This is a genomic window from Pseudomonas sp. GW821-FHT09C08, assembly GCF_059418125.1.
In genome coordinates this window covers 1-57,671 of record NZ_JBWKPG010000001.1, presented here as the reverse complement: position 1 = coordinate 57,671, position 57,671 = coordinate 1, and the positions used below count along the sequence as shown (strand labels likewise).

48 protein-coding genes and 2 pseudogenes (1 of these 50 running past the window's edge) are annotated in these 57,671 nt (G+C 61.1%); 25 read left to right on the top strand and 25 right to left on the bottom strand.

What is annotated here, in order from left to right; all coding sequences use genetic code 11:
• The 11 genes from AC07OJ_RS00250 to AC07OJ_RS00200 all read right to left on the bottom strand — a co-directional run.
• Window positions 1-294, bottom strand: partial view of an NAD(P)H-dependent oxidoreductase gene (locus AC07OJ_RS00250; RefSeq protein ID WP_065905587.1) — the 5' portion only. Its footprint begins 408 nt before the window's first position; 294 of the gene's 702 nt are visible here — the first part of the coding sequence; it begins with the start codon at window positions 292-294; the stop codon falls past the left edge of the window.
• A gap of 9 nt (window positions 295-303) precedes the next feature.
• Window positions 304-1,923 carry an ABC transporter ATP-binding protein gene (locus tag AC07OJ_RS00245; protein ID WP_495093637.1) on the bottom strand — a complete coding sequence of 540 codons (1,620 nt, stop codon included), beginning with the start codon at window positions 1,921-1,923 and terminating at the stop codon, window positions 304-306.
• A gap of 2 nt (window positions 1,924-1,925) precedes the next feature.
• Complete coding sequence (locus AC07OJ_RS00240) at window positions 1,926-2,753, bottom strand: ABC transporter permease (protein ID WP_065905585.1); 828 nt, start codon at window positions 2,751-2,753, stop codon at window positions 1,926-1,928.
• 3 nt (window positions 2,754-2,756) lie between these two features.
• A complete protein-coding gene (locus AC07OJ_RS00235) occupies window positions 2,757-3,716 on the bottom strand; it encodes an ABC transporter permease (RefSeq protein ID WP_495093636.1) in 960 nt (319 codons plus the stop codon).
• A 165-nt stretch (window positions 3,717-3,881) separates the two neighbouring features.
• A complete protein-coding gene (locus AC07OJ_RS00230) occupies window positions 3,882-5,468 on the bottom strand; it encodes an ABC transporter substrate-binding protein (protein ID WP_495093635.1) in 1,587 nt (528 codons plus the stop codon).
• 19 nt (window positions 5,469-5,487) lie between these two features.
• Complete coding sequence (locus AC07OJ_RS00225) at window positions 5,488-7,095, bottom strand: 5-guanidino-2-oxopentanoate decarboxylase (RefSeq protein WP_495093634.1); 1,608 nt, start codon at window positions 7,093-7,095, stop codon at window positions 5,488-5,490.
• Complete coding sequence (locus AC07OJ_RS00220; protein ID WP_495093633.1) at window positions 7,085-9,193, bottom strand: acetate--CoA ligase family protein; 2,109 nt, start codon at window positions 9,191-9,193, stop codon at window positions 7,085-7,087. The genes AC07OJ_RS00225 and AC07OJ_RS00220 overlap by 11 nt, the downstream gene beginning before the upstream one ends.
• Window positions 9,194-9,211: 18 nt before the next feature.
• Window positions 9,212-10,372, bottom strand: a complete 1,161-nt coding sequence (locus AC07OJ_RS00215) for an acyl-CoA dehydrogenase family protein (RefSeq protein WP_065905580.1) — start codon at window positions 10,370-10,372, stop codon at window positions 9,212-9,214.
• 30 nt (window positions 10,373-10,402) lie between these two features.
• Window positions 10,403-11,194 (bottom strand): enoyl-CoA hydratase/isomerase family protein, encoded by a 792-nt coding sequence (locus AC07OJ_RS00210; protein WP_495093632.1) that lies wholly within the window; start codon window positions 11,192-11,194, stop codon window positions 10,403-10,405.
• Window positions 11,195-11,344: 150 nt separating this feature from the next.
• Window positions 11,345-11,983 carry a TetR family transcriptional regulator C-terminal domain-containing protein gene (locus tag AC07OJ_RS00205; RefSeq protein WP_065905578.1) on the bottom strand — a complete coding sequence of 213 codons (639 nt, stop codon included), beginning with the start codon at window positions 11,981-11,983 and terminating at the stop codon, window positions 11,345-11,347.
• 41 nt (window positions 11,984-12,024) lie between these two features.
• Window positions 12,025-12,783 carry a class II aldolase/adducin family protein gene (locus tag AC07OJ_RS00200; RefSeq protein WP_495093631.1) on the bottom strand — a complete coding sequence of 253 codons (759 nt, stop codon included), beginning with the start codon at window positions 12,781-12,783 and terminating at the stop codon, window positions 12,025-12,027.
• A gap of 131 nt (window positions 12,784-12,914) precedes the next feature.
• On the opposite strand from AC07OJ_RS00200, the gene AC07OJ_RS00195 reads away from it, so the two are divergent.
• From AC07OJ_RS00195 to dkgB, 3 genes are all read left to right on the top strand, one after another.
• A complete protein-coding gene (locus tag AC07OJ_RS00195; RefSeq protein WP_495093630.1) occupies window positions 12,915-14,870 on the top strand; it encodes an oxidoreductase in 1,956 nt (651 codons plus the stop codon).
• Window positions 14,858-15,436: a cupin domain-containing protein gene (locus tag AC07OJ_RS00190; RefSeq protein ID WP_065905575.1), complete on the top strand. Its 579-nt coding sequence runs from the start codon at window positions 14,858-14,860 to the stop codon at window positions 15,434-15,436. The genes AC07OJ_RS00195 and AC07OJ_RS00190 overlap by 13 nt, the downstream gene beginning before the upstream one ends.
• Window positions 15,437-15,550: 114 nt before the next feature.
• Complete coding sequence (gene dkgB / locus AC07OJ_RS00185) at window positions 15,551-16,369, top strand: 2,5-didehydrogluconate reductase DkgB (protein ID WP_495093629.1); 819 nt, start codon at window positions 15,551-15,553, stop codon at window positions 16,367-16,369.
• Here the strand turns inward: dkgB and AC07OJ_RS00180 are convergent.
• From AC07OJ_RS00180 to AC07OJ_RS00150, 7 genes and pseudogenes are all read right to left on the bottom strand, one after another.
• The gene (locus AC07OJ_RS00180; protein ID WP_065905573.1) at window positions 16,366-16,788 is read right to left on the bottom strand and encodes an ANTAR domain-containing protein; all 423 of its coding nucleotides are present in this window, start codon (window positions 16,786-16,788) and stop codon (window positions 16,366-16,368) included. The genes dkgB and AC07OJ_RS00180 overlap by 4 nt on opposite strands.
• 134 nt (window positions 16,789-16,922) lie before the next feature.
• Complete coding sequence (locus AC07OJ_RS00175; protein WP_495093628.1) at window positions 16,923-20,534, bottom strand: transporter substrate-binding domain-containing protein; 3,612 nt, start codon at window positions 20,532-20,534, stop codon at window positions 16,923-16,925.
• Between the two features lies 1 nt (window position 20,535).
• Window positions 20,536-21,165: a response regulator transcription factor gene (locus AC07OJ_RS00170; protein WP_065905571.1), complete on the bottom strand. Its 630-nt coding sequence runs from the start codon at window positions 21,163-21,165 to the stop codon at window positions 20,536-20,538.
• A gap of 302 nt (window positions 21,166-21,467) precedes the next feature.
• Entirely contained in the window at window positions 21,468-22,184 is a 717-nt protein-coding gene (locus tag AC07OJ_RS00165; RefSeq protein WP_065905570.1) for an MgtC/SapB family protein, read from the bottom strand.
• 170 nt (window positions 22,185-22,354) lie between these two features.
• A pseudogene (locus AC07OJ_RS00160) lies at window positions 22,355-22,549 on the bottom strand (hypothetical protein); the annotation flags it as partial.
• 487 nt (window positions 22,550-23,036) lie between these two features.
• Complete coding sequence (locus AC07OJ_RS00155) at window positions 23,037-23,474, bottom strand: T6SS immunity protein Tdi1 domain-containing protein (RefSeq protein WP_495093627.1); 438 nt, start codon at window positions 23,472-23,474, stop codon at window positions 23,037-23,039.
• Window positions 23,475-23,498: 24 nt separating this feature from the next.
• Window positions 23,499-23,843, bottom strand: a complete 345-nt coding sequence (locus AC07OJ_RS00150) for an FKBP-type peptidyl-prolyl cis-trans isomerase (RefSeq protein ID WP_106804481.1) — start codon at window positions 23,841-23,843, stop codon at window positions 23,499-23,501.
• A 205-nt stretch (window positions 23,844-24,048) separates the two neighbouring features.
• Between AC07OJ_RS00150 and AC07OJ_RS00145 the strand changes: the two are divergent.
• From AC07OJ_RS00145 to AC07OJ_RS00135, 3 genes and pseudogenes are all read left to right on the top strand, one after another.
• Window positions 24,049-25,998, top strand: a pseudogene (locus AC07OJ_RS00145) (flavin monoamine oxidase family protein).
• Between the two features lie 119 nt (window positions 25,999-26,117).
• The gene (locus AC07OJ_RS00140) at window positions 26,118-27,005 is read left to right on the top strand and encodes a nitrilase family protein (RefSeq protein ID WP_262134722.1); all 888 of its coding nucleotides are present in this window, start codon (window positions 26,118-26,120) and stop codon (window positions 27,003-27,005) included.
• Between the two features lie 14 nt (window positions 27,006-27,019).
• Window positions 27,020-28,189, top strand: coding sequence for a hypothetical protein (locus tag AC07OJ_RS00135; protein WP_495093626.1), 1,170 nt, complete (start codon window positions 27,020-27,022; stop codon window positions 28,187-28,189).
• A gap of 50 nt (window positions 28,190-28,239) precedes the next feature.
• Here the strand turns inward: AC07OJ_RS00135 and AC07OJ_RS00130 are convergent, their stop codons facing one another.
• Window positions 28,240-29,208 (bottom strand): hypothetical protein, encoded by a 969-nt coding sequence (locus tag AC07OJ_RS00130; protein ID WP_065905566.1) that lies wholly within the window; start codon window positions 29,206-29,208, stop codon window positions 28,240-28,242.
• Between the two features lie 174 nt (window positions 29,209-29,382).
• On the opposite strand from AC07OJ_RS00130, the gene AC07OJ_RS00125 reads away from it, so the two are divergent.
• Window positions 29,383-30,879: a PAS domain S-box protein gene (locus tag AC07OJ_RS00125; RefSeq protein ID WP_120448102.1), complete on the top strand. Its 1,497-nt coding sequence runs from the start codon at window positions 29,383-29,385 to the stop codon at window positions 30,877-30,879.
• Window positions 30,880-31,010: 131 nt separating this feature from the next.
• Entirely contained in the window at window positions 31,011-31,283 is a 273-nt protein-coding gene (locus AC07OJ_RS00120) for a DUF1652 domain-containing protein (protein ID WP_065905564.1), read from the top strand.
• Here AC07OJ_RS00120 and AC07OJ_RS00115 read toward each other — a convergent pair.
• Complete coding sequence (locus AC07OJ_RS00115) at window positions 31,246-32,439, bottom strand: MFS transporter (RefSeq protein WP_065905563.1); 1,194 nt, start codon at window positions 32,437-32,439, stop codon at window positions 31,246-31,248. The two genes, AC07OJ_RS00120 and AC07OJ_RS00115, sit on opposite strands and share 38 nt — an antisense overlap.
• Window positions 32,440-32,516: 77 nt before the next feature.
• Window positions 32,517-32,825 carry an RcnB family protein gene (locus AC07OJ_RS00110; protein ID WP_065905562.1) on the bottom strand — a complete coding sequence of 103 codons (309 nt, stop codon included), beginning with the start codon at window positions 32,823-32,825 and terminating at the stop codon, window positions 32,517-32,519.
• A gap of 132 nt (window positions 32,826-32,957) precedes the next feature.
• Between AC07OJ_RS00110 and AC07OJ_RS00105 the strand changes: the two genes are divergently transcribed.
• From AC07OJ_RS00105 to AC07OJ_RS00085, 5 genes are read left to right on the top strand one after another with little or no spacing between them, the layout of a single operon-like run.
• Window positions 32,958-33,563 (top strand): LemA family protein, encoded by a 606-nt coding sequence (locus AC07OJ_RS00105; RefSeq protein WP_495005548.1) that lies wholly within the window; start codon window positions 32,958-32,960, stop codon window positions 33,561-33,563.
• Between the two features lie 20 nt (window positions 33,564-33,583).
• Complete coding sequence (locus tag AC07OJ_RS00100) at window positions 33,584-35,401, top strand: M48 family metalloprotease (protein ID WP_495093625.1); 1,818 nt, start codon at window positions 33,584-33,586, stop codon at window positions 35,399-35,401.
• A gap of 44 nt (window positions 35,402-35,445) precedes the next feature.
• Window positions 35,446-36,003, top strand: a complete 558-nt coding sequence (locus AC07OJ_RS00095; protein ID WP_065905559.1) for a helix-turn-helix domain-containing protein — start codon at window positions 35,446-35,448, stop codon at window positions 36,001-36,003.
• 11 nt (window positions 36,004-36,014) lie between these two features.
• A complete protein-coding gene (locus AC07OJ_RS00090) occupies window positions 36,015-37,361 on the top strand; it encodes a glutamine synthetase family protein (RefSeq protein WP_065905558.1) in 1,347 nt (448 codons plus the stop codon).
• Window positions 37,362-37,376: 15 nt separating this feature from the next.
• A complete protein-coding gene (locus AC07OJ_RS00085; RefSeq protein WP_495093624.1) occupies window positions 37,377-38,474 on the top strand; it encodes a DNA alkylation repair protein in 1,098 nt (365 codons plus the stop codon).
• Between the two features lie 175 nt (window positions 38,475-38,649).
• Here AC07OJ_RS00085 and AC07OJ_RS00080 read toward each other — a convergent pair whose 3' ends face one another.
• Window positions 38,650-39,543, bottom strand: coding sequence for a LysR family transcriptional regulator (locus AC07OJ_RS00080; RefSeq protein WP_495093623.1), 894 nt, complete (start codon window positions 39,541-39,543; stop codon window positions 38,650-38,652).
• 196 nt (window positions 39,544-39,739) lie between these two features.
• Between AC07OJ_RS00080 and AC07OJ_RS00075 the strand changes: the two genes are divergently transcribed.
• From AC07OJ_RS00075 to AC07OJ_RS00050, 6 genes are all read left to right on the top strand, one after another.
• Entirely contained in the window at window positions 39,740-41,386 is a 1,647-nt protein-coding gene (locus AC07OJ_RS00075; RefSeq protein WP_495093622.1) for a GMC family oxidoreductase, read from the top strand.
• 151 nt (window positions 41,387-41,537) lie between these two features.
• A complete protein-coding gene (locus AC07OJ_RS00070; RefSeq protein ID WP_106804489.1) occupies window positions 41,538-43,160 on the top strand; it encodes an MFS transporter in 1,623 nt (540 codons plus the stop codon).
• A 133-nt stretch (window positions 43,161-43,293) separates the two neighbouring features.
• Window positions 43,294-45,243, top strand: coding sequence for a DNA topoisomerase III (locus AC07OJ_RS00065; protein WP_495093621.1), 1,950 nt, complete (start codon window positions 43,294-43,296; stop codon window positions 45,241-45,243).
• 132 nt (window positions 45,244-45,375) lie between these two features.
• Window positions 45,376-45,816, top strand: a complete 441-nt coding sequence (locus tag AC07OJ_RS00060; protein ID WP_065905552.1) for a CBS domain-containing protein — start codon at window positions 45,376-45,378, stop codon at window positions 45,814-45,816.
• An 8-nt stretch (window positions 45,817-45,824) separates the two neighbouring features.
• On the top strand, window positions 45,825-46,670 hold the full coding sequence (locus tag AC07OJ_RS00055; RefSeq protein ID WP_282397282.1) for an NAD-dependent protein deacetylase: 846 nt from the start codon (window positions 45,825-45,827) through the stop codon (window positions 46,668-46,670).
• Window positions 46,671-47,186: 516 nt separating this feature from the next.
• Complete coding sequence (locus tag AC07OJ_RS00050) at window positions 47,187-47,516, top strand: hypothetical protein (protein ID WP_065905550.1); 330 nt, start codon at window positions 47,187-47,189, stop codon at window positions 47,514-47,516.
• Window positions 47,517-47,659: 143 nt separating this feature from the next.
• On the opposite strand, the gene AC07OJ_RS00045 is transcribed toward AC07OJ_RS00050, so the two are convergent.
• The gene (locus AC07OJ_RS00045) at window positions 47,660-48,559 is read right to left on the bottom strand and encodes a LysR family transcriptional regulator (protein ID WP_065905549.1); all 900 of its coding nucleotides are present in this window, start codon (window positions 48,557-48,559) and stop codon (window positions 47,660-47,662) included.
• Window positions 48,560-48,748: 189 nt separating this feature from the next.
• Here AC07OJ_RS00045 and AC07OJ_RS00040 point away from each other — a divergent pair, with 189 nt between their 5' ends.
• Genes AC07OJ_RS00040 through AC07OJ_RS00030 form a run of 3 tightly spaced genes read left to right on the top strand, consistent with a single transcriptional unit; the run spans window position 48,749 to window position 51,335 of the window.
• Window positions 48,749-49,447, top strand: coding sequence for a CoA transferase subunit A (locus AC07OJ_RS00040; protein ID WP_495093620.1), 699 nt, complete (start codon window positions 48,749-48,751; stop codon window positions 49,445-49,447).
• A gap of 35 nt (window positions 49,448-49,482) precedes the next feature.
• Window positions 49,483-50,142: a CoA transferase subunit B gene (locus tag AC07OJ_RS00035; RefSeq protein WP_003211625.1), complete on the top strand. Its 660-nt coding sequence runs from the start codon at window positions 49,483-49,485 to the stop codon at window positions 50,140-50,142.
• A gap of 11 nt (window positions 50,143-50,153) precedes the next feature.
• Complete coding sequence (locus AC07OJ_RS00030) at window positions 50,154-51,335, top strand: acetyl-CoA C-acetyltransferase (RefSeq protein ID WP_495093619.1); 1,182 nt, start codon at window positions 50,154-50,156, stop codon at window positions 51,333-51,335.
• Between the two features lie 185 nt (window positions 51,336-51,520).
• Here the strand turns inward: AC07OJ_RS00030 and AC07OJ_RS00025 are convergent, their stop codons facing one another.
• Window positions 51,521-51,937: a PaaI family thioesterase gene (locus AC07OJ_RS00025; RefSeq protein ID WP_065905546.1), complete on the bottom strand. Its 417-nt coding sequence runs from the start codon at window positions 51,935-51,937 to the stop codon at window positions 51,521-51,523.
• A gap of 156 nt (window positions 51,938-52,093) precedes the next feature.
• On the opposite strand from AC07OJ_RS00025, the gene AC07OJ_RS00020 reads away from it, so the two are divergent.
• Window positions 52,094-52,912 carry a DUF4349 domain-containing protein gene (locus AC07OJ_RS00020; RefSeq protein WP_495093618.1) on the top strand — a complete coding sequence of 273 codons (819 nt, stop codon included), beginning with the start codon at window positions 52,094-52,096 and terminating at the stop codon, window positions 52,910-52,912.
• A 502-nt stretch (window positions 52,913-53,414) separates the two neighbouring features.
• Here the strand turns inward: AC07OJ_RS00020 and AC07OJ_RS00015 are convergent.
• Window positions 53,415-54,500 carry a DUF1615 domain-containing protein gene (locus AC07OJ_RS00015; protein WP_495093617.1) on the bottom strand — a complete coding sequence of 362 codons (1,086 nt, stop codon included), beginning with the start codon at window positions 54,498-54,500 and terminating at the stop codon, window positions 53,415-53,417.
• A 146-nt stretch (window positions 54,501-54,646) separates the two neighbouring features.
• On the opposite strand from AC07OJ_RS00015, the gene AC07OJ_RS00010 reads away from it, so the two are divergent.
• Both AC07OJ_RS00010 and AC07OJ_RS00005 read left to right on the top strand, forming a co-directional pair.
• A complete protein-coding gene (locus tag AC07OJ_RS00010; protein WP_315420338.1) occupies window positions 54,647-55,261 on the top strand; it encodes a LysE family transporter in 615 nt (204 codons plus the stop codon).
• Window positions 55,262-55,515: 254 nt separating this feature from the next.
• A partial coding sequence (locus tag AC07OJ_RS00005; RefSeq protein WP_495094251.1) for a DUF6531 domain-containing protein occupies window positions 55,516-57,671 on the top strand: 2,156 nt, incomplete at its 3' end.

The following is a 57,671-nucleotide window of genomic DNA, read 5'->3' as shown; positions in this document are numbered from 1 at the left end:
AAAATTGAGGATCAGCAAGTCAGCCCAGAGCAGCTTGTCCAACTCGCCCTGGATATCCGCCGCGATCGACTGCTTCTTCACCCCCAGGCGCTGCTCCAGGGCATACACCAGGTAGTCAGGGTTTTCCCGCGCGCAAAAGTCCGCGGCCGACGCCACCGGGTTCCACTGCATTGCGTACAAATCACTGACCTGCACCTCATGCCCCTGCGCGCTCAACGTGGCGACGGCCTGATCACGCAAGGCGGCGGTAAACGACTGCGGTTCAGGGTGCGCGTGAACAATCAAAACCTTCATGTGAATTCCTCAAACAGTGGGCGCCGCCCGTTGGGCCAGCAAGTGATCGAGCCAGTCCGGGTCCATCGCAGGTTCGGATGAAAACAACAGGCCGGTGTAGTCCTGGTACGGCGGGGTGAAAATCGCGCTGCGGCTGCCCTGGTCCACCACCCTGCCCCGCTGCATCACCACCACTTCATCGGCAATCGCGCGGACGGTGGCAACGTCATGAGTGATGAACAGGTAGGCCACGCCGAGTTGCTGCTGGAGGCGGTTGAGCAGTTTCAACACGCCCTCGGCCACCAGTTGATCGAGGGCCGAGGTGACCTCATCGCAGATGATCAATTGCGGGTCGGCCGCCAGGGCGCGGGCGATGCAGATGCGCTGCTTCTGCCCGCCGGACAACTCTCGCGGCTGGCGCTCCATGTAGGTGGCCGGGTCCAGCTCGATCATTTCCAGCAGCTCGGCGACCCGCGCACGCAGGGCCTTGCCCTTCAGGCCCAGGTAAAACGTCAGCGGCCGGCCGATGATGTCGACGATGCGCTGGCGCGGGTTCAGCGCCGTATCGGGGATCTGGTAGATCATCTGGATGCGCCGCAACTGCTCCTTGCTGCGCTGGCGAAAGTCCACCGGCAACGCCTCGCCGTCATACAGCACCTGCCCGCTCGTGGCCGGGAGCAAGCCGGTGATCAGGCGCGCGGTGGAGCTCTTGCCGCTGCCGGACTCGCCGATCACCGCCAGGGTCTGGCCGCGATACAGCTTCATCGACACCTCCTGCAGCACCGGTTGATGGCCATAGCTGGCGCACACCTGGCGCACATCCAGCAGCGGCAGCTCCTGCACCGGGCACGGCTTGGGCTCGGTGCGAAAGCTGCGCACTGCCCACAGCGACTTGGTGTAGTCCTGCTGCGGCTGGCTGAGCATGCTGCGGGTGTCGGCCTCTTCCACCAGCTTGCCGTGGCGCAGCACCATGATGCGGTCGGCCATCTGCGCGACCACCGCCAGGTCGTGGCTGATATACAGCGCGGCGCTGCCGAAGGTTTTCACCGCATCGCGGATCGCCGCGAGGACTTCAATCTGCGTGGTGACGTCGAGGGCGGTGGTGGGTTCGTCAAAGATGATCAGGTCGGGGTGGCACGCCATCGCCATGGCGGTCATCACCCGTTGCAGCTGGCCGCCGGAAACCTGATGGGGATAACGTTGGCCGATGGTCTGCGGGTTGGGCAGGCGCAGCACGCGGTACAACTCCACCGCTTCGCGCTCGGCCTGGGCACGGTTGATGCCGCCGTTGATCACCGCCGTTTCGACGTGCTGGTCGATCAGCCGATGCGCCGGGTTGAACGACGCGGCCGCACTTTGCGCGACATAGGCAATGCGCAAGCCGCGTAACTTGCGCAGCGCTTCGGGCTTGGCCTGCAGCAGTTGAATGCCGTCAAAACACACCGAGCCGCCCGTGATGCGGCAACCGTCGCGCGCATAGCCCATGGCGGCCAGCCCGAGGGTCGATTTGCCCGCCCCCGACTCGCCAATCAGCCCCAGCACTTCGCCGCGCTGCAAGGTCAGGTCGATGCCCTTGATCAGCGGGTGCCAGGCGTCCTCGTAATGCCCCTCGATCTGCAGGTTGCGGATTTCCAGCAGTGGCTTGTCCATCCTCAACACTCCTTCAGGCCGCTGGATTTATGCAGCATCCAGTCGACGACAAAATTCACGCTGACGGTGATCAACGCCACTGCCAGGGCCGGCAGCAACGGGCTGATATCGCCGAAGGTGATCAACACCGCGTTATCGCGGACCATGCTGCCCCAGTCGGCGGTGGGCGGTTGGATGCCCAGGCCGAGGAACGACAGCGCGCTGATAAACAGGAATACAAAGCAGAAGCGCAGGCCGAATTCGGCAATCAACGGTGCGGCGGCGTTGGGCAGCACTTCGCGGGTGACCAGCCACCACAGGCCTTCGCCGCGCAGGCGGGCAGCCTCGACGAAGTCCTGCACCACCACGGTCATCGCCACGGCGCGGGACAGGCGAAACACCCGCGTCGAATCCAGCAGCGCAATCACCAGCACCAGCGAGGTGGCGTTGGTGCCCACCACGCTGAGAATCAGCAAGGCAAAGATCAGCTGCGGGATCGCCATGAGAATGTCCACCACCCGCGACAAGCCCTGGTCGATCCAGCCGCCCTTGATCGCGGCGACCAAACCACACAGGCCGCCGAGCAGAAACGCCAGGGTCGTGGTCAGGAATGCGATGCCCAGGGTATTGCGCGCGCCGTACACCAGGCGGCTGAACATGTCGCGCCCCAGGTTATCGGTGCCCAGCAGGAACTGGCCGCTCCACGGCGCAAAACCCTCGCCCACCACCTGGGTTTCGCCGTAGGGCGCCAGCAGCGGCGCAAACACCGCCACCACGATGTACAACACAATGATCAGCAGGCCGAACTTGGCGCTCAACGGCGCCCGGGCCACTTGGCTCAACAGGCTCATGGTCTACCCCTTCGGATGCATCAGGCGTGGGTTGCTGGCGATGGACAACACGTCCGCCCCGGTATTGAGCAGGATGTAAGTGGCGGCGAAGATCAGGCTGCAGGCCTGCACCACCGGAATGTCGCGCTTGGACACCGAGTCCACCAGCAACTGGCCGAGGCCCGGGTACACAAACACTACTTCGACCACCACCACGCCCACCACCAGGTACGCCAGGTTCAGCGCGACCACATTGACGATGGGCGCCAGCGCATTGGGCAGCGCGTGCCGCCAGATAATCCGCGACTGACGGATGCCCTTCAGGCGCGCCATCTCGATATACGGGCTGGCCAGCAGGTTGATCAGCGAGGCGCGGGTCATGCGCATCATCTGCGCAATCACCACCAGGCTGAGGGTGGCCACCGGCAACACCGAGCGTTCGAGAATGGTGCCGAAACTGGCATCCGGGGCCAGGTTGGACAGGCTGGGAAACCACCCCAGCTTCACCGAGAACACCAGGATCAACACGTACGCGACGAAGAACTCCGGGAACGACACCGCGCTCAACGCCGAGGTATTGAGCAGGCGATCGAACCAGCTGTTGCGGTACAACGCCGCCAGCATCCCCAGCACCAGCGCCGTCGGCACCGAGACCAACGCCGCCAACGCGGCCAGGCTCAAGGTGTTGCCCAGGCGCGCGCCGATCAACTCGGCAATGGGTCGCTGGTTGGCCAGCGAAGCACCGAGATCACCGTGCAACAGACGCAGCAGCCAGTGCGCAAAGCGCGTCAGCGGCGGCAGATCCAGGCCCAATTGCGCGCGAAACGCCGCCACGGTCTCCGGCGTGGCGGACTGGCCGAGCATGGCCTGGGCGATATCCCCCGGGAGCATGCCCACGGCGAGAAAGATGATCACCGACACGGCGAACAAAGACAGCAGGCCGAGGGCCAGGCGTTGGAGCACCAGTTTGAATAAGCTATTCATGTTCGGTTCTCATGAGTTGGGCATGTTCTCGAAGGCGACAAATGTCCAATGTGGGAGCGGGCTTGCTCGCGAAAGCGGTGTGTCAGCCAATACAGATAGAGACTGACCCAGCGCATTCGCGAGCAAGCCCGCTCCCACATTTGATTTGTGGCGTTTCTGAAGTATTCACGCCTGCCACCACCGCTCGATCAGCCTCAGCCCATCCAACTCGCCATACGGCGCGGTCTGCGCACCGTGCGCCACGCGGTTCGAACGCGCCGCCACCGAACTGGCAAACAGCGGCACGATGGCCCCGCCATCATCCCGGCACAGGGCCTGCATTTCGTTGTACATCTCCTGGCGCAACGGGGCGTTCATCTCGCCACGGGCGGCGGTCAGCAGTTGGTTGAAGCGCGGGTTGTCCCAGTGGGTCTCGTTCCACGCCGCACCCTTGGCGTAGCCGATGCTGAACATGCGGTCGGCGGTCAGGCTGCTGTACCAGAACGAAGTGGTGAACGGCTGCTTCATCCACACGTTGGAAAAGAACCCGTCGGCCGGTTCGCGCACCACGTCGATGTCGATACCGGCCTGGCGCGCCTGCTCCTTGAACAACACCGAGGCGTCCACTGCGCCGGTGTAGGCGGCGTCCGACGCCTGCAGGCGGACCTTGAGCGACTCCACCCCGGCCTTGCGCAGGTAGAAGCGCGACTTGTCCGGATCGTAGGTGCGTTGCTCCAGGGCAGCGTTGATAAAGCGGCTGCCGGGCTGGATCGGGTGGTCGTTGCCCACCAGGCCGTAGCCGTACAGCACCGAGGCGAGCAAGGTTTCGCGATTGATCGCGTGCTTCATCGCCATGCGAATGTCGTTGTTCTTGAATTCGTTGCTGTCGCACAGCATCGGGAAGGTGTAGTGCTGCGCACCCTTGGTTTCTTCGATCACCAGGTTGGCGTTGCGCTTGAGCAGGGCCACGGTTTTCAGGTCGACCTTGTTGATCACATCGACCTGCCCGGTGACCAGCGCATTGACCCGCGCGGCACCGTCGGCGATGGCCAGCAACTCGGCGCTGGCGAAATGCGCGCGACCGGGTTTCCAGTAGTCGGGGTTGCGCTCCAGGTCCATGCGCACACCCGGCTCGAAGCTTTTCAGGCGATAGCCGCTGGTGCCGATACCGGCCTTCCAGTCGGCGGCGCCATCCTTGGCGGGCATGATCACCAGGTGATAATCGGCAACCACGTAGGCAAAGTCGGCGTTGCCCGAATGCAGCTCGAACACCACCGCATCATTGCCCTGGGCGCTGACGCTGGCGACGTCGCCGAGTACAGTCTTGGCGGCCGACGTAGAGTCCTTGCTCAGGTGATGATTGATCGACACCACCACGTCTTCGGCGCTCAGGCTTTTGCCGTTATGGAAGGTCACGCCGGGGCGCAGGTGAAAGGTCCACACACGCGCATCCGGGGTCGATTCAAAGCGCTCGGCGAGCTCGGGAATCGCGCTGCCGTCGACGGCGATTTCGGTCAGCGTGTTGTACACCGCCGAGAAGCCGACAAAGGTGAAGGTGTCGACCCAGGAACCGGGGTCGCGCGAGTCAGTGGTGCTGCCTCCGGCCAGGCCCAGGCGCAGCACGCCGCCGGGCTTGGGCGTCGCGTCCTGGGCTAATGCGTGCAGCGGCAGGCCCAGGGAAAACGCCGCCGCCACCGCACCGGCCACGGCGCTGTGTTTGAGGAAGTCCCGTCGGTGCATCGCTTGAGTCATTTTGTTGTTGTTTTCGCTCATGGTCTTGCTCCTCTAAAGATCAACAGGCACAGGCATGTTTCAGCTCGATCAAGGTCACGCCGTTGCGTTTGAAGGCGTTGCGCAAGTCCGTCTGCAATGCATCCAGGTTCTGGGGCTGGTTCACCGTGCAGCCGAACGCCTGGGCGAACAAGGCAAAATCAGGGTTGCGCGGCAGCACGCCGATCGGTTCGATCTCCAGGTCGAGCATGTCGTCGCGGATCTGGCCGAGGGCGTCGTTGTTCCACAGCAGCACCACCAACGGGCTGTCCAGTTCTTCCACCGCCGTCGCCAGTTCCTGCGCGGTGTAGAGAAAGCCGCCATCACCCACCAGCACCAGGCCGGGCCGCTGCGGCGCGCCGAACTTGGCGCCGATGCCGGCCGGCAAACCGTAGCCCAAGGTGCCGTAGCCCGTGGGGTGCAGCCAACTGCGCGGGGCCCGGCTGCGGTAGGCGTAGTTGCCGGTGTAGGCCAGTTGGGTCATGTCACTGCTGATCACCGCATTCGCCGGCAATTCGGCCTCGATGCGGTCGAGAATCGCCTGGTGGATCGATTGCAACGGACCGTGTCCGGACTCGATGGCCTGCAGCACTGCCGCCACTGATCTGGCCGCCGCTGCAGCGTCGCGCGGTGCCGGCGGTAACCGTTGCAGCAGGGCTTGCACCGTCTGTTGGGCATCGCCTTTCAGCGCGACGGCGCACGGGTAGAAATCATTGAATTTGCGCGGGTCGATGTCCACGCGCACTAGCTCGCCGTTCAGCGGCAAACGCTCGCGCCAATAGTCGGTGTCGGCCATTTCCGTGCCGACCGCGAGCACCACGTCGGCCTCGCTGATCAATTGCCAACCAGGTTCGACGCACAAGGTCGAGCCGGCATTCAGCGGATGCTCGATCGGCAACAGGCCCTTACCCGCGACACTGCTGAAAAACGGCGCCGCCAGTTGTGTGCTCAAGCGCTGCAACGCCTCGCCGGCGGCCAGCGCGCCGCCGCCGGCGATGATCATCGGGCGCTTGGCCACCGACAGTTTTGCCGCCGCTTGATCCAGGTCTTCCGCCGAGGGCAAACCGCGCCCTGGGCGGCGTACGACCTCGTTGCTCCAGTCTCTCTGGATCGGCGCAGCCAACACGTCGAGCGGCACCGAAATGTGCACCGGCCGTGGCCGCTCACTGTCGAACACCGCATAAGCACGCGCCACCAGTTCGGGCAAATCCTCGGTGCTCAAGGCCACGGCGGAAAACGCCGTGATCGGCGCCGTGATCGCGCGCTGGTCCTGGGTCTCATGCAAGATGCCCCAGCCCTTGCCGAGGCTGGCAGTGTGGTTGACGCTGGAAATCACCAGCAGCGGGATCGAGTCGGCGTAGGCCTGGCCGATGGCGGTTGCGGCGTTGGTCACGCCGGGCCCGGTGATCACAAAGCACACGCCCGGCTTGCCGCTGACGCGCGCATAACCATCGGCCATAAAGCCCGCGCCCTGTTCATGGCGGGTGAGTACATGGCGAATGCCGCTGCCGGGCAAGCCGCGGTACAACTCCAGGGTGTGCACTCCGGGAATGCCGAAGACGGTATCGACGCCATAGTTGGCCAGCAACCGCACCAGGGCCTGGCCGCCGGTCAGGGTTTTATCGTGCATGTTGATCTCCTAGACGAATCAACGCGTCGACCGCCGTGGCGCCGTGGGCGTTGACCAGCAATGGGTTCACATCCAACTCCAGCAGTTGCGCGGCGTTGGCACAGGCGTAGTCGGCCACCGCACGGATGGCCGCGACCAGCGCGTCGAGATCCGCCACTTCGCGTCCGCGAAAGCCCTGCAGCAACGCGGTGCTGCGCAAGCTGAGCACGGCGTGGCGGATCGCATCGTCAGTGGTCGGCAGCAGCAGGCTGCGGCTGTCCTTGAGCAGTTCCACGAGGATGCCACCAGCGCCGATCACCAAGGCCAGGCCGAAGTCATTCTCGCGCTTGATACCCACGATCAGCTCGGCCAACGGCGGGGTCGCCATGGACTCCAGCAGCAGTTGGTCAAACGCTACACCGGGCGCGTACGCGGCGATCTGCGCGCGCATCAGCGCCAGCGCAGACGTCAGCGCCACACCATCCTGCAGGTTCAAGGCGACGGCACCAGCCTCGGTTTTATGCGGCAGCTGCGTGCTGACCGCCTTGAGCACCAACGGGTAGCCCAGCACATCGGCATCGGCAATCGCGCGTCCCGGCGTACTCAATACCGCCGCCGGCGTGTTCAGGCCGAACACGCGCAAGGCTTGCTTGGAAGCCCACTCATCCAGGGCCAGGCCCTGGCCTTGCAGGGGTTGCGGGCACAGCGGCACGAGAATCGACTCGCCGCGCACCAGCAAGGTCCGTCGATTGTGCTGATACTCGGCGATCCGCCCCCAGGCCGCGAGTGCATCCTCCACGCCTTGCAGCGCAGCAATGCCGTGGGCATGCAAGCGCTCGCGGGCATGGGCCGGCAGCAATTCGGGAAACGCCGAGGTGACAAAACCGGTCTTGCCATGCCGGTCGAGCGCGTCGCAAAACAGCCCGAGCAGCAGGTCGCATTCCTTGCGTTCGCCGGTGAATTCGGCCGGGTAGTCCAGCACCAGCATGGCGGCATCGGCCTCCGTGCGCAGGGCGGTATCGAGCATCGTGTCGAGGGCTTCGCGGTCACCCCAGATGGCAGTGGTAAAGTCCAGCGGGTTGACCAGGTTGGCGTAGCTGGGCAGCACCTGCGCCAGCGCTGCGCGCTGGTCTTCGTCGAGTGTCGGCAAGGCCAGTTGGTTGCGCTCGGCGTAGTCGGCGATCAGCCCCGCGTCGCCACCGGAACAGGCCAGCGCGATCAGGCGGTTGCCAGCCGGCAGATTGCCGCACGCTGCGGCTTTCAAGGTCTCGACAAAACTCACCGGCCCACTCACGCGGATCACCCCGAGCCGGGCGAACAGGCTGTCGTACAGTGTGTCGGAGCCGGACAGCGAACTGGTATGACTCAGCGCCAGCTCGGCCCCGATCTGCGACACGCCGGTTTTCAACGCGATGATCGGGATGCCCTTCTCCAGCGCCTTGTGCGCGGCGCGGGCGAACCCCGGGACATTCTTCAAACCCTCCAGGTGCAGACCGATGGCGGTCACGCGCGGCTCATCGAGCAGTACGTCCATCAATTCGGCCACGCCCAATTGCGCCTGGTTGCCGACCGAGGCCATGTAGGCCACCGGCAACGAGCGGTCGCTCATCGACAGGTTGTAGGCGAAGTTGCCGCTCTGGGTCAGCACCGCCACGCCCTTCTCCACCGCTTTGCCGCCGTGGGCCACCGGCCACAGGGCGGCGCTGTGCAGGTAGTCGAGCAGGCCGTAGCAGTTGGGACCGAGCAAGGCCATCTCGCCAGCGGCGTGCAACAACTGCTGCTGCAGCGCGGCACCACTGGCGCCGGTTTCGGCAAAGCCGGAGGCGTAGCAGATCGCGCCGCCGGTGCCGATGGCGGCCAGTTCAGCAACGCAGGTCAATGTCAGTTCACGGTTGGTGGCAATGAATACTGCATCCGGGCCGCACGGCAGGTCCGCGACGCGGCGCACACAGGGGATGCCGTCGAGGCTGTCATGCTGCGGGTTGACCAGCCACATCGGCCCGGTAAACCCGCCGTCGGCACAGCGCTTGAGGGCGCGGGCCATGCTGCGCCCGCCGACAAAAGCCAGGTGCCGGGGCGCCAGCAGGCGCTTGAGATTGTCGCGAATAGCCTGGGACATAAGCGTTCTCCGCGCCGATCAGCGCAACAGCGGCCGCAACAGTTCACGGGCGATGATATGGCGCTGGATTTCCGAAGTGCCTTCCCAGATCCGTTCGATCCGCGCGTTGCGCCAGATGCGCTCCACCGGCCCTTCGTCCATCAAGCCCATGCCACCGAAAATCTGCACGGCCTCATCGGCGACCTTGCCCAGGGTTTCGCTGGCAAACAGCTTGGCCATGCCGGCCTCACCGTCGGTCATGCTGCCCTGATCCATTTTCCAGGCGGTGTGCAGGGTCAGCAGTTCGGCCGCGCGTATCTGCGTGGCCATGTCGGCGAGTTTGAAGCTCACGCCCTGATAGGTGCCGATGGGCTGGCCAAACTGCTTGCGATCCGCTGCCCATTGCAGCGACACCTCCAGCGCACGCTGGGCCTGGCCGACGCAATTGGCGGCGACCATCACGCGCCCGGCAGTGAGCCAGGCATTGGCCACGTCCCAGCCTTTGCCCACTTCACCGAGCACCTTGGAGGCTGGCACGCGGCAGTCGTCGAAGAACATTTCGTAGGTGTGGTAACCGCGGTTGCTCACGCACTTGGGGCCCCGGCGAATGGTCATGCCCGGCGTGCCACGGTCGACCAGGAATGAAGTCACCGCATTGCGCTGGCGGCCGTTGTGCTCGTAGGTGTCGGTGACGGCAAACACGATGGCGAAATCGGCGTGCCCGGCATGGCTGATGAAGTGCTTGCTGCCGTTGATCACGAAGTCGTCGCCGTGGCGCACGGCGCGGGTCTTGATCGCGTTGGCGTCCGAGCCGGCACCGGGTTCGGTCAGCGCGAAGCAGTCGATTTTCTTGCCCTGCACGCACGGCAGCAGGTAGTCGCCGATCTGCGCGCCGGTGCAGGCCATGAGGATTTTCGACGGGCGCGCTACAAACACATGCAGGGCCCACGACACCTTGGACAATTCCCGTTCGATCAACGCCTGCGACAAGTAGTCGAGGCCACCACCACCGACCTCTTCCGGCATGTTGAAGGCATAGAAGCCGGCGGCGATGGCCTTGTCGCGAATCTGCGCGGCCAGCTCCGGTGATACCTCGTCGGCGCGGTCCACCGCCTCCTCGTGGGGCAACAATTCCTTGGCAACAAAACTGCGTACCGCGTCCACCAACATGTCTTGTTCTTGGCTGAGTTGGAAATTCATGGCGCTACCTGCTCGGGGGTGTCGTTGTTGTTATTTGCCGCAGAATGTCGGGAGGCGTTTTTCCATCGACGCGCGCAGGGCTTCGGCGCCATCGGCACTGCGTCCGCATAATAGGCCGGCGGCCAGTTCCGCTTGCAGTTGCTCGGGCAGGCTGCGGTCGGCGCCATCGCGGATCAGGGTTTTGGTCTGGGCGAAGGCGAAGGTCGGGCCGTTGGCCAGGCGGGTCGCCAGTTCGAGGGTGTGGGCATGCAGTTGCTCATCGGCGACCACTTCACCGACCAGGCCGGCTGCCAGGGCGCGGTCGGCGCTCCACAGCTCATCAAGGAACAGCAGGCGCTTGGCCTGCTCGCTGCCGATCAGGCGCGGCAAATGCCAGCTGGCACCGGCGTCCGGGGCATACGCCATGCTGGTGTAGCCGGCCTTGAAGCGCGCCGACTGGGCCGCTACGCGCAGGTCGCAGCACAGGGTCAGGTCCATGCCGGCGCCGACGGCGGTGCCGTTGATCGCGGCAATCGTGGGTTTGTCGAGGCTGTGCAGGCGGGTCATGAGGGCGTGGGCGGTTTCGGTCCAGCCGTAGGTTTCCAGGGCGCCGCGTGCTTCGGCGTCGGCCCACTCGGCGAGGTCCGCGCCAGCGCAGAAGCTGCGACTGCTGCCGGTCAACACCACCACACGCACGGCGGGGTCGCGGTTGAACGCGTCGAGCAGGCTGTGCAGGTGCTTGAGGGTCGGGATGTCCAGCGCATTGCGCTGCGGCCCTCGGTTGAGGGTGATCCAGGCAACGCCTGCCTGCACGTGGGTGAGCACGGACGAATCGGTAGTCATGGCTTCCTCGAATTATTTTATTTGGCGTGAGGGGTGCGACATGGGGCGATACTAAACGAGTGTTCAGTAAGGAGGCAATCGGCAAATCTTAAATTTTTTCAGTGCCGGAAAAACCGCCCCGGACCTTGCGTCCAGGGCGGCGAGGAAGGCTCAGGGTTTGAGCTGGTAACGCTTGCGACCGCCAGACTGCAGGCCGTCGACCCAGGCTTCGCAGATCTGGATCCCCTGCTCCGGGGTGAACGTGCCGGGGTTGAGCCCCGACTCCAGCCACAACCCATCGAGCAAGGCGCTCAGGCCGATGGCCGCGAGGTCGGCGTCGAACTGCTCCCACCCTTCTTCGCGGGCCATGTCGGTCAGGGCCGAACGCATGATGGTGCGGTATTCGCCGTAGGAGTGTTCGTGGGCCAGGTTGATCGCCGGCGCCGTCTTCACCGCGCCCCAGAACACCAGCCACGCATCCAGCAACTGCGGGTCGAGCAACTCGGCGGAAAACGAGCCCCGAAACAGCGCCGACAAACGCTCCCGAGGGTTGGGCGGCGCCTTGGCCATGGTCTCGCGCAGCAGGCTCATGACCTGGCCGGTGATGGTGCGATAGGCCTCGGCCACCAACTCATCCTTGCCCGAGTAGTGGTGGCTGATCAGCCCTACGGAGACCCCGGCTTCGGCGCTGATCTTGCGGATCGAGGCGCCCTGGAACCCGTCACGCTTGAGGCAAGTCAGGGTCGCCTGGACCAGATTGGCCTTGCGCAATTCCGGCTCCATCCGGGAGAAACGGGTTTCCTGGGTCATGGCGCGGTGTCCTTCGGTTGAGTCGGCTGCACGACTCTACATCAGTCGCGGTACCCCGGCGACACCCGATCCAGCATACGCAGCAACGCCGCCCACGCCAGTTGCATCGCATCCAGGTCAACCAACTCGCCCTCCTCCAGCGGCCGGCCGGGGTTGTTGAATTGCTGCTCGGTGTACTGGCAGACCTCGGCGGATGGCAGCACCAGTGGGCCACAGGCCTGGGCGGCGATCTGGATGTCGCAGGCTTTTTCCAGGTAGTACATGCGCAGGAATGCCTGGCTGACGGTTGCGCCTACCGTCAGCAAACCATGGTTGCGCAGCATCAGCACCGGCTTGTCGCCGAGGTCGCGCACCAGGCGTTGCTGCTCGTCCAGGTCCAGAGCCACGCCTTCGTAGTCGTGGTAGGCAACCTTGCCGTAGAACTCCATGGAAATCTGGTTCACCGGCAACAGCCCGCACTCCAGCGCCGCCACCGCGCAGCCCGCGCGGGTGTGGGTGTGCAGCACGCAGTGGGCATCTTCGCGGGCGCGATGGATTGCGCTGTGAATCACAAAACCGGCCGGGTTGACCGCATGCAGCGACGGCTCGACCGCGCGCCCGTCGAGGCCGATCTTCACCAGGCTGGAGGCGGTGATTTCATCGAACATCAGCCCATAGGGATTGATCAGGAAGTGATGCTCGGGCCCGGGAATGCGCACCGAGATATGCGTGAAAATCAGGTCACTCATGCGGTAGTGCGCGATCAATCGATAACACGCCGCAAGCTCTTCGCGCAGGTGCTGTTCGGTGGAGTGAGGCATTTTTATTCTCCGGGCACGGGGTGGGTGAAGGCGACGCTAATCCAGACGCCAGTAAAAAAACAAGTTGATTTTTTACTGGCGGCAGCCTCCTATAGAAAAATAACAATAACAGCGCCTGGAGTACCCGCACCATGTCGCCCTCTGCTTTCCCGCACCTGTTCGAGCCCCTGGCACTGCGGGGCAAACGCCTGAAAAACCGCATCATGTCCAGCGGTCATGACACCTCGATGCCCACCGATAACCGGGTCAACCCGCCATTGATCGCCTACCACCGTGCGCGTGCCGAAGGCGGTGTCGGCCTGATTGTGCTGCAGGTGGCCGGGGTGCATGACAGCGCGCGGTACACCTCCCATGTGCTGATGGCCACCGACGATGCGTGCATCGAGGGCTACCGCGAGCTGGCCGAAACCTGCCATGCCCATGGCACCGTGGTGCTGTCGCAGATCTTTCATCCCGGGCGGGAAATCATGGAGTCGGCGGACGGCCTGCTGGCGGTGGCCTACTCGGCCTCGGGGGTGCCCAATGAACGCTTCCGGGTGATGCCGCGTGCGCTGGACCAAGCGATGATCGATGAGATTGTCGCGGGTTACGCCGCCGCTGCCAGGCGCTTGCACCAGGCCGGGATCGACGGGGTCGAAGTGGTCGCCAGCCATGGGTACCTGCCGGCGCAGTTTCTCAACCCACGGGTCAATCGGCGCAGCGATGGCTACAACGGGGCGCTTGAGCAACGGCTGCGGTTCCTGACGGAAATCCTCGCCGCCGTGCGCGCGGCTACCGACGCGGACTTCATCATCGGCCTGCGCATTTCTGCCGATGAACGCGATGCCGAAGGGCTCACCGAAAGCGAATCCCTCGAAGCCGTGCAGAGCCTGCAGTCCCAGCTCGACTACGTGCATATCGTCGCAGGCACGTCGGCCTCGCTGGGCGGTGCAATCCACATCGTGCCGCCCATGGCGATTGCCGCCGCGTACCTCGCCGATGAGGCCGCGACGTTCAAGGCCAGCCTGTCGATTCCGCTGTTCGTCACCGGGCGCATCAACCAGCCCCAGGAAGCCGAATTGATCCTCGCGCGCGGCCAGGCCGATGTGTGCGGCATGACCCGCGCATTGATCTGCGACCCGCTGATGCCCGCCAAGACTCTCGACGGGCGCGTCGAAGATGTGCGCGCGTGCATCGCCTGCAACCAGGCCTGCATCGGTCACTTTCACAAGGGCTTGCCGATCTCGTGCATCCAGCATCCCGAGACCGGCCGCGAGCTGCTATTCGGCAAGGTGCAAGCGACACTAAAGCGCAAGCGCATCATGGTCGTGGGCGGTGGTCCGGCGGGTATGAAAGCCGCAGCGGTCGCGGCGCAACGCGGGCATGCCGTGACGCTCTACGAGGCCAGCGCCCAGTTGGGCGGGCAAGTGCTGCTGGCGCAATTGCTGCCACGGCGCAGTGAGTTCGGCGGAGCCAGCACCAACCTGCAACGCGAGATGCAACTGGCCGGTGTGCAGGTGCTGCGCAACACCCGCGTCGACCGCGCGCTCGTGGAGCGCGAGCAACCCGACCATGTGATCATTGCCACCGGCGCCGAACCCTATTGGCCGGCCTTCGAGCAAGGCGGCGAACTGCAGGTGGTGGATGCCTGGCAGGTGCTGCGCGACGCAGTGCCACTGGGGCGTTCGGTGGTGGTGGTCGACTGGCGTTGCGACTGGATCGGCCCCGGTATTACCGAGCGCCTGGTGCGCGCCGGGCATCAGGTGCAACTGGCGGTGAATGGCACGCACTGTGGCGAGAATCTGCCGCTGTATGTGCGTGATCAACTGGCCGGCGAGCTGCACCGGCTGGGCATTCCGATCATCCCGTATGCGCGCTTGTACGGCTGCGACGACACCACGGTGTACCTGCAACACACCGCCAGCGGCGAGCCCATGCTGCTGGAGAATATCGACACGCTGGTGTTGTGCCAGGGCCATCAGCCGGTGGACACTCTCGGCGCGCAGCTGCAGGGCCTGGTGCCGTTTGACCGGATCGGCGACTGCCTGGCGCCGCGCACCGCCGAAGAGGCGATCTACGAAGGACTCAAAGTGGCATGGAACCTGTGAACGACCAACCCCAGCAACTGTTTCTCGGCACCCGCATCCGTGGTTTGCGCAAGGCCAGCGGCATGACCTTGACCGCCCTGGCAGAGGCCAGCGAACTGACCGCCGGCTACCTCAGCCAGCTGGAACGCAACCTGGCGTATCCGTCGATTCCGGCACTGTTCAACATCGCTCGCAGCCTGGGGGTGACGATCCAATGGTTCTTCGCCAGCGAGACCACGCCCGCACCGGCAGACGCAGGCTACGTGGTGCGCAAGGACAATCGCCAGAGCATCCACTATGAAGACGGCATCGTCGACCAGTTGCTGACGCCCTTGCCCAACCATCAACTGGAAATGCTGCAATCGAGTTTCCCACCGGGCACCTACAGCCAGCAGAGCTACAGCCATGAAGGCGAAGAAGCCGGCTATGTGTTGCGCGGACAGTTCGAGCTGTGGGTGGGAGAGCGGCACTTCCTGCTGGCGGCCGGTGACAGCTTCAGCTTTGCCAGCAGCGAACCGCATCGGTATGGCAACCCCGGCAAGGTGGAGACGGTGGTGATCTGGGTGATTACGCCGCCGACATTTTAGGCCAGGCCCATTCGTGACCTGCGGTAAAGAGTCCTTTTCGGATTCGACGGTTTTTCCGAAGGAACGACGGGCGGATACTCGACTCCATTGTTCACACCTCTTCAGGAGTTACTGATGTCTATCCCCACGTCCAACGTACCCGCCTTCGGCCTCGGCACTTTCCGCCTGCAGGGCCAGGTGGTGATTGATTCCGTCAGCACCGGCCTGGAACTGGGCTACCGCGTCATCGACACGGCGCAGATCTACGAGAACGAAGCTGACGTCGGCCAGGCCATCGCCGACAGCGGTGTGCCCCGTGATGAGCTGTTCATCACCAGCAAGATCTGGATCGCCAACTTCGCCGAAGGCCAGTTGATCCCGAGCCTCAAGGAGAGCCTGCGCAAGCTCCAGACCGACTACCTGGACCTGACCCTGATCCACTGGCCGTCGCCGGAAGACCAGGTTCCCGTCGCCGAATTCATGAGCCAGTTGCTGGAAGCCAAGCGCCAGGGCCTGACGCGCCAGATCGGTATTTCCAACTTCACCATTGACCTGATGAAACAGGCCATCGCAGCGGTCGGCGCCGAGCACATCGCGACCAACCAGATCGAACTGCACCCCTACCTGCAAAACCGCAAGGTGGCGGAGTTCGCCAGTGCCCACGGTATCCAGATCACCTCCTACATGACCCTGGCCTACGGCGAAGTGCTCAAGGACCCGGTGATCCAGCAGATTGCCGAGCGCCATCAAGCCACCCCGGCCCAAGTGACCCTGGCCTGGGCCATGCAACTCGGGTACGCCGTGATCCCATCCTCGACCAAACGCGCCAACCTGGAAAGCAACCTCAAGGCCCTGCAACTGACCTTGAGCGCTGCCGACATGGAACAGATTGCCAGCCTGGAGCGCGGCCATCGCTTGACCAGCCCCAAGGGCATCGCGCCGAAGTGGGACTAGGCGCCGGCCACCCGTGCGCGGGATAACTCGCGCAACCAGGGCAATACCCGCAGGCCCGCCGTGGCTGCGGGTGGGTCGATGATGTCCATGAAATGTTCGAGGTTGACGTTGTCCGGTACGCCGGGCAGCCGTACCAGCACCGCCGGTGTTGCGCCGGCAGGTGCGCCCAGGTCGAGGTGGTCGTAGACCAGCACGTGGCGTACCTGGGGCTGGGGCCCGCAGCTGTGCAGCGTCAGCCCCGCATTGATGATCAGCACGTCAAAGGGTTCGGCCGGAATGGCGGTGAGTATCTGGACTTCTTCGAAGGTCTGTACCGGCACGATCCGGTGGTACCCCAACTGATTGAGCATTTTTTCGATGTACAACCGTTGCAGGTGCTGTTCATCGGCAATCAGGATGGTCAGTGCTTTGTTCGGCATGGCAAACCCCTGGGCTGGCAGCGCTCGTCAGTGAGCGTCGCCCATTTTCCAGACATATCCCGAAGACAAAATCAGGCATGTTCCCCCTTCATGTAGGAGTTGTCCCAAATGCACCGAATGGCTGTCTACCTCGGTCACGCCTGATTGCAGTACTGCCCGAGGCTGTGTTGCAAGCCTGCGATAGCCCGTTCCACCGCCTGCACTGCTGCGTCCAATGCCTCGCCTTCGCGCCTCTCGCACAGGTCTTCCAAGGTCTCGCAGGTGGCGATCAACGCCTGAGACTTGACCAAGCGTGCGCCACCTTTGACGCGATGGGCCAGGTCATGCAGCCTGGCGAAGTCCGTGCGATTTTGCTCAACACCCAGCCAGGCGCGATCTTCCTCCAGGCTGTCGAGTAACGGCGTCAGCAGCTCGTTCAGCGCGACCTTATCGCTACCGGTCAGCGCGATCAGCGTGCTCAAATCAAACGTCGGCTCAACCGCCTGTGTCACCCCGCCGACCGCGCGCGATGCCAACGCCGCGCGCAAGTCTTCAAGCCCGGTAGGCTTGAACAGGCAGCCATCCATGCCGGCTTGTCGGCAGCGTTCGGTTTCTTGTGGCTGCGCATTGGCGGTGAAGCCCAGCAACAGGCACGGTGTGAGCCCGCGCTGACGCTCCTGGGCACGAATATCCCGCGCCAACGTATACCCATCCTTGAAGGGCATGTTGCAATCGGTGATCACCCCGTCGAACTGCCCGGCCTGCCACACGGCAAAGCCTTGGGCACCGTCATCGGCGGTGGTGATGCGGTGCCCCAGGAAGCTCAACTGGCGAGCCAGCAGCAGGCGGTTGGCCGGGTAGTCATCCACCACCAGGATGCTCAACGCCCGGGCCGTCGGAACGGGCAAGACGGGCAATGCATCCGGCACGCGGGTGGTCATTTCCAGCGACAGCGTCACATCCACCCGCGTGCCCTTGCCCAGCACGCTGCTCAAGTGCAATTGCCCGCCCATCATCTCGCACAGGTTGCGGCTGATGACCAGTCCAAGGCCAGAACCACTGCGTGCCGATTGTTCGTTATTGCTGCCCTGGATAAAGGGGTTGAACAAGCGCTGCTGATCGACAGCGCTGATGCCAATGCCGGTGTCCTCCACCCATAGCCGCAGGTCCAGTTGATCGCCGACCAATGCCCCCTGGGCCCCCACGCGTACCTGACCGTTGGTGGTGAACTTGATCGCATTCCCCAACAGATTGGACACCACCTGCTTGAAGCGCAGCGGGTCGATCAACACCGCATGGTCGATCAGCGGGTCAAGTTCCACTTGCAACACCAGGCCCTTGTCGCGCGCCAACCCTTCAAATACCCGCGCCACCGAGGCTAGCAGCTCGTGCGGATTGGCGGGCTCCAGGGCCAGTGACAGGTGGCCGGATTCAATCCGCGCAATGTCGAGAATATCGCCGATCAACTCCAGCATGCTGTGCGACGCCACCGAGGCCACCTCCAGCGCGGCGCGGTCGGCACGCCCCTGTTGGGCGTTTTCCAGGGCCAGCTCGATCATGCCGATCACAGCGTTCATGGGCGTGCGTATTTCATGGCTCATGGTGGCCAGGAAGGTGGTCTTCGCGCGGTTGGCTGCGTCGGCCTCCTCCTTGGCTTCCTGCAATTGACCCAGCAAGCGCTGGCGCTCGCTGACATCGACCCAGCCGGCAATCATGCCCACGACGCCGCCGTTGCTATCCCGGTAGGGCAGCATCCACTGGTAGATGGTCAACACCCCGCCACCGGGAATCTTCAACACGCGGTCATGGATCTGCGGTTCGCCCTGCTCCATCAAGCGCAGGTAATCGGCATGGAACGACTGGGCCTGGGGAGGGTTGCCGGTATCGGTCTCCACCACGGTCTTGCCAATGACGTCTTCGAGCTTGAAGCCGAAGACATCGAGGTAGGCGTTGTTGCACGCCATCAAGCGGCCTTGGCGATCGCGCACGTAAATCGGGTGCGGAGTGCCGTCGATCAGCACGCTCATAAAGCGCATCTGGTCGCTCAAGGCCCGCTCCGCCTGGGCGCGCTTGCGAATCAGGTTACGCAGGTAGAACACCCAGCCCAGGGTGACCAACAGCAGCAGCGCGGCAAGCACGAAGCCTTGGATAATCACGTTGCGGTGCCGCAGCCAGTAGCTGTCTTCGAGGATGATTTCACTGCGCCAATGGTTGGTCAGCTCGTCCATCTCTTCGGGGGTAATGCTCAGCAATGCCTTGTCGAGGATCGAATACAACTCCAGTTCACTGCGGTTGACCCCCAGGGTAAAACGCGCCGGCTCCCGGCCGACCGTGCTGGTGATGCGCAGGCGTTCACGGTAATTGCGCGCGATCATGTAGCGCGCGCTGATCAACGACACCGCGGTCGCCTCCACGGTGCCCTTGGCCACCAATGCCATGGCCTGCTCGGTGTTCTCGACTTCGACAAACACCACGCCTGGGTAGTCCTCGGCAATCTGCATCGCGAGGCTGTTGCCGCTGACCACCGCCAGGCGTTTGCCGGGCATGTCCTCCAGGGTAATCACGCGCTCATTGTCCGCGGACACCACCAGTGCATAGGGGTTTGACAGGTAGGGCCGGGTAAAGCGGATTTTCTCCGACCGCTCGATGCTGGGCGTCACGGCCGCCAGCATATCGACGCGCCCGGTGCTGACCGCGTCAACCAGGCGCGGCAGTGAAGTGCCCTGCTCGATGTCGAACTTCAGGCCCGTACGCAGGCTGATCCGCGACAACACCTCGGCGCTCAGGCCTTCGAACTCGCCTTTCTCGTTGAAAAACGACAGCGGCACGAACTTGTCGACCACCGCCACTTTTACCCGCGGATGCTTCTCCAGCCAGCGCTGCTCATTGATGCTCAAGCGCAGCCGGTCGGCCTCGGGAAAACCAATGCCACCGGCACTCCAACGGCGCAGGATTTCCATCTGCTGGTTGGCGGGAACAGCGGCCAGCGCGGCGTTGATGATCCTCAGCAGGCGTGTGTTTTCCTTGCGCAGGGCGAACCCGAACGGGTTGGCTTCCATGGCCGAAAAATCCGCCATGCGCACATTATTGAGATGGTTCTTGTTGATCAGGTAGCGGGTGCTGATGGCATCCCCGAGGTACACATCCGCCTGGCCGAACGCGACGGCGCCGATGGCCTCGAAGGTCGAGCCAAACAACTGCAACTGCGCTTGGGGGTAGAACGCCTGGACGGCGTCGGGCGGCATGTAGTGGTAGAGCATCGCCACGCGCCTGCCCGCGAGATCGGCATTCAATGCAAGGTTGTCACCCGCGCGCGTCACCAGCACGGGTTGATCATTGGCGTAGGAGCGCGATAGCACCAACTGCGGGTCGGCGAACTCATAACCGTTGGCCGAGCCGAGAAAATCCACCGCGCCGCTCTTGAGGGCGTCGATAACTTCATCGCGCGTGTCGTAGCGTCGAACCGTGACCACGATATTCAGCGCCTGGCCGATCAGCGCCGCATAATCGGCGGTGATGCCTTCCAGTTCTTGCTTGTTGTTACTCAGGTCAAAGGGCGCGTAATCCGGCGCCGAGACCCCGATGATCAATGTGCGCTGCTCGCGCAGCCAGCGCCAGTCGGCTTCATCGAGCATCACGCTGGTGGGTTCAAGGGTTGAGTGGCCGAGTAGCCGCAGGCTTTGCGGTGCATCCACGGCCATCACCGCCGCAGGCAACATCCCCACGAGCAGGATGACCATGAGCTTGATCAACCGTGAGGGGTTCATTTCAGATCAGGTGATTGCGCTGCGCGAACTTGGACAGATGCACCACCGAGGACATACGTAGTTTCTCCTTGAGCCGCGTCTTGTAGGTACTGATGGTTTTGTGACTCAACAGCATGTCCTCGGCAATCTCCTTGTTACCCAGGCCCAGGGCCAGTTTTTGCAATACCGTCAGCTCGCGATCGGACAGCGCCTCCACCAACTCCTGCTCGGTGGATTGCAGGTCGTCGCGACGCACCGAACTGGTAGGCAGGCTCGGAAAGCAACTGTAGCCGGACCTGATTGCCCTGATGGCCTTCTGCAGCTCGTCGAGTTCGCCGGTCTTGGCGACAAACCCCATGGCACCGGCACGCATGCAACGGGTAGAAAAGAACACGGCCAGGTACGAAGTCAGTACCAGTATCTTGCAAGGCAGGTCCAAGGCTTTAATCCGACTGATCACCTCCAACCCACCGAGCTTGGGCATTGCCAGGTCGAGAATGACAAGGTCCGGACGCTCCTCACGGGCAACCTGCATGGCATCCGCGCCGTTACCTGCTTCGAAGATGGTGTCGAAGCCCTCCTGCTTCAGCAGGTGCTTGACGGTGGCGCGTATAAACGGGTGATCATCCACAATTAAAGCTTTGTTGCTCATAAGACTCCCCTGGGAGGATCAGTACGCTTACATATCACGTGAGTCCTATCTACCTGTGAAAAGTAACAGTTCCGACAAACGGTGCTGAGTACTCTGCGTGACACTTCAGGCAGTACGGGCCTCTCCTTTTGAAAAACACGATGAAAACGTAAAGCTGCGCCTGGGTTCCTAAATAGGCGCAAGCGCGCAACCTTAACAATGGCGTGTGGTTTCAAATGAAGGGATAGTCTCGAATGCTTGTAGGACTTTTCCTCTCAGTAGCATAGTCCGTGTTGAACAAGGCAAAGCCTGACGTCCGCTTACTACTCCGTGGTGCTTGGGCTCCAGAAAGCCTGGACCACCAGGGTCGACAGAGAAATGCGCGCCACCAGGGCATCCAGCTCGTCACCGTCCACCGAGGTCACCGCCAGGGTGGCTTCGATTTCGACTTCGTCAGTGCCGAAAGGCCGCACATCGACATCACTGGCCGGATAGTTGCAACGCGCCAATTCGGCTTCCAGCAGTGCGAGCACGGCTTTCTGCTGGGTACGCCGGGCGATGACATAGAGGATATTGGTGACCTCCGCCGACACTACATCCAGCGGCTGGCGGTTGATGTTGTTGACGATCGGCCGCAGCAAGGTATTGGCCGCCAGCACAAACAGCGTGCCGAGCAACGCTTCGAGGATCAGGTCGGCGCCGGCACAGGCCCCCACCGCCGCCGACGCCCAGAGCGTGGCGGCGGTGTTGAGCCCGCGCACATTGCCTTCTTCGCGCATGATCACACCCGCGCCGAGAAAACCGATGCCCGAGACCACGTACGCCACCACCCGCACCGCGCCTTCTGCGCCGCCCAGGCGGTTGGCCATGTCGACGAAAATCGCCGCGCCCACCGCCACCAGCACGTTGGTGCGCAGGCCCGCCGTGCGCTGGCGGTACTGACGCTCGAATCCGATCAGGCCGCCGAGGATGAACGCGGCGGTGAGGCTGACCAAAGTGTCGATCAGCGAGTTGAGGTTGATGTTGTTGATTGCTTGCATAAAAAATCTCCTTGAACGCCAGCGCCTGCAGGAGCTGGCTTGCCAGCGATAGCACCGTTACTGCCAGCCTAATTTACGGATATAGAAGCCTTTCACCGCCTGGGTCAGCGCCATATACGCCAGCAGGATCAGCGGCAGGAACACGAAGTACAACGACGGCAGCGCCTGCAACCCAGGGTACCCAGCAATTGCACGGCACTGCTGTTGCCGGCAGCCACCAGGGTCTGCGCCAGGGTCTGCGGCACTTCGCGGCTGACGCTGGTGTCGGTCACGGTTTCGAGCATCGCCCGGCGACGGAAATGCCGGGCGATGTGCCGATTCCGCAGGAAACCGGCAAACAACGCTTTGAGCAGAATGAGACTCATGGTGTAACTCCTGCGCGAGGAAACCTGCAGGCAGGTACGACCGGCTGCACCCTGCCCGTTCTACAGGCACAGTCAGCTCGGCCCGCCTGCCGCAAAAAAGGCAGGCGCGTCCGTAGCATCCCGAGGTCAGTCAGGTGCTGGTCAGCGTCGATGAGAGGGATCGGACAGGCGCCAGGACTGGCTGCTGTCGGGATGCCGCTTCTCGCTTTGTTGGCGAGACAACGGCATCAGGAAAATGCGCGTTACCTTGCCAAGTATGTGCCGGTTACCGAAACCGGCCGACTACTGTCACTCGAACAAGTACCCACTGAGGGTCTCCGCTATTGATGAAAACGCGCGAAGCTTACGCCCCGTTTACGCGGGAGTAAACCGTAGGAAAGTTTCCTTAAGGTGAAGAAGAGGATTCTTCAGGGAGGGTTCAGCAAGCCGCCGAGGGGCCATTCAGCCACACCCTGGACGTCGATGGAACGCTGCCTTTTTTCAATGACTAGTCGACAAGACTGAGCTTCACCTGGGCACCGTCGGGCAAATCCTTTATCTCCCGTGCCAGATCACCGCAGAACCGAAGCTGCTCAACATGATCCAGGCATCGCACATTGTCGATGACGTACTCGCCGCCCAATACCGGCGAAATAACCCAATGATAAACCTGGCCAGGCGCCAACGGCCCCAGGGCCTCCTCGGCCTGCTCCACCATGGGTTGCAGATACCAGTCGCGCAAAAATGCCTGATCCCTGGAAACCTCGTCCAGCACGGCACGCGTCTGCGCAATGACCTCGCAATAAAGCGCTTCAGGACACAGCCGCCAATAGCGTCCCTGCGAATCCTTGATCATCACATTGCCAAAGGCGGTCGTCCCGACGACCTCGACGGGATCAATGCCGACCCACCCCCAGCTGTCGCGAATAGCTTGAATCAACGGCATGCAGCCTCTCGGTTCAAAAACACTTCAATCATCGCGCGTCAGCACTTCCAACAACTCAATCTCGAAGCACAGATTGCTGTTGGGTTTGATATGCGCGCCCATCGACCGCTCGCCATAGGCCAGGTGCGCCGGGACAAACAGCCTGCGCACGCCGCCGACCTGCATGCCCATCAGGCCCTGGTCCCAGCCCTTGATCACGCGGCCGGTGCCGATCACACACTGGAACGGCTTACCCCGCTCCCAGGACGAGTCGAACACCGTGCCGTCTTCCAGGGTGCCGGTGTATTGAGTGGTGATCAGCGCCCCCTTGACCACGGCTTTGCCGGTGCCTGGGCGGATGTCGGTGACCTGGAGTTCGTCGTTGCTCATGGCGGGGCTCGTTGAAGGCGTGAGGGGTGGGGTTTTCCCAGAATTGGCGGGGATTTGCAAGTTTAGCCAAGCCGAATAAGCGCCTCTCTCCCCCTACAAAAGAACACGATGTTCCCTAACCCAAAATCACATGTCTCTTATTTTTAACCGCCGTCCCTGCATCCAATCTAGGTAGAGAGAATCAACTAGCGCATGGAATATCAGAATGACCATTGGCTCCAGCTTCAATTTCCCAGCAGATGTTAATCAACAGTCAGAGAGAAAAAAACGCGCGACAAATAATAAATGGAGAGCCACATTCCCTAACCCACCCGACTTATGCTTTGACTATCGCACCTTGGTAGAGCAAGAAAACGGCATCGCCAACGCGACCAACACAGAGCACAAGATTTGCATCATCGGGGCGGGCATAACAGGCTTGACCACTGCACGCGAACTGCACAGATGTGGCTTCAAGAATATTACATTAATCGAAAAATCCAAGCGTATTGGCGGCCGACACCTCACTGCCCTCGGGGGACGCAATACCCGTACTGTGGGTCGCCCCCCTTTTGAGATGGGCGCAATGAGAATGCCTTTCTTCAATACATCAAACACCCCTCCCAAATAGGGCCGCTCACTCATGGCCTATTACGCTAAAGAGTTTGAGTTGGTCCATTCGGACTTTCCGAACCCTGGCAGCCCGGCGGTCCGTGCAACGGGAGTCTACCTGCGTGAAGGCAGCATGGAGAGTGGCGACGAACCCACCATGCTTATCTGGAAAAATGCAGACGGAAAAACGCCACCCCCCGGTGAAATGTTAGGCCGCGTCTTTGCTAAGTGGAAGAAGTTTGCCGAACGCATGACCGTGCACATTTCCGAGCATTATGGCGCGGAGCACTGGGAATCAATGTGGGCTGCTATCGTAAAAAAATACCAAGGCACCTCATTTCGTGATCTGGTGAAAATGCCAACCATCGATAGCTGGCGCCAGAGTGATCCTGGCAATTTTGGCGGAATGGGCATGACCGCGCAGGAGTCTGCCATCTTCTATTCGATTGGTATTGGTGACGGAAGCTGGGGAGCCTTCTACGACGTCTGCTCAATCTACCCAATACGCACAGCAATATTTGGTTTCAGTAGTCATCTTCAGTTAATTCACGGCCGGGTAGATTCAAAGGGTGCGGCCATCGCCTCACCTTATTTAAATGCTGCAACGGTGACTGACTCAAGAGGACTTCGCTTCAACAAACCAAACTATATGGGTCTTGGCTCGCTGGCTGAGTCGCTCCTATTTATAAAAGCGAGTGAGCCCACCGAGTCACTGTATGAGCATTTAATAAAAACCCCATCAGGATTACTGACCAACAGTTCAGTGACAAAAATAAAGGCCCTTAAAAATGAGAAAATAAGGGTTTACTACGATTGGAATGCTGCTCAGCCAAAGGCAATGAGGAAAGAATTTATTGACGTTGACTCCGTGGTGATGACACTCCCTTCGTGGCTGATAGAGACACAAATATCTGTCGAAGACTTCACTCAGGACATGCTGCCCTTCGAAACAATCGAAGCCTATAAAACAGCGCATTGGGAAACCAGCTGCAAAGTGTATGCCCCGCTCAAAAAATCCTTTATTTCACGTAACAAAACCATACCTCAAGCCATCGTGACCGACAGCTTTATACACGACATGTACACCTCCCGCTACAACGAAAACAGCACCTACGACTGCATACTTTTAAGCTACACATGGGAGGACGACGCAACGAAGCTATCACTCTTCAGCGACACAGAGCTCGTGGACAAATGCATAGAAGAACTGGATAGAATCTTATTGAAGTCAACCAATATCAAAGCGCGCATCTCTCCCTATATAGCACGCGAACATGCAGTTGTTCAGCGCTGGATGAACGACAAACACTCCCTCGGCTGTGCAAAGCTCTATCGCCCTGGTACCTATTACGAGGCCGTCAGCCTGATGAAATACAACAGGGACTTTTCTCACACGTCCGGACTTTATCTTTGCGGGGAGTCTTTTTCTGTGGATTCTGGCTGGACAGAGCCGTGCTTCAGAGGTGCCATTGATACGGTGATCAATATTTGCAGCAAAACTCAAGCACACTTCAACGGCGGTTTTACCCTGCGAGACTACCCCGAGTACGAGTTAGAAAGTTAAATTCGCACGAGAGAAATCTACTACAACGCCATAGGAATCATCTGACTATCCTTTAAACATATTGTCGCCTCTTATAAACACCCGACCAAAACCGGTCGCATAAAAATAAGAGGTCACTCATGAGTGAGCCAACAAGTTTCGCCCGCGTCGCAGTTATTCAATTCGATCCGCAGGTAGGCGTCTCCAATCGCAGCGACAACCTGCGTCAAAGCCTTCTACTGGCGACTGAAGCCGCAAACGGTGGCGCCAATCTGATCGTGTTGCCGGAGCTTTCAAACTGTGGATATTTCTTCAGTAGTCGCCAGGATGCGTTCGATCATGCTGAAGAGGTGCCGAACGGACCCAGCGTGCGCGAATGGATGGATTTTGCCTGCAAGCACCAGGTGTATCTGGTGGCGGGCCTGAGCGAAATCGACGGCATGCGACTATTCAATACTGCCGTATTACTAGGCCCCAACGGATTCATCGGCAAGTATCGCAAAGCTCACTTATGGAATTTGGAAAAGCTCTGGTTTACCCCGGGCAATAGTGGATTTCCGGTATTTGAGACCCCCATCGGTCGCATTGGCCTGCTGATCTGCTGGGATATTTGGTTCCCGGAAGTGCCGCGTATTCTCAGCCAGCAAGGTGCCGATATCATCTGCAGCTTGAACAATTGGGTGTGGACGCCGCCACCGCTGTTCGATGAGGCAGGCAAGTGCATGGCATCCTACCTGACGATGACAGCAGCCCATGTGAACAACGTGTTTATCGCCGCCGCCAGCCGAATTGGTGAGGAACGGGATGCACGCTACCTCGGGTGTTCCCTCATTGCAGGAACAAACGGCTGGCCGATTGGAGCAGTGGCTTCGGCCAATCGCCAGGAAATTCTTTTTGCCGATATTGATATTACCAGTGCCCGCAGCGCGCCAATCTGGAACGACCTCAATGATCTGCAACGAGACCGCAGACATGATCTGTATGACCAGATGCTCGGGTACTCCCTCCATCCTGCCCTGCCTCGTTGAGAGGAGGGCAATCTATGGAAACTTCATTTACCAAGAAAACGTCGACCTTCTCACCCGTGGATATCACCGTGGCTGCGCTGGGATTTGTCGCGATCTTGCTGGTGCTATGGGTGGTATTCAGCCATCAGGGTGCCTGGCCCGGCTACAGTGATTTGGTCATGTCCCTGCCCAACCCCATCGCATGGTTGCGGTGGATACTGGGAGATATCAGTGAGGTAGCTTTTTACAAGCATGAACTCGCATCCCTGGGTCTATTAAGCGGCGCTTATCTGGCATGGTGGGCGAGCAAGCACGGTAAGGCCTGGCAAGGCTTTTCCATTTGCTATGGCACCGGATTGTGGCCTTGGTTGGTGACCAGTTCATTGATCGGTCTGTTGCTGAGCAACCTGCTTTGGGGCTGGAGCGTAACTGCCGAAACTTGGCAACCTACGTTTGCGGCTTTTGTTTCCTTGCCCGCAGCGATGGTGCTCATATTTGGCGGCGGTTGGAAGGTCACCCTCAACGGTGCAGTGCTGGGGGCGCTGTTGGTTACGCCGATGTGCTTGCTGATCGTCAATCTGGTGTGCATACCGCTGGGGTTGCCAGCCGTTATCGGCAATGTACTGGGCATGGCTGCGGGAAGTGTGGTCGCATTTGCACTGTGTCGTAGGGTGCCCTCACTGGTGCGCTCAGACTATGTCGCTCCGCAGAGACCTGTACCTGCGGTACCGCCTAATTACGGAGTGATCTGGGGTTTGCGTCGAGTATTGGCGGACTTTTCCGAAGCCCCTTTTTTCGGAAATGAACTTGCCAGTCTCGGGTTATTGGCGGGGGTATTGCTCGCTTATAGTCTCAACCCCATGAGCCCGGCTTATGGCTCCGGATTGCTCTTGTACATTATTGGGGCTCAGGCGCTGACATCGGCTATTGGTGTAGTGATCTGGCGACATCAATGGATAAAGCGAGGCTGGTACCCCACCTATGTTCCATTGGTATCAGTGGTACCTGCAGCCGTACTGAGCCATGGAGGCAGTTGGATGGTGATTGGATCAAGTGCTCTGCTGGGTGCACTGGTCGCCCCGCCGCTGGCGTGCTTCATTGCCGCGAGAATGCCCAGTCATTTTCACCCTTACATTGGCAATGTGCTTTCAATGGCGATGAGCACGCTGATGATTGTGCCAGTCGTCGGTTGGCTCGCAGCATGAAAAGTGTGGTTAGGGGATGCCCCCTAACCACAACCTAGCTTAAACGCCCGTCAGGCCAACGGCACCCGACGCGTCGTCAGCGCCACACGCCCCACAAAGAAACTCAACGCCGCACCCAGCAGCAACATCGCCAAGGTGCTCCAGGCTGCGCGGGACAGTTGCTTGGCCGCGACTTCGCCTGCTTCACGGGCTTTCTGCTCGGCCTGTTGCTTGAGCTCATCGACCTTCTGCATGGCTTGCTGATAGGCCTGGGCATAGTTGTCGACGATCTGCGTGGCTTCCTCTTTGCTCTTGCCGGTACGGGCGGCAACGATGTTGACCAGCGCGTCTTTATCGGCCGCGTTCAGCGCAGGCTCACCGGAGGCTTTGACGCGGTCGAACCACTGCTTGAGCGCATCACCGGCCAGGGCTGGATTAGTCGCGGCAGCCGTCGCCGACTGCTTGCCATCCGCTGCGGCCTGATCGGTTTTCTGCTCGACATTGGCCGGGTCCAATTCAGGCTTGCCGCTTTGCTTGAGCAGGGTATCGAGCTGAGCTTGCAGGCTATTCCAGTCCAGGTGGATGCCCTGCTCGTCCAGTTGCTGCTTGACGCTGTCACTGATGCCCGGCGCCGCGGCAGCGATGCCACTACCGGCAGCCGACAGGCCTTTGCCCACCACATTGCCGGCGGTACCGACCACGCTCGCGGCCAGGCCTGCCAGCAGCCAGGTGGTGAATAACGTGGTAAGGGTCCAGGTCAGCACGCCATGCAGGCCGCCGCGATCCGGTGCCGTACGCCCGGCCACAAAGGCACCCACGGCGATGGCGATCAACGTCGACACAAATAACCAGATGCCGGCGCCCGTGCCGAAACCGCTCAACGGATTGCCCGCTTGCATCGGGTTGACGGCGCTGGCGCCAATGGCAGTGCCGAGGACACTGAGCACCAGGTAGGTCACCAGGGCAATTGCACTACCCGCGAGTACAGAACTCCAGGACACGCGAAACGGCGAACGGTTGGTTTCATAGACAGTGGTCATGATTGATCCTTTTGCAGTAATTGACCGTCTCAGTCTGGCCAGCCACGTGCCCGCTCGTCCCCGCGCAAATGCACCAGGCCATCTGGTGCATTCGCACCCCGGTGCAGGCAATTGCTCTGCACTATCCTGAAGCCTGGGTGTCGTACTTTCATGCGTCCAAAACCCGGAGAAACCATGACCCAGGATGTCCTTGCCAAAGAAACCAACCGTCGCCAACTGCAGCAGATCATCTCCGGGCTGTCCGACGGGATAATCCTCGCCGAGGTCGACCAGACCATCCTCTGGGCCAACGATGCCGCCCTGGCCATGCATGGGGTGGATGAGGTCGCGGCATTGGGCGCCGATACCCGCGAATACGCCGAACGCTTCAGCCTGCGCTATCGCAATAACCATCCCGTGCCGCTGGAAAACTACCCCCTCGCCCGTGCGGCGGCGGGTGATGAATTCAGCGATGTGGTGGTGGAAGTCACCCCCACCGCCGACGAACACAAGACCTGGGTCCACCGCCTGCGCAGCCTGGTGATCAGCGATTCCCACGGCGAGCCCGAGTTGCTGGTACTGATCCTCAGCGACGCCACCGAGTGGGCCAGCGCCGAGCAGCGCTTCGAGAAAACCTTCAACGCCAACCCGGCGCCTGCGGTGATCTGCCGCCTGAGCGACCTGCGCTATATCAAGGTGAACCAGGGTTTCCTGGAGATGACCGGCTACAACCGCGACCAGGTCATCGGCCGTTCGGTGTATGAGCTGGACGTTCTGGAGCAGGCCGATCGCAAGGACCTGGCCATCCAGCGCCTGGGCGAAGGCGCGACCATCCCGCAGATGCAAGCCGAGCTGAAGCTGCCCGAAGGTGGCAGCAAACTGGTGATCGTCGCCGGCCAGCCGCTGGACATGAACGAGGAGGAATGCATGCTGTTTTCCTTCACCGACCTGGAGCCACGCCGCAAGGCCGAGATTGCGCTGCGCCAGAGTGAAGAGCGCTTCGCCAAGTCGTTCCGCCTGACGCCTGTGCCGACCCTGGTGTGCAGCGCCGCCAACCGGCAGGTGGTGGACATCAACGAAGCCTTCATGACGATTACCGGGTACACCAGTGAGGAGCTGATCGGCAAGGCTATCGAAGAGATCCACTTCATCGACAGCGCCCCGGCGGCCGCCCAGGTGTTCGCCACCCTGGAGAAAGCCGGCAACCTCGATGGCCAGGACCTCAAGGTGCGCAAGAAAGGCAACGAAGTGATCGACTGCGTGCTTTCCGCCGACACCGTGGTCATCCAGGACGTGCCGTGCTACCTGCTGGTGATGATGAACATCACCGAGCGCAAGCGCTCGGAGCTGGAGCTGGTGGCTGCCATCGAGGAAGTGATGCAGGACGCCTCGTGGTTCAGCCAGACCCTCATCGAAAAACTGGCCAACGCCAAGAGCGTCAACAGCCCCAACCTGCCCAATGTGGCCTTCACCGACCTGACCGCGCGTGAGCGCGATGTGCTGGGCCTGATCTGCGAAGGCCTGGCCGACAAGGAAATCGCCTCGCGGCTGAAACTGGCACCCAATACGGTGCGTAACCATGTGGCCACGGTGTACTCAAAACTGGGGGTGCACAGCCGCAGTGCGGCGATTGTCTGGGCCCGTGAACGCGGGCTGTTTGCCGGTGAATTAAGGGTTAAAAGCAAGCGCTGAACATACAAATGCACTAGTCCAGCTAGTATGAATTCGCCTTATCGGATGGCGTACCGATCCCTAACCTTCAAGGGGTGAGCACAGGGCTTTGAACCTGTGCCGTCGTGAAACGACACCTTGAAGGAACCCTCATGTTTACGCTCTCTCAACTGCGAAATTGCATCGAAGAAGGCCTGGCGCCGCTGACATGCGAGTTCACCCTGTGCCGGGACGCCTCATTGACCCTCAAGGTCTATGACGCCGAGACCGGCCGGGTGGACCTGGTGGTGACGGGGATCAGCACCAACCGGCTGCAGACCCCGCAAGAAGTGGAAAAAATGGTGGAAGAACTGCGCTACGAACTGCAAAGCAACAACATGGGCAAGCTCACGCTGGATGACTTGCCTTCAACGACGAACCAATGAAGTAGAACACCCCACCCGCGACGATGAACGCTCCGAGCATGTAGAACATGTAGTGGGCCGGCAGGCTGGCCAGCACCAGCCCGCACAACACCGGCCCCAATGCTGCCCCCAGGTTGGACAGGTTCTGCGCCCCGTAGTACATGCCCCGCAGGTGGTCCGGGGCAATCCGGTCGATAAACATATACTCGGCCGGGAACACGATAATTTCCCCCACGGTGAACACCGCCATCGCCAGCACCCACCACAACACGCTGGTGGACAGCGCGAACCCGATCAACCCCAGCATGAACATGCCCAGGCCGAAGATCAGCCATTGGCTGAGGTAACGGTGCGAGATGCGCCGGCCAATCACGTACTGCAAGGCAATCACCAGCACCGCGTTGGTGGTCAGCACCGCACTGATCACGGTGTAGGTGTATTCCGCGCTGGTGGTGGTCACCAGGTATTGCGACAGGTAGGCCGTGAACTGGCCGAACACCACGGCGCTGAGCAGGCCGCCGAGGGTAAAGCACACCAATCGATGGTCACGCAGCAACACACGGCCGACGGCCAGGAACGACACCGGCTTCTGCGCGACCTCGGCGGTGGCCAGGGTGCGATCGCCCCAGCGCCAATACAGCAGGAAAAACCCCAACCCCAGCAACGCCGAAAGGATGAACGGCAGGCTGATATCCAGCTTGGCCACCATCGCGCCAAAGAACGGCCCCACGGCGTAACCGATGTTGGTCAGCGTGTACTTGATCGAAAACACTTCGCTGCGCGCCTCTTCGGGCAAGAGACTGGCAAAGCCGGCCTTGACCGCAATGTCGATCACCGCATAAGCCAGGTTGATCAGGATCAGGCAGCTGTAGAAGGCCCAGATATTCTGCGCGAGTACCGTGCCAATAAAACCCAGCACAAACACCACGCTCAAGCCGAGCAGCAGCCGATAGCTGTTGATGCGGTCGACCAGGAAGCCGCCGTACACGCTGAGCAGCGAACCGACGATCAGCGAGCTGCCGATCACCAGGCCGACCTGACTGATGTCGAGGGCAAAGTGGCTGGTGAGGTAAATGACCAGGTAGGGGAAGGTGATGGCCTTGGCCAACGTCAGCATCAACGTGGCGGACAGCAACAGGTTCACGGTGCGAGGGTAGTTTCTTATTGTGGCAAGCATCCTGCTCTCTTTCGGTCAAAGGTAACGCGACGTTTTATGGCCGGTTACCTTACCGCGGAGCAAGCAAAAAAGCCGGGCTATTTTTTGACTGGGGTGATCTCGAGGATGGTGCCGTTGGTGGTTTTCAGCAGCACGAACTTGTCGCCGACCCGCGCCCATTGGCTGTCGGCTTCAGGTTGCTTGAGGCCACGCTTTTTCCAGTCGCTGACCGCCGACTCCTTGCGCATCAGGATGTCCGGGGCACGGTCGCCCTCTTTGAGATCGCGGGCGTTGATGTTGGAAGGCTGCACGGTTTCCTGGGGGGTATCACCCGCCTGTGCGACAAAACTGGCGGTGGACAGGCTGGCAGCGACCAGCAGGCAGGCGGCGAGGGTTTTGGACTTCATAGGTGCTCCTTCAATGAATGACGCGTACCCAGGTTCGGACCACGGGCGCACGAAATCATTCATGCAAGAAAAGCCTGACCGGTATTTATCAGCTAAGATCGCCGGCTTTCTTGTAGCGATAAGGACATCACAATGATCCTCACTGTTTTCCTGGTCATTTTCATCTGCGTCTCGAGTGTGATTACGCTCTATTTGATCAGCCTCTACAACCAACTGGTGAGTTTGCGCAACCGTTTCAAAAATGCGTTCAGCCAGATAGAAGTACAACTCAAGCGGCGCCATGACTTGATTCCCAACCTGGTCGAGACCGCCAAGGCTTATATGAGCCATGAGCGCGACACGCTGATGGCCGTCACCGAGGCGCGCAATGCTTCCGCAGCCTGCCTCAATGTCGCAGCGGCAGAACCTGGCAGCGCGCAGTCAATAGTGCACTTGGGCCAGACCGAGGGCCGACTCAACAGGGCCATGGATAAACTGAACATCTCGCTAGAAGCGTATCCGGACCTGCGTGCATCGGAAACCATGATGCAGTTGAACTACGAAATGACCAATACCGAAAACCGTATCGCCTTCGCCCGCCAGTTCTTCAATGACTCAGTGATGAACTACAACACCTTCCGGCAGAAATTCCCCACGGTGCTGATGGCGGAAGCGTTTGGCCATGGGGCAGACGCCACCTTGCTGGAGTTTGCCGACAGCGAGCAGATTCAAAATACTCCGGTCGTCTCCTTTATCTGATAGCCGCCACGGATGGCCGTATGAATTTTTTCGAAACCCAGGACCGCGCCAGGCGCGGCGCCAGGTATGGCATGCTGCTGATGGCCGCCATTGTGCTAAGCCCGGCGGTGTTTTGGGCGTATTCAGTGCCATCGCTCGGTAAGGTCTACTGGTATTACCACCTGGTTTTTTGCTTGGTGATAATTTTCGTCATGGCGGCAGCCTGTTGGTACCAGAGCCACAGGTTCTGTGATAGCAGCGACTCCATTTCCATGGATTTTGGCGGGCACCTTATCAGCCTGCAGCCAGAAGAAGGTGATCGCTGGGTGCTGGATATTGTCGAGGAAATGGCCATTGCCTCCGGCAGCCAGGTACCCATGGTTTACGTGCTTCTAGATCAAGAAGGCATCAATGCATTTTCCCCCGGGTTCACACCGCAGGATTCAGCCATTGCGGTGACCTACGGCGCGACGGTTTTGCTTAACCGTGAAGAAATGCAAGCGCTGGTTGCCCATTTGTTCTGCCAGATTCATAACAACGACATGCGCATGGATATACGCATGGTGGGGCTGGATACGGGCGCATTGGTCTTGGCTTTCCTGATGGCGCTATCAACCGCCGGTAGTTTTTTACTGTTCGGATTCGGCTGGTGTGCACTCGTTCTTTTCGCCACATCCCGTATTGCTCGCCAGCGCAAATACCTGGCCGACGCCACGGCAGCACAGCTCACTCGCAACCCCCAGAGCGTGGCGAGTGTGCTGAAGAAAATTGAAGGATATGAATACGGGTCACTGCTCAGAGGCGAAGAGACATCTCTTTTCCTTTCGACGTTCTTTGCAGCCCCCTTCGAAACGTTCAGAGATCATTTTGCCTCGCCCCATCCTTCACTTGAAAAACGCATCAAACGCCTCGATCCGGGCTGGGACGGCGAGTACCCGTATGTCCCATCGCTGGCCTCGCTGGTAGGCAGCGATGAGGCTACCGCCGAGAATCGTCGCCGGTGGCAGGAGCTCGGGGCAATCTCTACGGCTGTCCGTCGAAAGGGCGAGGAAACCACCGCAGCGCACCTGTACCAAACCCAGGTAAGCCTGAGCAAGATTCCTGCAGAGGTGAGAGCAGCTGCACGCCACACCAGCGGTGCACAGGCGTTGATCTACCGGTTGCTGCTCTGCGCGAATGAGGACGCTCGAGCGCAGCAACTGAACTTTTTGCAAGGGGTTCCCGACCCGGAAGTCGTTCAGTTCTTGCAGGGTTTGAGCGAACCCATGAACGGCCTGGATGGCTACCTGCGCTTGCCACTGTTCGACTTGTGCATTCCCGCACTCAAGCATCTCGAAACCGACTCGTTCCAGCAGTTTACTCACAATATTTCGCTACTGATCCGAACCGATTACCGAACCTATCTGATGGGTCTGGCCCTGCTTCATATCCTCAATACCCAGGTTCTAGGTGCACCGAAAACCAAAGGCCGCTATCTGCTGCGCCAGTTGGAAAGGGATGTCACGCTATTGCTCAAGGTACTCGCGATCATCGGCCATAGAGGCGGTGCGCAGGCGCAGCTGGCTTATTCCCGGGCCTGTGAGGTATTGCCCTTCCATGTGCCCCCAACGAATAGGGTTGATGGCAGCGAAGAACTGGACGCGGTAGAGATTGCCTTGAAAAGGCTGCCCGAACTCAAGCAACAGGATAGGGACATCCTGATGGACGCAATCGCTGTCTGTATTGAGCACGACGGTCGTATAACCCATGAAGAAATAGAGCTGATGCGAGCGATTGCCAACATTCTGGACTGCCCGATGCCGGCAAGGTTTCAGACGCCATCACTCAAAGACACTTGCGCGACGCCATTGCCTCCATGAAATTAATCCTGTAATTTTTCATGAAATTATTTGATATAAATTTCATGAACCAACAAGAAGAACTCGACGCCCTGGCGATCCTGATTCACGACCTGCGCAAACACAAGAAGCTCACCCTCGCCCAATTGGCGCAGAAGATCGAGCGTTCCGTAGGTTTCCTGTCCCAAGTGGAACGCGGCTTGTCGCGGCCTACCGTGGCCGACCTGACCGCGATCAGCCACGCCCTCGACGTGCCCACCACGTATTTCTACAGCCTGTCCAAACCCAAGGCCGTGAGCTGGGTGACCCGCCCCAATGAGCGGCGCACGGTGTATTACGCCAACGGCATCACCGACATCCTCGTCTCGCCAAGCATGAATGGCGCGTTCTCGATGCTCGACAGCCTGTTGGCCCCCGGCGCCAACAGCGGCGAGCAAACCATGAGCGACCGTGCCGAACAGGCCGGTTTTGTACTTGAAGGCGAGTTGACCTTGTGGGTCGAGGGTGAGGCTGACTCGGTCACCCTCGGCCCTGGTGACAGCTTCCACCTGGCCAGCTTTGCTCATTGCCGCTACGCCAACCTGACCGATCTGCCCGCCCGCGTGCTGTGGGTCTACAACTAGGAGCAACACCCGTGAAAAGCCAATCTTCCACGTTGCTGGCCGAAGTACGGACCTTTCGCCAGAACCACCCCGACGTGCGGTATGTGGACCTGATCGCCCTGGATATCCCAGGGCATTTCTACGGCAAGCGCTACCCGATAGAGATGCTCGAAAAAGTCGCCGCCGGCAGCCCCCTGAAGCTGCCACAGAACGCCGTGCTGCTGGGGACTCAAGGCGGGCTGTTCAAGATTGGTGACTATTGCTTCCATGACGGCGATCCGGACGCCAATCGCCGCCTGGTGCCGGGCACGCTCAAGCCGGTGAGTTGGGAATCGCAGCCGTTGGGCCAGATGCTGATCACCTCCGACGGCACCGACGCCCCGATCGAATTCGAGCCCCGCGAAGTCCTGGCCAAGGTGCTGGAACGCCTGCAGCACAAAGGCATTCACCCAGTGGTGGCGTTCGAACTGGAGTTCTACCTGTTCGACAAAAAACTCGACAACGGCCTGCCGCAATTCGCCCGCGACCCGCTGAGCGAGGATGCCGACGACCAGCCCAACCTGCATATCGACCGGCTCTCGCGCTTCAGTGAAGTGCTCGACGATATGGCGCAGACCGCCAAGGACCAGGGTATCGACATCACGGTGATCACGGCCGAGATCGGCCCCGGCCAGTTCGAGATCAATTTCGGCCACCTCGACGATGGCCTGCGCGCTGCCGACTGGGCCGCCCTGTTCTGCCGCAGCACCCGAGGCGTGGCGTTGAAGCATGGCCATCGCGCCAGCTTCATGGCCAAGCCTTACCTGCAATACCCCGGCAGCGGCATGCATGTGCATGTGAGCCTGTATGACGGCGCCGGCAATAACCTGCTGGCCGCCCATCAGCAGCAACCGCTGCGCCATGCGGTGGCCGGCTGCCTGGAACTGCTGCCGCACTGCATGCCGATCTTCTCGCCCAACCACAACGCCTTCCGCCGCCTGGGTGGCACGGTCAACGCGGCGACCCGCGCCAGCTGGGGCTTTGAGGACCGCGATGCGTGCGTGCGCATTCCCGAATCCGACCCGCGCAACCTGCGCATCGAGCACCGCCTGGCCAGCGCCGACGCCAATCCGTACCTGGTGCTGGCGGCCATCCTGGCCGGGCTGGAACATGGCCTTGAGGCCAAGCGCGAACCCATCGCGCCGTTGAACGAGGACCGCAACAGCGGCACCGACTTCCCCCTGGAAATGCTCGACGCCGTGCGCGCCATGCAGCATCAACCGGTCGTGCGCGATAAGCTGGGCGCCGAATTTGTCGACGTATACTGCGAAAACAAACGCCAGGATCACCTGGCCTTCCAACAAGAGATCAATGCGCGCGAATACCGCTGGTTTCTCTGACCCCATGGATAACCGATGACCGACCAAAGCGCCCCGGCCCTGAAGGAAATTTTCAACGTCGAACGCCTGCAGCACATCGCCCGCGAGATGAGCGCGGTGTACCCGGCGTTCGACGCCAAGGGTTTTCTCAAGCACGCCAAGGCCGGGCTGGCGCAGTTGTCGGTGATGCAGCGCATGGCGCGGGTCAGCGAGAGCCTGCACGCGGTGATCCCGCTGGAGTATGCGCAGACCCTCAAGCTGCTCTACGCGCTGGCCCCGCGCCTGAACAGCGCATTTGTCAGCCTGTTCCTGCCGCATTACGTGGCGAGTTACGGCCAGGCTGACTTCAAGCGTTCCATGGCCGCGCTCAAATACTTCACCACGTTTGGCTCGGCGGAATTCGCGATCCGCCACTTTCTGCTGAATGATTTCGCGCGCACGCTGGCGGTGATGCAAGCCTGGTCGCTGGACGACAACGAACACGTGCGCCGCCTCGCCAGCGAAGGCTCGCGCCCGCGCCTGCCCTGGTCGTTTCGCCTGGCCGAGGTACAGGCCAACCCCGAGCTGTGCGCGTCGATCCTCAATAATCTCAAGGCCGACAGCAGCCTGTATGTGCGCAAATCCGTCGCCAACCATCTCAACGACATCACCAAGGACCACCCGGACTGGGTACTCGACCTGATCGAGGGCTGGAACCTCGACAAGCCCCACACCGCCTGGATCGCCCGCCACGCGCTGCGCAGCCTGATCAAGCAAGGCAACACCCGCGCGCTGACCATCATGGGCGCCGGCGCCAAGGCCGACGTGAAGATTCAGCACCTGAGCGTCACGCCGGCAGTGATCACGCTGGGCGAACGCATCACCCTGTCATTCAGCCTGGAATCCACCGCCGCCACCGCGCAGAAACTGGTGGTGGACTACGCCATCGACTACGTCAAAAGCGCCGGGCACAGCGCGGCCAAAGTCTTCAAGCTCAAGGCATTCACGCTGGGCGCGGGTGAACAGCAACGTATCAGCCGCGAGCAACACATCCGCGAATTGACCACCCGCAAGCACTATCCGGGCAAGCATACCGTGCACGTGATGGTGAATGGTGAACGCCTGGGCAGTGCTGACTTCGTATTGCGCGACTGATGCAGGTGGGGCAACACCCAGGTCCACTGGGGGATTGGAGTAGGCCTAGGCACCCGGGTGTACGCAGGTCAAATGTGGGAGCTGGCATGCCTGCGAAGGCGGTGGGTCAGGCACCGAATGCATCAACTGACAGCCCGCCTTCGCGAGCAAGCCCGCCGTTTTCGAGCCGGTTTCTTCAGGCAGATTCGCCAAGCAACAACCCCTGCTCCCGCGCACACAACTCCACCACGTAATCCCACAACACCCGCAGTCGCACCGACTTGTGCAGTTCACGCCGCGAACTGATCCAGTAGCTGCGCTGGATACTCTCTGCCGGCAGCAACGGCACCAGGTCCGGGTCGCCAGAGGCCATGAAGCACGGCAGCACGGCAATCCCCAAGCCTGACCGTGCAGCCTGGTGTTGGGCGATGACGCTGGTGCTGTGGAACACCACCTTGGGGTTACGACAGAAGCTGCTGAGGAATTTCAGTTCCTGGCTGAACAACAGATCGTCGACGTAATCGATCCATGAATGGGCGGCGAGGTCTTCGCGCTTTTCGATCGGCGGATTGCGCGCAAGGTAGGCGCGGCTGGCGTAGAGCGCGAGGCGATAGTCGGTGAGTTTGCGCGTGACCAGTTGATCGACGCTGGGGCGTTCGAGGTGGATGCTGATTTCCGCTTCGCGGTTAAGGATGCTGACGAAACGCGGCACCGCAAGCAGTTCCACCTCCAACCCGGGATAGCGTTCGAACAGCCCGCCCATGCGACCGGCGAGGAACATTACGCCCAAGCCCTCGGCCACGCCGAGACGGATCTTGCCCAAGGGCGCGGCGGAATGGGTGAGTTCGTCTTCGGCCAGCAGCGCCACGTTTTCCATGGACTCGGCATGCTTGAGCAAGGCTTCGCCGGCCGGAGTCAATTCATAGCCCTGGGCGTGCTGCACGAACAGCGCGGTGCCGAGGCTCTTTTCGATCGCCTCGATATGCCGGGCCACCGTGGCATGCGTCGTCTTCAAGCGTTGCGCGGCGGTGAGCAGGCGGCCGCTGCGCTGCAGTTCGAGAAAATACCGCAGGTCATTCCAGTCGAACATTCAGCCTCCCTCCCTTGGGCATAACTCACTACACGACCGCGAAGACTGGCCCCGTGCCTGTGGCGAGCAAGCTTGCCCGCTCGCCACAGCGGTCGCACTGTTTAAAAACGCACAGCAGCTGGGTAAAAACTAACATTTTTAAGACGAAAACTAACAACTAGGATGGAACCAATAAGAAAAACAAGCGAGACCTCAGATGTCCATTGCAACTGCTGAATACGATTACGTGGTAGTAGGCGCCGGCCCCGCAGGCTGCCTGCTGGCCAATCGTCTCTCCGCCAATCCGGCCCACCGCGTACTGCTGCTCGAAGCGGGTGGCCGCGACAACTATCCCTGGATCCATATTCCCGTCGGCTACCTCTTCTGCATCGGCAACCCGCGCACCGACTGGTGCTTCAAGACCGAGGCCCAGGAAGGCCTGCAAGGCCGTGCCCTGAGTTATCCACGCGGCAAGGTGCTCGGCGGTTGCTCGTCGATCAACGGCATGATCTACATGCGTGGCCAGGCCCAGGACTACGACGGTTGGGCAGCCGCGGGCAATGCAGGCTGGGGTTGGAAAGACGTGCTGCCGCTGTTCAAGCAGAGCGAAAACCATTTTGCCGGCAGCTCGGAGTTCCACAGCGATGGCGGCGAATGGCGAGTCGAGCAACAGCGCCTGCACTGGCCGATTCTGGATGCCTTTCGGGATGCGGCGGCGCAAAGCGGCATCGCCTCCATCAGCGACTTCAACCAGGGCGATAACGAAGGCTGCGGCTACTTCCAGGTCAACCAGAAGGCCGGCGTCCGCTGGAATGCGGCCAAGGCGTTTCTCAAGCCCATCCGTCAACGCCCCAATCTCACTGTGCTGACCGACGTGGAAGTCGACCGAGTACTCCTGGAAAACGGCCGCGCCTCCCAAGTCGTCGGGCGTCAACACGGCCAGCAGTCGAGCTGGAGGGCGCGCAAGGAAATCGCGCTGTGCGCCGGCTCCGTGGGCTCGCCGGGCATCCTGCAACGCTCGGGCATCGGCCCCTCCAACGTCCTCAAGCCGCTGGGCATCGAGGTGCTGCACGAGCTGCCGGGCGTCGGTGGCAACCTGCAGGACCACCTGCAACTGCGGCTGATCTACAAGCTGGAAAAAGCCCGCACACTCAACCAGATCGCCGGCAGCGTGTGGGGCAAGATGGGCATGGGCCTGCGCTACCTGTACGACCGCAGCGGCCCGCTGTCGATGGCCCCCAGCCAGTTGGGTGCGTTTGCCCGCTCGGGCCCGGAACAGACTTCGGCCAACCTTGAATACCATGTGCAGCCGCTGTCGCTGGAGCGTTTTGGCGAACCGCTGCACGCGTTCCCCGCCTTTACTGCGTCGGTCTGCGACCTGCGCCCGCAGAGTCGTGGCCGCATTGATATCCGCTCGGCCAACCCGGCGGATGCGCCGCTGATCCGGCCCAACTACCTCAGCCATCCGGAAGATCTGCGCGTGGCCGCAGATGCCATTCGCCTGACCCGGCGCATCGTCGCCGCGCCGGCCTTGAGCCAATTCAAGCCGGTTGAATACCTGCCCGGTGATTCGCTGCAGACCGAAGAGGAGCTGCACGAAGCCGCCGCACGAATCGGGACTACAATCTTCCATCCAGTGGGCACCTGCCGCATGGGCACTGACCAGGACGCCGTGGTCGACGCCCAACTGCGCGTGCATGGCGTGCCGGGCCTGCGCATTGCCGACGCCTCGATCATGCCGCGCATTACCTCCGGCAATACCTGTTCACCGACGCTGATGATCGCGGAGAAAGCCGCGCAGCTAATCCTTTCGCCGAACACAAGGAACCTTGCCCCCGAGAGAGAAATGACCGCACCCGCATGACCAGCAGGCGTCCGGCGTGGCGATAGCGCATCCAGGACTTGCACCTGGCTTTACGCCATCGCACGGCCGGACACCGGCAGGAAGGACAACCGGCGCCAAGGTTGGCGCCGACAGTGGAACAACAATAAATAATCACTGTGAGGGCTACCCGATGTCAGAACATGCTCAACCCCTGGGCTCGGCGATTACCGCGAGTGCCGGCAACGATTCAAGAAAGGTCATCTTCGCCTCGTCCCTCGGGACGGTGTTCGAGTGGTATGACTTTTTCCTCTATGGCGCCCTGGCGGCGGTGATCAGCAAGCAGTTCTTTGCCGGGGTCAACGACACCACCGCGTTTATCTTTGCCTTGATGGCCTTTGCCGCCGGCTTCGTGGTGCGCCCGTTCGGCGCGCTGGTGTTCGGCCGCCTGGGCGACATGATCGGACGCAAATACACCTTTCTCGTCACCATCATCCTGATGGGCGTGGCGACCTTCTGCGTCGGCCTGTTGCCGACGTATGCGAGCATCGGCATCGCGGCGCCGGTCATCCTGATCGTGTTGCGCATGCTGCAAGGCCTGGCCCTGGGCGGCGAGTACGGCGGCGCAGCCACCTATGTGGCCGAGCACGCGCCCGCCGGCAAACGCGGCCTGCACACCAGCTGGATCCAGTCCACCGCCACCCTCGGCCTGCTGCTGTCGCTGCTGGTGGTGCTGGCGTGCCGCTACTTCACCGGCGATCAGTTTGAAGTCTGGGGCTGGCGGATTCCGTTCCTGTTCTCCATCGTGCTGCTGGGCATTTCGACCTGGATCCGCATGAGCCTGCACGAATCGCCGGCATTCCTGAAGATGAAAGAGGAAGGCAAGGCCAGCAAGTCGCCGATCCGCGAGTCCTTCGGCAAGTGGGAAAACCTCAAGGTGGTGCTGATTGCGCTGTTCAGCATCAACGGCGGCCAAGCCGTGACCTTCTACGCCGCGCAGTTCTACGTGCTGTTCTTCCTCACGCAGTTCCTGAAAATGGACCCGGCCCTGGCCAACATGCTGCTGATCATCAGCGTGGTGATTGGCGCGCCGTTCTTTATCCTGTTTGGCTGGCTGTCGGACAAGGTCGGGCGCAAGCCGGTGCTGATGCTCGGCCTGCTGCTGGCCACCGCGCTGTATTTCCCGATCTTCAAAGGCCTGGCGCACTACACCAACCCGGCGATGGACCAGGCCAGCCATCAGGCACCGATCACCGTATTGGCCGACCCGGCCACCTGCACCTTCCAGTTCGACCCGGTGGGCAAGGCGCGTTTTGACAGCCCGTGCGACAAGGTCAAGACCTTCCTGGTCAAGCAGGGACTGCCCTACAGCAGCGCCGCCGCCCCGGCGGGCAGCCCGGTGCAGGTGAGCGTGGGTGAAGTGCGCATCGACGGTTACGACGAAGCGGCCCTGCGTGGCGCCGTGACCCTGGCCGGTTACCCGACTTCGGCGGATGTTGCCCAGGTCAACAAAGTGATGGTGGTGGTGCTGATCGTGGCGCTGATCCTGATTGCCGCCATGTGCTACGGCCCGCTGGCGGCGCTCATGGTGGAGCTGTTCCCGACGCGTATCCGCTACACCTCGATGTCGCTGCCCTACCACATCGGTAACGGCTGGTTTGGCGGGTTCCTGCCAACCGTGTCGTTTGCGCTGGTGGTGTACACCGGCGATATTTTCTACGGGCTGTGGTACCCGGTGGTAGTGACCGGCGTGAGCTTGATTGTCGGGCTGTTCTGCCTCAAGGAAACCCGGCATGTGGACATCAATAACAACTGACTGACCCGTGCCCCCGTCCTGGACGGGCGGGGGCGCACACAAATTGCTGTATATCCATCCAGATAACAGTTGATCAAATCCCTTCTTTTGCCCATCCTGCTCCCCATTCAACTGTGTAACGAATGGGCTGAGCATGCGGCTTTACCTCTGTGAAAAACCTTCCCAGGCCAAGGACATTGCGGCCGTGCTCGGCGCCAGCCGGCGCGGCGACGGGTGCTGGCTGGGCAACGGGGTCACAGTCACCTGGTGCATCGGCCACCTGCTGGAAACCGCCCCGCCCGACGCCTACGACGCCAAATACAAGCGCTGGGTGCTGGCTGACCTGCCGATCGTCCCGGAAAAATGGAAGATGCAGGTCAAGCCCAAGACCGCCAGCCAGTTCAAGGCGGTCAAGCGCCTGCTGGGGGAAGCCCAGGAACTGGTGATCGCTACCGACGCCGACCGCGAGGGCGAAATGATTGCCCGCGAACTGGTGGAGCATTGCCGCTATCGCGGGCCGATCCAGCGGTTGTGGCTGTCGGCGCTCGACGATGCCTCGATTCGCAAGGCGTTGGCGGCGCTCAAGCCCGGGGCCGAAACCTTCAGCCTGTACCACTCGGCCCTGGGCCGTTCGCGCGCCGACTGGTTGATCGGCATGAACATGAGTCGCCTGTTTACCCTGCTGGGGCGCCAGTCCGGCTATCAAGGTGTGTTGCCGGTAGGCCGTGTGCAAACGCCGACCTTGCGCCTGGTGGTCGACCGCGACCGCAGCATCGCCGACTTCGTACCGGTGGCGTACTGGGCCATCGATGTCGACCTGCGCCATGAGCGCATGACCTTCACCGCCCAATGGCGCGCGGCCGAAGATGCCTGTGACGACCAGGGCCGCTGCCTCAACCCGCAATTGGCTCGCGAAGCCGCCGACGCCATGACCGACGCCGCCAGTGCGCGGCTGGTGAAGCTGCGCACCGAGCGCATGCGCGAGGTCGCGCCCCTGCCCTTCGACCTCGGTACCCTGCAGGAGATCTGCTCGAAGAAGCTCGGTCTCGGCGCCCAGGAAACCCTGGATATCGCGCAATCGCTCTACGAAACCCACAAGGCCATCACCTACCCGCGCAGCGACTGCGGCTATCTGCCACTCAGCCAGCACAGCGAGGCACCGAAGATCCTCGCCGCGCTGGGCCGTGCCGATGCGGCGGTGGATGCGTTGATGCCGCATATCGACCCGCAGCGCCGTTCGCGGGCGTGGAACGATGCCAAGGTCAGCGCGCACCACGGCATCATTCCCACTGGTGCGGGCAAGGATGCCGGCCAACTGACCGGCAAGCACCGTGCGGTCTACACCCTGATACGCGCGCGCTACCTGGCGCAGTTCCTGCCCAACCATGAGTACGATCGCACCCAGGCCGATTTTGACTGTGCCGGCCAGGCTCTACGCGCGGTGGGCAAAGTGGTGATCGAGCCAGGCTGGAAACGCGCCCTGCCCGAAGCCCTGGCCCCGGCAAAGGGCCGCGAGGCACCGGCACCGCAGGCGTTGCCGACGCTGGTGCAGGGGCAGGACTACGCGGTGGCCAAGGTCAACCTCAAGGACCTGTGGACCCAGCCGCCCAAGCCCTTTACCGAGGGCGACCTGATCAAGGCGATGAAAAACGTCGCCAAGCTGGTGGAAGACCCGCTGCTCAAGCAAAAGCTCAAGGACACCACCGGGATCGGCACCGAGGCCACCCGCGCCGGGATCATTCAGGGGTTGCTGGACCGGGGTTATCTGCTGAAAAACGGCAAGGCGCTATCTGCCACCCCCGCTGCGTTCAGCCTGATCGATGCGGTGCCACGGGCGATTGCCGACCCTGGTACCACCGCGATCTGGGAACAGGCGCTGGACATGGTGCAAAGCGGTGAAATGAGCCTGGAGGAATTCGTTGCCAAGCAAGCGGCCTGGATGAGCAAGCAAGTGGCACGCTGCAACGGCATGCGCATGACCATAACCGGGCCAGCAAGCCCGGCAGGCCGGGGTGCTACCCCGTGGAAAAAGAAGCGAAAAAACGCGCCTCGCAAGACTACGGCCGCCCCCAAGCGCAGCAAAAAGTCGACTAATACCGGGTAAACACCGAAAAAAACCGGCGAATGACGTTTTTCGACGGGTTTAACGCCGCTTTGGACCTTGCTCCGGCGTAGGCGGTCTAGGATTCTGTAGGGGACCCGCTGACTTCCTAACAACAACACCGGAGTGGCCGCCATGAAAACCGTCGCACAAGTGCTCAAAGCCAAGGATCAGAAAAACCAGGACGTGCACACTATCCAATGGGACCACACCGTGTTTGAAGCGCTGGTGCGGATGTCGGAGAAAAACGTCGGCGCCTTGCCGGTCGTCAAGGAAGGCGCGGTGGTCGGGATCATCAGCGAGCGCGATTACGCACGCAAACTCATCCTCAAGGGCCTGTCGTCGGTCACCACACGGGTCGATGAAGTCATGAGTTCCCCGGTGATAACGGTCGACACCCACAAAAGTGTCGAGGAATGCATGAACATCATGACCGACAGTCACCTGCGCCACCTGCCCGTGGTCGAAGGCGGCAAACTGCTGGGCCTGCTGTCCATCGGCGACCTGGTCAAGGAAGCCATCGCCGAACAGGCCGACCTGATCAAGCAGCTGGAGCAGTACATTCGCGGCGAATAGGGGAACCCATGCTCGACACGCTGGAACATCAAGAAGACCACCTCGACACCTTGTACCGGGCCATGGCCGACCGGCGTTTCCTGGTACTGACCGGGGCGGGGATCAGCACCTCATCGGGGATCCCCGACTACCGCGACAGTGAAGGTGTACGTCGGGGCAAGGCCCCAATGATGTATCAGGAATTCCTCGCCACCCCACAGGCACGACGCCGTTATTGGGCGCGGGCGATGCTGGGCTGGCCGAGGGTGCGCATTGCGCAGCCGAACAAGGCTCACCTGGCACTGGCGAACCTGCAGCAACGCCAGCGCATCAGCGGGCTGATCACGCAAAACGTCGACACCCTGCATGACCAAGCCGGCAGCCATGACGTGATCGAGCTGCACGGCAGCCTGCACCGGGTGCTGTGCCTGGATTGCCAACTGCGCAGCACGCGCGATGTGATCCAGCGGCAGATGGAAATCGATAACCCCTACCTTGCGCAGGTGCATGCGGTACAAGCGCCAGACGGTGACACCCTCCTCGACCCGACGTTTGAAGAACACTTCCAGGTGCCCCACTGCCCTCACTGCACCGGTGAACGGCTGAAGCCGGACGTGGTGTTCTTTGGCGAAAACGTCGCCCCGGCAACTGCAGCCAGGGCGATGGCGGCGGTCGAGCAAGCAGAAGGCTTGCTGGTAGTGGGCTCGTCACTGATGGCCTATTCGGCATTTCGCCTCTGCAAGGCGATGGTTGAACACGGCAAGCCCGTGATTGCCATCAACCTGGGCAAGACCCGTGGGGATGAGCTGTTGCAGGTGAAGATCGAGGCGTCGTGCGAGCAGTTGTTGCCTCTGTTGGCTGACCGTTTGAGATAACCCCTATGCCCGCTCCTACACGGCTGCGCCCCCATTTCATTCCCTCGGATCGACGACCCACCCCTCCAAAAAATGACGCCCAAGTCACGTTTTCCGGGATTCTCCCGTCCTCACAGGGATTTATGTAGTGCTTTAAAAAAATCACTACATAACCGTTGACGTAACGTTTTTGTCCTTGCATGATCTAGACGTCTCCCGGATCGGGAGCGTGGGTAACACGTGTTTTGAACAAGCTCGTCTGACCGCCGAGCTGTTTTTTCCGGATGTGCACTGCCCACAAGGCAGATTGATGAAGCTGACCGGCCCGGAAGGATCGGTACAAGGAGCTCAAACGCTGCTTGTCTTCGTTATGAAACCATTGCGTAGCAGTTCATCAGCAAGACTACATGCATCAGGTTCAAGACCCTGCCCGTATTCGGCAGACCGTCACTGACGCCCGGTTTTTGAAGCCGGAGACAACTAAGCAGTTTTAACGGAATCAACTGATAGATCGCCAACTGGTCAAGGGGCTTACACATGAATCTGAACAACCAACCAACTATCGATGAATTGGCTGAGATGTTCGCAGCGCAGAAAGACACACTCGACGACCATATCCTGTGGATTGGCAAATCGGGCGAAGTGCAAATTGACTGCCTGGCGCCCCACACCGAAGAAGCCGAGTTCGACCGTAATAACCGTGAACTGGCGGCGCGCCTGAAGATGTACCGCCGCGGCCAGGGTTATGTCGGCAAGAAAGCCGCGGCCGATCGCAACTTTATCGAGCAAGTGTTCCATACACTTAATACCGAATGGCAGAACCTCAAAGGCCAATCGCAGGTTAAAGTGATTGATAAATACTGCTGATAAAACTAATTAACACATTAAGTCCGCCCGGTTCGCCGAGCGGACTTTTTTATTGCCATCGTTATCTTGTTAACTGTGGGAACCGGCGTGCCGGCGATGCTTTGTTGATTACACCGCTGCTGGCAAGCCGGTTGCTGCAGGGGCTATAGCGGAAATCGCCCTTTCGCCGCTTCATCGCAGAAAATATCAAACAGCACCTGCGCCGCCGCCGACAGTTCATGCCCCGGTTTGGTCAGCACCCCAATCGGCCGCTCGATTACCGGACCGTGCAAGGTGATGCAATGGGCGCCCGCCTCTTCCATCTGCCCCGCACATAACGCAGGCACGGCGCTGACCCCCAGGCCATTGGCAACCATCTTGCCTACGGTCGCCAATTGATGGCTTTCCAACGCCACGGGCAGTTTCATCTGCAGGGCGCCCAAGTGTTCTTCCAGCATCACGCGCACTGTGGACGGGCGCTGCAGGGTAATGAATGGGTGTTGCAAAAGGGTTTTCCAGTCGACGTCAGCCACATGCGCCAAGGGCGAATCGGCGGGCACCACGGCGATGAAGCGATCCAGGTACAACGGCGTGAACGCCAGCGATGTTTCTTCGGCTGGCTCGAACGCCACCCCCAACTCCACCTGCCGATCTCGCACCATCTCCAGGACCTGCTCGTTGATCAGGTCATGCACCGTCACGTTCACCTGCGGGTAACGCGCGCGGAATATCTTCAGGATCGGCGGCAACAGGTTGCCGGCGAACGACGGCATCGCCGCCACCGTCACGCGCCCGCGCTGCAAGGTGAAGCGTTGGCGCAATTCATCTTCGGTATTGTCCCAATCGGCAATCAATCGGCGGGCCAAGGGCAGCAGGGATTCACCTTCCGGGGTCAGCGCGACGTTACGGGTATTGCGGCTGAACAATCGCCCGCCCAGCCCTTCTTCCAACCCCTTGATGGTCAGGCTCAGCGCCGACTGGGAGAGGTGCAACCGCTCGCAGGCGGCGGCAAAACTCAGGGTCTGGGCCACGGCGAGAAACGCACGCATTTGTTTGACGGTCATAGGAACGTTCCAAGTGACGAGATGAAAGCTGCAAGTGAAAGCGGCCGCTGACTATGCTTGAAGCTTACGGACTGAAGCTTATTGTGCTGTTTTCTAAATCAATCAACCTAAAAAAACAACTTAACAAATCAATCCGTCGGCGCAACACTCGGTTCATTGGCTGGCCCACAAACAATAATAGAGGTGCATATGGCAGGTTTCGATAAACGCGTGGCGTCCTACGAGGAAGCACTGGCAGGCCTGGAAGACGGCATGACCGTGCTCTCCGGTGGTTTTGGCCTGTGCGGCATTCCGGAAAACCTCATCGCCGAGATCAAGCGCAAAGGCACCCGCGACCTCACCGTGGTTTCCAACAACTGCGGCGTCGATGGTTTTGGCCTGGGCGTACTGCTGGAAGAAAAGCAGATCAGCAAGGTCATCGCCTCCTACGTCGGTGAAAACGCGCTGTTCGAGAAGCAATTGCTCAGCGGCGAAATCGAAGTGGTGCTGACCCCCCAAGGCACCCTCGCCGAAAAAATGCGCGCAGGCGGCGCCGGCATCCCGGCCTTCTTCACCGCCACCGGTGTCGGCACGCCGGTTGCCGAAGGCAAGGAAACCCGCGAATTCAACGGCCGTCCGTATCTGATGGAAGAATCCATCACCGGCGACTTCGCCATCGTCAAAGGCTGGAAAGCCGACCACTTAGGCAACGTCATCTATCGCCACACCGCCCAGAACTTCAACCCGCTGGCCGCCACCGCCGGCAAGATCACCGTGGTCGAAGTGGAAGAAATCGTCGAACCGGGCGAGCTGGACCCGGCGCAGATCCACACTCCTGGCATCTACGTCGACCGGATCATCTGCGGCACCTTCGAGAAGCGCATCGAACAGCGCACCGTCCGCAAATAATCTGCCCCCAGCCCGAACAATAAGGACTCATAAAAATGGCACTTACCCGCGAACAAATGGCTCAACGTGTCGCCCGCGAAATGCAGGACGGTTTCTACGTCAACCTGGGCATCGGCATTCCGACCCTGGTGGCCAACTACATTCCCGAAGGCATGGAAGTGATGCTGCAATCGGAAAACGGCCTGCTGGGCATGGGACCGTTTCCTACCGAAGAAACAATCGATGCCGACATGATCAACGCCGGTAAACAAACCGTGACCGCGCGTATCGGCGCGTCGATCTTCTCCTCCGCCGAATCGTTCGCCATGATCCGCGGCGGCCACGTCGACCTCACCGTGCTTGGCGCGTTTGAAGTCGACGTACAAGGCAACATCGCCTCGTGGATGATCCCCGGCAAGCTGGTCAAGGGCATGGGCGGCGCCATGGATCTGGTGGCCGGTGCGGAAAACATCATCGTGATCATGACCCACGCGTCCAAGGACGGTGAGTCCAAGTTGCTCAGCCAGTGCAGCCTGCCGCTGACCGGCGCCAACTGCATCAAGCGTGTGCTCACCGATCTTGCGTACCTGGAAATCGAAAATGGCGCTTTTGTCCTCAAGGAACGCGCACCTGGCGTCAGCGTTGAAGAGATTGTGAGCAAGACCGCCGGTAAACTGATCGTCCCGGACCACGTTCCAGAAATGCACTTCCAGTGAGGACAGATTCCATGCAAGACGTCGTGATTGTTGCTGCCACCCGCACCGCCGTGGGCAGCTTTCAAGGTTCGCTTGCGAACATCCCGGCTCCGGAACTGGGCGCCGCCGTGATCCGTCGCCTGCTGGAGCAGACCGGCTTGGATCCTGCAGAAGTGGATGAAGTGATTCTCGGCCAGGTGCTCACCGCAGGCAGCGGCCAGAACCCGGCGCGCCAGGCCTCGATCCTCGCCGGCCTGCCACACGCCGTACCCAGCCTGACCCTGAACAAAGTCTGCGGTTCGGGCCTCAAGGCCTTGCACTTGGGCGCCCAGGCTATCCGCTGTGGTGATGCCGAGGTGATCATCGCCGGCGGCATGGAGAACATGAGCCTGGCCCCGTACGTATTGCCTGCCGCGCGCACCGGTTTGCGCATGGGCCACGCCAAGATGATCGACAGCATGATCACCGACGGCCTGTGGGACGCGTTCAACGACTACCACATGGGCATCACCGCCGAGAACCTGGTGGACAAGTATGGCATCAGCCGTGAAGCCCAGGATGCCTTTGCCGCCGCGTCCCAGCAAAAAGCTGCGGCAGCCATCGAGGCCGGGCGTTTTGTCGATGAGATCACGCCGATCCTGATTCCCCAGCGCAAAGGCGACCCGATTGCCTTCGCCGTGGACGAGCAGCCGCGCGCCGGCACCACAGCCGAGTCCCTGGCCAAACTCAAGCCGGCGTTCAAGAAAGACGGCAGCGTCACTGCCGGCAACGCCTCCAGCCTCAACGACGGCGCCGCTGCGGTGCTGCTGATGAGTGCCGACAAAGCCAAGGCCCTCGGCCTGCCCGTGCTGGCGCGCATTGCCAGCTATGCGAATGCCGGCGTCGATCCGGCGATCATGGGCATCGGCCCGGTATCGGCCACGCGCCGCTGCCTGGACAAAGCCGGCTGGAGCCTGGGCGCCCTGGATCTGATCGAAGCCAACGAAGCCTTTGCCGCGCAATCGCTGGCAGTGGGCAAAGAGCTGGAGTGGGACGCGGACAAGGTCAACGTCAACGGCGGCGCCATTGCCATCGGCCACCCGATCGGCGCCTCAGGCTGCCGCGTGCTGGTGACCCTGCTGCATGAAATGATCAAGCGCGATGCCAAGAAAGGCCTGGCGACGCTGTGCATCGGTGGTGGCCAAGGCGTAGCCCTCGCCCTCGAACGCAGCTGATTCAAACAGCAACGGGGGAAACCGCCCGCGGTGGCAAGAAGAGCTTGCTCCCATTGAGCTGCACGGCAGCCCACGCTGATAAGAGCAACACGGAAACGGCCGGGCTCCACGAAAAGCCCGGCCTTTTCTTTAATGCAAAAACGGTAGGCGCTGACGTGCCCGCGCCCCCTCATCATCCCCGATTGTCAGTCCGTACGGGGCACCGCAAACACCGCGTTCGCCCGCGCCACCACCTTCTCCCCAACCTGCAGACTCACCGTGGCAAACGCCATCTGCCGTCCACGCTTGTGATGTTCCAAGCGCACCACAATCCACTCCCCTACCTGCACCGCGCCCAGGTAGTCCAGGGTCATGCTCGCGGTAATCAGCGGCAGCGGCGGCTCACTGGAGAATGCCATCGCGTAACCCATGCCGATATCCGCCAGGGTCGCCAACACCCCGCCGTGCACGGTGCCACGTCCATTGGCGTGACGATTGTCGGCCCGCAGGCCGATTTCCAGCTGCAGGCCTTCACCTCGGCAGTATGCCGGGCCGAGCAAATCCAGCAGCGGGCTGCTGCGGGGCAACGAGACGAAACCTTCGGGGACGGCGTGGCTGATCATGGCGGATTCTTCCTTGGAATAAGACCTGAGGTGTACGCCAGCGCCCGCGCAGCAGCCATCACCATCAGCTACGCAAATCCTGCGCGATGCTTTGCGTTAATCCGCCAGACCGGCTTTAATCGCGGTCAATTTCCCCGCACACCCCAAGGAATTGCAATGCGCCATCTGGACGGCAAACCTCACGCGCTTTTATGGATTTTGCTGGCCGGCCTGGCCCTGGTCGGCTGCTCGCCCAAGGATCACTCCCGCGCCAACGTGATCAACGGCGAGCAAGGCCGGGCCGGCGCACAATTGGCCTATGAACATGAGTTGACCCTGGCGCTGCCCGGCGCCCTGCTCGCACCGCGCATGCAGGCCACCCGCGAAGCCTGTGAGTCGGCTCGCTTTGGCGCCTGCAATATTCTGGGAATCACCGAAGACGGCAACGGTGGCGAAATCATCCTGCGCATCGCGCCGACCGGCGTGGAACCGATGGTGGCCCTGGCCGCGGAAGGCGGAAAGCTCGGCCAACGCATCACCACTGCCGAAGACCTGGCCAACGCTGTCGCCGATGTGCAACGCCGCCAGGACCGCCTCCAAGCCCAGCAGCAACGCCTCGACGAATTGGCCAAGCGCAAGGACATTACCGTCAGTGACTTGATTGCCTTGAGCAAGGAGCAGGCCGGCATCGAAAACGAACTGCAGGCACTGGCCCAAGTCGCCGCGGGCCAGCAACGCCGCCTCGATACCAACCGCGTCACCTTGAACTTCCGCTCCTCCGACGGCGCGAACCAGGCGTCACGCTTCAGCCGGATGTTCAGCAACCTGGGCGACAACCTGGTCGACGGCACTGCCGATGCACTGGAACGCGCCAGTTATGTGCTGCCCTTCATAGTCCTGGCGTTCCCCGTGCTGTGGTTGTGGGTATGGCTGTGGCGACGGTTGGTCGTGGCGAGAAGATCCAAGGTGGCAGATCGGCCTTCTGTGAACAGCTGACCGCTTGTGGCAGAAGGACCTCGTGGCAGGCCTGGTTCTTTTTGCTAGTCAGGCTCTTATGGTTGGTCAGTCTCTTGTGGCAAATCAGGCTCTTGCAAGTCAGCCTCTTGTGGCTGGTCAGGCTCTTGTTGCAAGTCAGTCTCTTGTTGCAAGTCAGCCTCTTGTGGCTGGTCAGCCTCTTGTTTCAAGTCAGCCTCTTGTGGCTGGTCAGGCTCTTGTTGCAAGTCAGCCTCTTGTGGTTGGTCAGTCTCTTGTGTCTGGTCAGGCTCTTGTGGCGAGCGGGCTTGCCCCGCGTTGGGCTGCGCAGCAGCCCCATCAAGCAAAATGCGGTTTTTCAGTTATCACGCGGTGCCTGTTTTGGGGCTGCTGCGCAGCCCAACGCGGGGCAAGCCCGCTCACCACAGAGCCGCTCACCACAGGGCCGCTCACCACAGGGCCGCTCGCCACAGGGCCTATTACTGCAGGGCCGATCACAACAGGTCCACTTGCCACTGGGTCGCTATCAGCGCTTCATGCAGCGCTGATAGCGCTCATCGACCCGGTTGGCAAACCACGCCGTCGTCAGGTTGCGGGTGATCTTCGGGCTCTTGAGCACAATGCCCGGCAGGATCGCCCGCGGCAGCGGTTTGCCGGCAGCCTGATCAGCCAGGGCAAACACGCGCTTGTAAAGGGTGGTGTCTTCAAAATCCAACTGCTCGCCTTGCTCAAGTTGGCTGCGGATGCTGGGGTTGCGCATATCCAGCTTCGCGCCGAGAGAGCGCACCGCCAGCTCGGTGCTGCCGGGTAGCAACGAGCCGTAACGAATCAAATCCCCATCCAAGGTCAATTCGGTGCCGGTGACACGGCTGACCGCCGCTTGAAACGCGGCGTTGCGACTGGCGTACCAGCCGGCATTGAAGTCGGCAAAACGGTACAGCGGCTGATCGTAATTCACCGGATAACCGAGCAAATGGGCGATGCCGAAGTACATGCCGCCGCGCCGGGTGAACACTTCGCGACGAATCGTGCCATCCACCGTGTAGGGATAACCTCGCGCCTGTTTCTGCGCAAAATCGATGCTCACCTGCATGGGGCCTGCGGTGTGCACTGGATTGAAGCCACCAAACAGCGTGTTGCCCAGGGGCACCACGCTGATGAAATCATCAAAGATGCCGCTGAGGTCTTTCTCGGTGCGCGCGCCACTCAGGCGTTCTGCGTAGGTCTTGCCGGTGGGCGAAGTCAGTTGCAAGGCGCTGCGCACCACAAAGGCCGGCACGTGCACCTTGCCGGCACGGCGCAGGATTTCATCCTGGGCGATCTTGCCCATGTTCGGCACCGGCGGGTCGACCTGATAAGTGGACTCCTGCTCGGTCACCGCCAGCACGGCGCAAATGTTCTCCGTGCTGGGGTAGATCTTCTGGGTATCAAAGGCCGTGTAGATATCTTGGGCCCAGCCGTTACGGTCCTTCGCGGTTGCCGGCAGCAGGCGCACGATCTGCGCCTTCACCTCGGCCTCGCTGCGCTGCGGCTGTTGCGGGGCGCGCGTTGTAGAGCAACCGGCCAGCACCAGGAGCGTGGTGAGGCACAGGATCAGTCGGGATGCGGACATGGGACTTCCTTGAACGACAATGGGCCAGCTAGCGCTGATATCGACAGGTAAGTCTATCCGGCGTTCGCCGCCCTGCTGCACTCGCCAGCAAAAGACAAACGTGACAGGATCTGTCATCGACCATTCGTACAAGGAGTTTGAATGCCATGCTGAGCTTGAATTTCCTCGTCACCTGCCTGATCGTCGTGCTGATTCCCGGCACCGGCGTGATCTTCACCGTCTCCACCGGCCTCACCGCCGGCAAACGCGCCAGCGTCTTCGCTGCGCTGGGCTGCACGGCGGGAATCCTCCCGCACTTGCTGGCTTCCATACTCGGGCTTTCCGCGCTGCTGCACACCAGCGCACTGGCGTTCGAAGTACTCAAATACGCCGGCGTGGCCTACCTGCTGTATCTGGCCTACGCCACCTGGCGTGACCGCTCGGCCTTCGCCATGAATGACACGCCCATCGTTGCCACCCTGCGCAGCCTGATCATTCGCGGTTTCCTGCTGAACATTCTCAACCCCAAACTGACGATTTTCTTCCTGGCCTTCCTGCCACAGTTCGTCACCCCCGGCAGCACCGCGCCGGCCTTGCAAATGCTGGTGCTGAGCGGCGTATTCATGGCGATGACGTTTGCGGTGTTTGTGCTCTACGGACTGCTGGCCAATGGATTTCGCCGCGCAGTCATCGAATCGCCACGCGTGCAGAATTGGCTGCGCCGCAGTTTTGCAGCAGCCTTTGCAGGGTTGGGGTTGAATTTGGCGTTCGCACAACGCTGAACACTGGCTGGATCGTGGGGGCGCCCAGCCAGCCACTGGGCGCTTGGGCACAAGCAGACAATGTTTGCTGAAACGCCCCACCCCAATGCCGGATAAGCACTACAGATATCACTTAAAAACCGCTGCAAAGTCCCTCGCCTGATCACACAGTGCGAGGGATTGCAGATGTTTTTTTTCGATAGCCCCGCCGTTTTGGTGGGTGCGCCTTGATCAACGCCACCAGCCAAACCATCGGCCTCCTGCTGCTGACGGCCATGGATGCCAAGACGCGTGACGTCGAAGCCGTGCTCAGCGACTTCAGGCGCTGCCTCAATTCCTACGAAACCTTGGCGCAAAGCTTCCTCAGCTCTTCGGCGCTGGATGTCGAGCAGGTATTCAAGGTCGGCCGTGAGGTGGCGCTTGTCGCGCCGATCAACCGTTCGATCCTTCCCAGCAGTACCGTCGCCGCGTGCCAGGCCAACGGCACCTTGACGCTGGTGCACATGTTCCAGAGTTCGAGGTTCGTGCCCATCGGCAATACGCCCGTGATGTTGCAGCGTATCGACCCAAACGGCGGCCCGCTGGGGGCGCCCATCCATAAAACCATCGGGCCCAGCGGCATTCTGGAAGTTACCGAGTGCGATCGTAACCAGCGGTACCGCATCAGCTTCTACCCCAACGTCTCCCAAGAGCATTTCAAGGCGCTGTATGCCTCCTATCAGTCGGTCATCGGGCCGCTGGAGGGCTGGCTGCGCAGCGAGTGGGACGCCACGTTTGCACCGCTGTGGGCGAACTACTCCGAGGCCAATTTCCTCAAGCGCTACCTGATGCTGCACCGAGCCTACGCCCGGGGATTTGGCAATGCGCTGTATGAACTCTGGGATTCCCTCAAGCAGCTGCTTCAGTGGCTTATGGACCCGCTTGCCAACGCCGAGAAGCTGCTGCATTACCTGTCCCGCGCCGAACTCGAAAAGCTCCTGAACGTCAGCGCCGAAATCCTCGCAAAAGGCATTTTGGTGCTCAGCGATGAGCCGCTGCTGTTCATTTACTTGTCGGTATTGGTCAGTTGGATGCGGATGATGCCGCCGCCGTACATGAACGAATTGCTCGGGGAAATCAGCGCCGAAGTGCTGATCAACCTGCTGCTGGCCCTCGCCACCGGTGCGATGGGCGTGGCGATCGGCATGAGCGCCAAGGTCCTGGACGGCATCAAGTCTCGTCGTGCGCGCCAGTGGTTCAAACAGGTGGCCAGGCAATTTGGGAAATCTCGTGTGCAGGGCCATGTCGAGGCGGCCAAACCGTTGTTGCTGAGGAGCGCAGCGACGCCGATCAAGGTGATTCCGGATGTGCCGTTGAAGGCTGGGGATCAGCTGGTTTCCAACCCGGTGCCGGCGGTTCGCGGCAAGACGCAGCGGACGACGTTGGTTCGGCAGGAGCATGTCGACGATGTGCCTGCTGCTGGCAAGAATCCAAACGGGGACTCGGCGGCGCCTGCGGATAAGACCGCCACTAACGGCTGTCCGGTGTCGATGGTGACTGGCGAGGAATTGCTCACTCTCACCGATGGCACGTTGGATGGAGTCTTGCCGTTTGAGTGGAGCCGCTTGTACCGCACCAGCGCGGTCGAAGTGGATGGCGGGTTGGGGTTTGGCTGGAGTCATTCGTTGGCGCATCGGCTGAGTGTTTCCGGTGATTCGGTGGTGTGGACCGATCATGAAAACCGCTCGACCACCCTGCCCTTGCCATCTGTTTCTCGCCCAGCAATCACCAATAGCCTGGCTGAAGCAGCGATTTACCTGGGGACGTTGCCCGATGAGCTGGTGTTGGCCCAGGCGTCGCGCTTTTACCACTTTCGTGACGGCATACTGACCGCGATCAGCGATGCGTATGACAACCGGCTGCGCATTGCCCGGGATCTTTTGGGGCGCATTGAGCGGCTGGATAACGGTGTCGGGCGTTCGCTGCTCCTGCGTTATGAGTTGGGTCGCATCGTGGCGGTGGACTACCAGATCCAGCGCGCCAAGGGCCACGGTCCTTTCGAGTGGATGACCGAGCACAACGTTGTTTCCTACGCCTATGACGACCTGGGCCGGCTGGTCTCGGCGACCAATGCCGTCGGCGAACGCGAGGTTTATCGGTATGACGATCAGCACGTCATTCTTGAGCGGCAGTTGGCCGGTGGCGCGAGTTTTTTCTGGGCGTGGGAACGCGCTGGCAAGGCCGCGCGCTGTGTCCGCCACTGGGCGAGCTTTTCGCAGATGGATACGCGTTATGCCTGGGATGACCACGGGCAGGTCACGGTGTTTAACGCTGATGGCAGCCAGGAAATCTACGTGCATGACCAGCGGGCGCGGCTGGTGCAGCGCATTGATCCAGATGGTGCCGAGCATTTCAGATCCTACGACGACAAAGGCCGGTTGACGGTCGAGCA

Coding starts and splice junctions, on each gene's coding strand:
- AC07OJ_RS00180 (WP_065905573.1), bottom strand. CDS start 16,788: ATGCCGAACAAAGCACTGACCATCCTGATTGCCGATGAACAGCACCTG.
- AC07OJ_RS00125 (WP_120448102.1), top strand. CDS start 29,383: ATGACCCAGGATGTCCTTGCCAAAGAAACCAACCGTCGCCAACTGCAG.
- AC07OJ_RS00240 (WP_065905585.1), bottom strand. CDS start 2,753: ATGAGCCTGTTGAGCCAAGTGGCCCGGGCGCCGTTGAGCGCCAAGTTC.
- AC07OJ_RS00150 (WP_106804481.1), bottom strand. CDS start 23,843: ATGAGCAACGACGAACTCCAGGTCACCGACATCCGCCCAGGCACCGGC.
- AC07OJ_RS00225 (WP_495093634.1), bottom strand. CDS start 7,095: ATGCACGATAAAACCCTGACCGGCGGCCAGGCCCTGGTGCGGTTGCTG.
- AC07OJ_RS00060 (WP_065905552.1), top strand. CDS start 45,376: ATGAAAACCGTCGCACAAGTGCTCAAAGCCAAGGATCAGAAAAACCAG.
- AC07OJ_RS00065 (WP_495093621.1), top strand. CDS start 43,294: ATGCGGCTTTACCTCTGTGAAAAACCTTCCCAGGCCAAGGACATTGCG.
- AC07OJ_RS00025 (WP_065905546.1), bottom strand. CDS start 51,937: ATGATCAGCCACGCCGTCCCCGAAGGTTTCGTCTCGTTGCCCCGCAGC.
- AC07OJ_RS00040 (WP_495093620.1), top strand. CDS start 48,749: ATGGCAGGTTTCGATAAACGCGTGGCGTCCTACGAGGAAGCACTGGCA.
- AC07OJ_RS00135 (WP_495093626.1), top strand. CDS start 27,020: ATGGAAACTTCATTTACCAAGAAAACGTCGACCTTCTCACCCGTGGAT.
- AC07OJ_RS00075 (WP_495093622.1), top strand. CDS start 39,740: ATGTCCATTGCAACTGCTGAATACGATTACGTGGTAGTAGGCGCCGGC.
- AC07OJ_RS00095 (WP_065905559.1), top strand. CDS start 35,446: ATGAACCAACAAGAAGAACTCGACGCCCTGGCGATCCTGATTCACGAC.
- AC07OJ_RS00115 (WP_065905563.1), bottom strand. CDS start 32,439: ATGCTTGCCACAATAAGAAACTACCCTCGCACCGTGAACCTGTTGCTG.
- AC07OJ_RS00200 (WP_495093631.1), bottom strand. CDS start 12,783: ATGCCTCACTCCACCGAACAGCACCTGCGCGAAGAGCTTGCGGCGTGT.
- AC07OJ_RS00230 (WP_495093635.1), bottom strand. CDS start 5,468: ATGAGCGAAAACAACAACAAAATGACTCAAGCGATGCACCGACGGGAC.
- AC07OJ_RS00070 (WP_106804489.1), top strand. CDS start 41,538: ATGTCAGAACATGCTCAACCCCTGGGCTCGGCGATTACCGCGAGTGCC.
- AC07OJ_RS00155 (WP_495093627.1), bottom strand. CDS start 23,474: ATGCCGTTGATTCAAGCTATTCGCGACAGCTGGGGGTGGGTCGGCATT.
- dkgB (WP_495093629.1), top strand. CDS start 15,551: ATGTCTATCCCCACGTCCAACGTACCCGCCTTCGGCCTCGGCACTTTC.
- AC07OJ_RS00105 (WP_495005548.1), top strand. CDS start 32,958: ATGATCCTCACTGTTTTCCTGGTCATTTTCATCTGCGTCTCGAGTGTG.
- AC07OJ_RS00035 (WP_003211625.1), top strand. CDS start 49,483: ATGGCACTTACCCGCGAACAAATGGCTCAACGTGTCGCCCGCGAAATG.
- AC07OJ_RS00080 (WP_495093623.1), bottom strand. CDS start 39,543: ATGTTCGACTGGAATGACCTGCGGTATTTTCTCGAACTGCAGCGCAGC.
- AC07OJ_RS00210 (WP_495093632.1), bottom strand. CDS start 11,194: ATGACTACCGATTCGTCCGTGCTCACCCACGTGCAGGCAGGCGTTGCC.
- AC07OJ_RS00120 (WP_065905564.1), top strand. CDS start 31,011: ATGTTTACGCTCTCTCAACTGCGAAATTGCATCGAAGAAGGCCTGGCG.
- AC07OJ_RS00220 (WP_495093633.1), bottom strand. CDS start 9,193: ATGTCCCAGGCTATTCGCGACAATCTCAAGCGCCTGCTGGCGCCCCGG.
- AC07OJ_RS00165 (WP_065905570.1), bottom strand. CDS start 22,184: ATGCAAGCAATCAACAACATCAACCTCAACTCGCTGATCGACACTTTG.
- AC07OJ_RS00100 (WP_495093625.1), top strand. CDS start 33,584: ATGAATTTTTTCGAAACCCAGGACCGCGCCAGGCGCGGCGCCAGGTAT.
- AC07OJ_RS00050 (WP_065905550.1), top strand. CDS start 47,187: ATGAATCTGAACAACCAACCAACTATCGATGAATTGGCTGAGATGTTC.
- AC07OJ_RS00205 (WP_065905578.1), bottom strand. CDS start 11,983: ATGACCCAGGAAACCCGTTTCTCCCGGATGGAGCCGGAATTGCGCAAG.
- AC07OJ_RS00215 (WP_065905580.1), bottom strand. CDS start 10,372: ATGAATTTCCAACTCAGCCAAGAACAAGACATGTTGGTGGACGCGGTA.
- AC07OJ_RS00130 (WP_065905566.1), bottom strand. CDS start 29,208: ATGACCACTGTCTATGAAACCAACCGTTCGCCGTTTCGCGTGTCCTGG.
- AC07OJ_RS00110 (WP_065905562.1), bottom strand. CDS start 32,825: ATGAAGTCCAAAACCCTCGCCGCCTGCCTGCTGGTCGCTGCCAGCCTG.
- AC07OJ_RS00140 (WP_262134722.1), top strand. CDS start 26,118: ATGAGTGAGCCAACAAGTTTCGCCCGCGTCGCAGTTATTCAATTCGAT.
- AC07OJ_RS00190 (WP_065905575.1), top strand. CDS start 14,858: ATGGAACCTGTGAACGACCAACCCCAGCAACTGTTTCTCGGCACCCGC.
- AC07OJ_RS00055 (WP_282397282.1), top strand. CDS start 45,825: ATGCTCGACACGCTGGAACATCAAGAAGACCACCTCGACACCTTGTAC.
- AC07OJ_RS00195 (WP_495093630.1), top strand. CDS start 12,915: ATGTCGCCCTCTGCTTTCCCGCACCTGTTCGAGCCCCTGGCACTGCGG.
- AC07OJ_RS00045 (WP_065905549.1), bottom strand. CDS start 48,559: ATGACCGTCAAACAAATGCGTGCGTTTCTCGCCGTGGCCCAGACCCTG.
- AC07OJ_RS00010 (WP_315420338.1), top strand. CDS start 54,647: ATGCTGAGCTTGAATTTCCTCGTCACCTGCCTGATCGTCGTGCTGATT.
- AC07OJ_RS00175 (WP_495093628.1), bottom strand. CDS start 20,534: ATGAACCCCTCACGGTTGATCAAGCTCATGGTCATCCTGCTCGTGGGG.
- AC07OJ_RS00245 (WP_495093637.1), bottom strand. CDS start 1,923: ATGGACAAGCCACTGCTGGAAATCCGCAACCTGCAGATCGAGGGGCAT.
- AC07OJ_RS00020 (WP_495093618.1), top strand. CDS start 52,094: ATGCGCCATCTGGACGGCAAACCTCACGCGCTTTTATGGATTTTGCTG.
- AC07OJ_RS00015 (WP_495093617.1), bottom strand. CDS start 54,500: ATGTCCGCATCCCGACTGATCCTGTGCCTCACCACGCTCCTGGTGCTG.
- AC07OJ_RS00235 (WP_495093636.1), bottom strand. CDS start 3,716: ATGAATAGCTTATTCAAACTGGTGCTCCAACGCCTGGCCCTCGGCCTG.
- AC07OJ_RS00170 (WP_065905571.1), bottom strand. CDS start 21,165: ATGAGCAACAAAGCTTTAATTGTGGATGATCACCCGTTTATACGCGCC.
- AC07OJ_RS00085 (WP_495093624.1), top strand. CDS start 37,377: ATGACCGACCAAAGCGCCCCGGCCCTGAAGGAAATTTTCAACGTCGAA.
- AC07OJ_RS00030 (WP_495093619.1), top strand. CDS start 50,154: ATGCAAGACGTCGTGATTGTTGCTGCCACCCGCACCGCCGTGGGCAGC.